Raw genomic sequence first — 57,671 nt, forward strand, 5'->3', positions numbered from 1 at the left:
GGGGCGAACAACAGGACACTTCAGGTAAAGGAACTTTTAAAGAATCATGGCGCCTGCAATGGAACCCAAACTTATCTATCGACATTATTGAAAAAGGCAACTGGGGTAATACCGTTGCCGAAGCCGCTGAAAAGTTTGTAATTAAAAAAGCCAATGAGGCCACTTCGTTAAGTACAGTAAGCGCCTTGCTTTCACATACCATTCCGGCCGAGCTGCACCGCGCTGTAGAAGAATGTATCAATTGCATCAATAATCTGGCAGCCGCCAGCGGCGATGTAATACAATTAATGGAAGTGGTGCCCGGCCTGGTACAGGTAAGCCGTTATGGCAGCGTGCGCAAAACCGATGCCGACCTGGTGCTGGGTATTGTAAACAGCATGATCACTCGCATTTGTGTGAGTTTGCCTGCAGCCTGCACCCTGGTAGATGAAGAAGCCGCACAACAACTGCTCGACCTGTTTTTTAAATTAACCGATGCGGTGAATGTGTTACAACAGCCTGATATCACCGGCCAGTGGCAACAAACATTACAAACCATTGCCACTACCAGCAATACATCTCCTTTCATTGCGGGTTATGCTACACGATTACTGGCCGATTATAAACTACTGGAAGGAGATGAACTCATCAAAGCATTTCACTATGCCATGTCAACCGCTACCCAGCCCGATAAAGCTGCAGCCTGGCTCGAAGGTTTTTTAAAAGGAAGCGGCACCATTTTGTTAATCGACCACGATTTGTGGAACCTCGTTAACAACTGGGTGGGCGCACTGGATGAAGAAATATTTACACGACTGCTGCCTTTGTTGCGCCGTACGTTTTCGAATTTTTCGGGGCCCGAACGAAGAAAGCTCGGCGAAAAAGTAAAAGCCGGCAGCAGCGGCACTGCTGTATTGCCAAAGATTGAAACCGGTTTGGATGTCGAAAGAGCGCAACAGGGCATTCCGGTTATTATGCAATTGCTGGGTTTACCTGTAAAATAAACACACAATGAACAACGAACAACATATTCGTAAATGGCGATTGATACTCGGTGGCGATCAAAACGACGGTACCGGTATATCGCTGAGCGAACGGGATATTCAAATAGATAAAACACTCGAAGCCCTGTACGACAGCAAACGACAGGGAGGACTGGGTGCATCTTCGCCTAATGTTGCCCGCTGGCTGGGCGACATCCGTACGTTTTTTCCTTCGAGCATCGTTCAGGTAATGCAGCAGGATGCGCTGAAGCGGTTGAACCTGACACAAATGTTGTTTGAAAAAGAAATGCTCGAGAATGTGGAGCCCGATGTACACCTCGTAGCCACCTTAATGACATTAAGCAAGGTAATTCCCGATAAAACCAAAGACACCGCGCGCATGGTGGTGCGAAAGGTAGTTGATGAATTATTGCGAAAGCTATCGCAGCCAACGCAACAGGCCATTGTGGGCAGCTTAAACCGCAGTGTGCGTAACCGCCGGCCACGCCATAATGAAATCAACTGGCATGCTACCATTCTTAAAAATCTGAAACATTATCAGCCTGAGTATAAAACAGTGATCCCCGAAACACGCATCGGATACGGACGCAAAAGAAATGCGTTAAAAGATGTGGTACTCTGTATCGACCAAAGCGGTTCGATGGGCGCTTCGGTTGTGTATTCAGGTATTTTCGGATCGGTAATGGCTTCTATTCCTGCCATCAAAACTAAAATGGTGGTGTTCGATACCGCCGTGGCCGATTTAACCGAAGAACTGACCGACCCGGTTGAATTGTTGTTTGGCGTTCAGTTAGGCGGCGGTACTGATATCAATGCGGCACTTACTTACTGCAAACAGATCATCACCAAACCCAACGACACCGTATTGGTGCTCATCACCGATTTATACGAAGGCGGCAATGAGGCCGAAATGCGCAAAAGAGCTGTTGAGCTGGTTTCCGCCGGCGTGCAGGTGGTGGTATTACTGGCGTTGAACGATGATGGCGCTCCCGGCTATGATCACCAGAATGCGCAATTTTTATCGAACCTTGGCATACCTGTTTTTGCCTGTTCGCCCGATAAGTTTCCCGACCTGATGGCCGCCGCCTTAAGCAAGCAGGATATAGGTCTGTGGGCAGCAAAAGAAGACCTGGTATTAAAAAAATAACAACCCTATGGCCTTTACGATTGAAGAATTACAACCCTCCTACGTCAGTGCTTGCAGGTGTACGTGCCATTAAATTGCTCAAAATCAGCGAAGCTGAATAAATTACTTCTCTATAGATTCACAAAATAACCCTTACAACCCAAAACCAAAAACCCAACCAATATGCCCTTTACGCCCGAGCAGTTAAGCCCGTATTATGAACGTTTGTCCAGGGTAGAGATACCGGCTGATTGTTACAATTTCTCTTATGAATACCTTACGGGAAAGATCAGCCAGTTACCAACGCTCACTGATAAGTTTGACAACCGTTGGTTTCACCTGCTGCATGAATTATTGCTAACGCCAGACATTACTACTGAAAATGAAACGTTGCTTTTTTCTTTATTTACAAGCCCATCCATTTTAAGATACGTTAAAATAGAGCTGGCCCATAGATTTTTAGCCCCGTTAAGAGAAGATGACAATCAGGATGTTTTTGATAAAATTTTAAACAGATATCATAAACTTGAGTGGAAAGATGATAAGTTGACTTTCTTTTTTATTTCTTCTTTGGTACATTTTAAAGACCATGAAATTCTTAATGGCAACACACCGGTGTTAAACTTTATACACGACCGGTTATCGCGAATGCCTGAATCGGCACTAAATGAAGAAATGGGTAGTGATTCCTTCAGAGATTTCAACAGAAACCTGTTTGTTTTTTTATTTCGCAGCCGCAGGGAAAAGATAAAAGAGTATATTCATAAGCATTTGAAAAATAGTGGTGATCACTACCATACCCGAACAATGGCATGTGCTTTGAAATATGACTTCGAAGCGTATGGCCCTTTTTATAAAAACATCATCGACAACCTGTCTTCGTCAACCAAAATTTATTATCTGTATCTCATTTATAATGACTATAATCCTGAAAAGAATATAAAGGAATTGGTTGCCAATTCAGAAGCTTATTTCCAATACTTTTTAAATAACCTCAAAAATTATTATGAATCTGATTTTTCATCGGACTATTATAAGAGAACAGATGAAAAGTATTTATCGATGCCCCAATATGCCTGGGCTTTGTATTTTATACTAAAAGAAAATGAAGCAAGGGGCATCGAATTGCTTGAACAGCTTTTGGCTGCACAATTTGTTTTGAAAAAACCAGTACTGCAAATGCTCAACTCCGTTTTAGGCAATTCCTGTATTCCTTATTTGCTCAAAGCTGTTTTTCAAAAAGATGAAAAATACCATGAAGAAAAACGGCAGGAGTATATATTTAATGAATTAAAAAATTATAATGGCCAGTTTGACATAAACGTTCTGTGGCAGTTCGAAAAATACCAGTCAAAACATGCCGAAAACCTGGCCATACAATTTTTGATAGAAAATGATGGCAGCCTAACGGAAAAAGCTATTGCAGCCATTGAAGATACAAACAAAGATATCCGCCTGATGGCTGCCCGCATTTTATTAACCCTTGGCTCACCCGAAGCCATGAACACACTTAAAAAAGCACTTGATACCGAAACCGACGACGAAACAAGGGATTTAATATGGCAAACCTGTGGCCGTGAAATTTCAACACATATTACCGAAGAAGCCATCACCGAAATGGTGGAAAACGCCAAAACGCGTGGCAAATTAAAACGGCCCCTGTTTCCCTGGCTGAATGAAGAAACATTGCCCGGTTTATATCTTTTATCGGGCCGCCGGCTTACTAACGAAGAAACAAGACTGATCCTGTATCGCATGTCGCGGGTTAAAGGTATGCGTACCGATGCAGAAATTAAACCGGTATTGCAACTGATCGACAGGGAAAAATCGGCCGACTTTGCAAAAGCTGTTTATAAAGCATTTGAAGAAAAAGAGTTCGACGCAAAATATAAATTCCTGCTGTTACTGGCTGCCCTGTTTGGCAACGATGATATAGTGAATAAGTTTTGTACCGCCATTAACAAATGGATCGATGGCGGAAGAAAAGCCATGAGCGAATACGGCATCGAAGCCCTTGCTTTACAGGGAAGCAACAAGGCATTACGATGGATTGAATGGTTCTCGCGCAAATACCGCAACAAAAAACCCTATGTAAGCGAAACCGCTTTAACAGCGCTTACTGCCGCCGCCGAAGAGCTGGAAATATCTATTCACGAATTAGGCGACAGAATAGTTCCTGATTTTGGATTTGAAGGGCTTTTTAAACATTTTACCATAAACGGCGATGAATACCGTGCATTTGTTGACAGCAATTTTAAACTGGCTTTCTTTAACGAAGACAATAAAAAACTAAAATCGTTACCCGCAGCAGCCGGTAATGAATTAAAGGAAGAATTTAAAGGTATTGCCAAAGAAGTACGCGATGTGGTGAAAGCGCAATCTTCGCGGCTTGAGCATTACCTGGTGGTGCAGCGCAAATGGAGCTATGCCGAATGGCAACAGTTCTTTTTGAACAATCCCATCATGTTTATTTACGCCACCAAATTATTATGGGGTATATACGATGAAAAGCAGCAGCTCATCAGTTCTTTTCTTTGCCAGGAAGATACCACGCTGATTGATAAAGAGGGTAATGAGGTAGATGCTCCCGAAACCCAAACAATAGGCATTGTACATCCAATTTCGTTTTCACCGGAGGAATTGCAGGCATGGAAAAAACAATTCTTTGAACTATCTATTGAGCCTGTTTTTCCGCAGCTCGAAAGACCGGTGTACCTGTTGCCCGAAGAAGATAAGGACAAAAGGATCATACAGGATTTTGTGAACGTGCCTACCGATTCAGGTTCGATAAAAAATACATTTGATAAATATGGCTGGAGAAAAGGCGATACCGGCGATGGAGGCTATATTTATACTTTTCACTATACCGACTACGCAAGCCACATTGAAGCTGTATTGCAGGTAGATGGAGTAGCGGTGTTTGGATTTACTGATGACGCAAAGCTGGGAAAATTATATTTTGTTGATACTTCTAAAAATAAGGCCAACTGGTTCGATAATCCGTCAAACGATAAAGATGAAAGGCTTATTCCTGCGGGTGATTTATCGTCGGTGTTTTACTCAGAAGTTGTAGCCGCCATAAAAGCTATTAAAATAAGAAATTAAGAATGAGAAATGTTAAATGAAAAAGTAAACCCCCGAAGCAGTTTTCTTACTTTTTCATTTAACATTTTTAATTTTTCATTCTTCATATCACGCCTTCACCCCAATCAAAAACATGGTGGTAACAGGGTAATCTATCGGAACCAACGCTCCACTCTCAAGCGTAAATAATTCTGCCTTACCCTTCCAGCGATTGTTTACGATCCAATCATTAGTAAATGCTTTTGATGAAGGATGAATGGTAAAACCGGCTTCGCGTAAATGATCTTTCCATTCATTAAAATCCCAGAAACAAAAAGTTTCATGCATTTCGCTTTGCCAGTTATCGGTATAATCTTTCCGGCTCAGATATTCCATGGCATCCTGTAAAGAAATAACAATGTATTTTTTATTGCTGATAGTTGTAATGGAATGGTTCAATACATAGCCTTCTTTATGCCTGAAGTCACGGGCAAACCGAAGAAAGCGGGTGTAGGTTGATAAACTGCTGAGGTATTGCGCGAGTTCGTTTTTGTCGTTAAATTCTTTATAGGGATCGTCGTTACTGCCGTCGGTGTCGTTCAGCCACAAATAAATAGTTTGCTCTTTGTTGTCGGGGCCAACCACATCACGGTTGATCCATATACCACCCGGCGCCAGTTCTTCGTAGCGGTTGCGAATGAATGCCAGCAGGTCTTTCCGGCTGCCGTACGATTCAATTTCATGGGTAAGTGAAGAAGTATGGATGGTATTCATCGAATTGGGATCGAATACCAGGCCGGTCACCGCATTTTTTTGAGAGAAGAACACAAAGGGATTTACAAACTCACCGTTCTCTTTCCGCTGCTGGCATACCACATATAAATAGCGCGATACTTCAATGCCATAAAAATCCGACTCGCGTAAACGTTCATCTTTACAGGCCAGTTTTATCCACGACCCTACCGCACAACCGATATCGCCTATACGTCCGGGTTGAATAAAATGGGCCGTATCGTGGTATTTCATTTCGGCTATATCATCCATTTGCCGTACATATACATTATAATCGCGTGTTTCGGTTAAATCGCCGTCGCTGCTGATCATGGCATCCCTGAACAGCATTTGCACTTTTTCGCCCCGCTTGTATTTCGCCCATACGTTATAGGCGCTGGCATGCATATGCTGTTTCACAAATGGGTCTGTTTGCCAGTCGGCGCATCGTGCAATGTGCTCCACTACGTCCCAGGGCATGGGCGTATGATATTGCCAGGTAGTAATATCTTTTAGTTCGGCCGGCAGAATAGTAAAACCAGGCTCACGATACATATTCAATACCGGTGTTGAGCAAATAACAATGGTGTTTTGAGGCGTACAATGAAACAGCCCCTCGCTGTCGTGCTGAATGCGTTTGAGTGTATACTGCGCAAAATTAGACACCTGGCCTACGTCGTCAATCCCATACATGTAAGTGGGTATTTTGAGCTCATTGCCAAAAGCTTCAATGCTGATGGCACGCAGATAAAATGGTAAGGGATTGCGGCGGGTATTGGAATGGTTGGCCGAGGTAACGGCAAAAATCACCGCTTCAATTTTTTCATTGATGCCAACAGGGTTGCCAAATACATCAGGCTCATTTTGCAGCGTATTTTGTATAAGGCGTTGTAAGTACTGAAACTGAAATTGGGTCAGTAACTGGTGGCGTCCGGGAATCAACAGGTACATGAAACATATTTGCCGCTAAAGATAAGGTTTGACATTGATTGATGCATATGTTTTATATTGCATCTTAATGTCGGTATCAGGTTCAGAAATAAAAGTGGCTGTTGACGCTATTGTGTTTGGATATTCCAAAAACGAAGGCGTATCGGTATTGCTTATACAACGCAAATACCCTCCCTTTAAAAACGCCTGGGCAATACCCGGCGGATTTGTGTTGCCCGATGAATCGCTCGAAGATGCGGTGCGCCGGGAACTGCGTGAAGAAACGGGCATAGAGGTGAATTACCTGGAACAATTATACACTTTTGGCGATCCCGATCGCGATCCCCGCAAGCGGGTAATTTCAGTGTCGTATTTTGCGCTGGTTAAATCGGCGCAATTTCAGCAGTTGAAAGCCAGTACCGATGCCGAAAATGCGCAATGGTTCAATATCAAAGCACTTCCACCGTTAGCATTCGATCATAAAAAAATATTACATGTAGCCATTGAACGGGTCAGGGCAAAGATCCGTTATCAACCCATTGGCTTTGAACTGCTCGATCGTAAATTTCCGTTTGCCGACCTCGAAAAATTGTACATCACTCTACTCGACCGCGAAATAGACCGCCGTAACTTCTACAAAAAAGTGATGGCCCTGGGCATACTCGATGAAACCGATGAATATGCGAAAAGCGAAGGCAAAGGCCGCCCCTCCAAATTGTTTCAGTTCAATAAAAAGCGTTACCAGGAGCTGGTAAAAGAGGGAATCAATTTTGAGATTTAAAGACTTTAATTATTAAAATCGGTGATTTGATCGTTTAAATGGAGTGATTTAATTCTTTAAATCGGCCTGAAGAAGAACTTTGCTATCATTTAATTCTTCAAATCGATGATTTAAACCTTCAAATGAGCGATTTAATTCTTCAAATCGGTGATTTGATCCTTTAATTAAGCGATTCAATGTTCAAATCGGTGATTTAATGCTTTAATTGACCGATTTAATTCTTCAAATCGATGATTTGATCCTTTAATTAAGCGATTCAATGTTCAAATCGGTGATTTAATCCTTTAATTGANAATTCAATCCTTTAATTAAGCGATTCAATGTTCAAATCGGTGATTTAATCCTTTAATTGGGCGATTCAATTCTTCAAATCGGTAATTTAATCCTTCAATTGAGCGATTTAATTCTTCAAATTGACCGGAAGAAAAATTTTGGCAAGATCTAATTATTAAAATTGGTTATTTGATCGTTTAAATGAGCGGACACAGGACTCTGTTAGAGCCCGGCCGGAATTCCGGAGCGGCAATTATGCAAATAACTGGTATGCAACATTCCTTGTTTTGACCTCTCAGGTCTTGCATTCTTATTTTGCGTGTTTTTTACGCAAAATTTGGATATTTCAAAAACCGTGATTAAATTTGCGTATAATTAACGCAAAATGAAAACAACAGGTGTCATAATCGCCAGGTTCCAAACTCCTTACCTTCATGAAGGCCACAAATATTTATTGAATGAAATTAGGGCTAAGCACAATAAAGTAATTGTAGTACTGGGCGTTTCGCCCGTAAAAGGCAGCCGCCGCAATCCGTTTGATTTTTATACCAGAGAAAAATTACTCAAACAATATGCGCCTGAACTGATCGTGTTGCCATTGAGCGACCACCCATCTGATGAAGCATGGAGCAAACAACTCGATGCCTTGTTACAAAACACTTTTCCGCAGGAGTCATTTATATTATATGGCAGCCGCGACTGTTTTATCCCCTACTACAGTGGACATTTACAGGTTGTTGCCTTACCCGAGCTGGGTGAGCATTCTGCTACGGTTATTCGAAATGAAAACAGCGATAAAGTACTTGATACAACCGATTTCAGAATGGGTATCAATTATGCCTATCAAAATACATATGCCAAAGTATATCCCACGGTTGATATTGCCGTATTAAAATATAACGACACGCAGGTGTTGCTTGGCAAAAAACCAAATGCTCCCCAGTGGCGTTTTCCCGGTGGTTTTGCCGACCCCACCGACGAAACATACGAAGCAGCAGCACGACGCGAATTGCAGGAAGAGTGTGGCGATTTGGAAATAAATAGTATGCAATATATCGGGTCGGCCAAAATAGATGACTGGCGTTATCGTTCTGAGGAAGATAAAATAATGACCCTGTTATTTAAAACGCAATGGGTTTTTGGTAATGCGAAGGCAAACGACGATTTGAAAGAACTGGCCTGGTTTCAGGTAAAAGAACTAACAACTATGATGCGAAACGGAACCATTGCCAAAGAGCACCACGTACTGGTGAATCTTTTACTGAAAAATTTAAATGGATAAGAACAAACAGCACCTTATAACAACCCTTAATTAACACAAGCAAACTTTTTTTTATGAAAACGCAGGAAAACATAGTATTACTCGCCGACGCCTATAAATACTCTCACCATAAATTATACTATCCCGGTACTACAAAAATTTACTCTTACCTCGAAAGCCGGGGTGGCCAATTTTCTGAAACTGTATTCTTTGGCTTGCAGTATTTTTTAAAATATTATCTCGAGGGCAAAGTGATCACCAAAGAAAAGATCGATGCAGCAGATGATTTTTTAAAACAGGTGTTCGGTCGTAACGATGTATTTGATCGCAGTAAGTTCGATTATATTCTTGAAAAACACAATGGCCGTTTACCCGTTCGTATAAAAGCAGTTCCCGAAGGAACGGCAGTACCGGTGAACAATGTGCTGATGACGATCGAAAATACCGATCCCGAATGTTTCTGGCTCAGTAACTTTTTAGAAACGCTGTTGATGCAGGTGTGGTATCCCAATACTGTTGCCACCCTGTCGCGCGAAGTTAGAAAAATAGTTGAGGAATATTTTGAAGAAACAGCATCAGAAGCATCGAAACCAGCCATTGATTTTGTACTGAATGATTTTGGATTTCGTGGTGTAAGCTCTGTAGAAAGCGCCGGCCTGGGTGGAGCCGCTCACCTGCTCAGTTTCATGGGTAGCGATACCATCATGGGTAGCGTGCTGGCTCAGCGCTATTATAATGCGCAAAAAGTATACGGCGTATCAGTCCCCGCTACCGAACACTCGGTTTGTACGTTGTTGGGTGAAGAAGGTGAGCTGGAAGTATTCAAACATATATTAAAAACCTTCCCTACCGGTATTGTGGCCTGTGTATCTGATTCATTCGACATATTCAGAGCCTGCAGCGAATACTGGGGCACCGAATTAAAAGACCTCGTATTAAATCGTGATGGCGTACTGGTTATTCGTCCTGATAGCGGCGACCCGGTATTTACTCTGCTGAAGGTGTTTGATATACTGTTGAACAAATTCGGTTATACCATCAATGAAAAAGGGTATAAAGTATTACCGACACAGGTAAGGGTATTGCAGGGAGATGGCATTAATGTGCAAACAATACGATTGATCTATGGCGCTCTGAAAATAAATGGCATCAGCGCCGAAAACCTGGTGTTGGGTATGGGTGGCGCTCTGCTACAAAAGGTTGACAGAGATACTCAAAAGTTTGCCTTTAAATGTTCATATGCCGAAGTGAATGGGAAAGGGGTAGATGTACAAAAACATCCAGTTGAAGTAGACAACCATGGCAAACTGGTGCAATCATTTAAAACCTCAAAAGCCGGGCAGTTGAAATTAATTCGCACCGAAAATGGGTACCAGACAGTAAGAAAAGAAACCCATCCCGAATACGACGACCAGCTTGTAACAGTTTTTGAAAATGGAGCATTGATAAATGAAACAAGTTTTGAAGAAGTAAGGGAGAGGGCAACGGTAAATAAAGAAGTAGAAATAGTTTAAAAAACAAAATTTATGCGCAAAAATTTCAAATCAATAGCTGAAGATACACTGAAGCTGATTGAACAGGGATTCTATTATAATTCAAAAAATGAAAAAGTAGAAATAGCTGATTCAATACAGTATTCAGTTAACAACACAAACCTGTATACACCTGAGCAGCTTGATTCGCTGCTGTCAACTACTGTAATTGCAGGCACTGAAAAAACAACATTTGAAGTAACCAATGAAACTACGCTGGATGCAGCCCGCCGGCTGGCAATCGAAGGTGAGAAAGACATACTATGCCTGAATTTTGCTTCGGCAAAAAATCCCGGTGGCGGTTTCTTAGGTGGTGCAGTTGCACAGGAAGAATGCATAGCAAGGGCATCGGGCTTGTATCTCTGTTTGCTCAAAGCGCCTGAATATTACAACTATCACAGAGAACAGCAAAACTTTTTGTATTCCGATCACATGATATGGTCGCCGCGTGTTCCAGTATTTAAAAATGAAAACGGAAACCTTACAGATGAAGTATTGTGTGTATCGGTGGCAACATCACCGGCAGTGAATGCAGGTGAATTGCAAAAGAGAAACGCAGCCAATAGCAGCGAGGTAGAAGCAGTAATGCGAGCGCGTATTGAAAAATTACTGGCACTATGCGTTGCCCAAAATCACCCTACACTGATACTGGGGGCCTGGGGTTGCGGAGTTTTCAGAAACGATCCCAACATGATTGCCGGACTGTTTCATGAAGCGCTCACCGGAAAGTTTGCCGGCTGTTTTAAGCGAATTGCTTTCGCTGTGAAAACCAATAATGAAAGCATGATTGAATCGTTCAGGAATAGATTTTGATATGAAACCAAACATTATTCACGCAGCCTTATTCGGAGTAGCAGTTGGTGATGCATTGGGAGTGCCAGTTGAATTTAAAAGCCGCAATGAAATGAAGCAGCAACCGGTGCAGGATTATGAAGGGTACAAGCAGCACAACCAGCCACCCGGCACTTTTTCCGACGACAGCTCGCTTACCTTTTGTATTGCCGAATCATTATGCAATGGTTATGATCTGAACGATATAGCCCAGCGTTTTGTAAAATGGTTTTATGAAGGGTATTGGACACCAGGAGGCATTGTATTTGGCGTTGGCAAATCGACCGAAGATTCAATAGGTCGATTAAAAAACGGAACCCCTCCTGCCCTTTCGGGTAATTACAGCGAAACCTGCAATGGCAACGGGTCGCTGATGCGCACAATCCCGTTACTTTTTTATATCAGGAATTTTGATATTGAAAAAAGATATGAAATAACTAAAGAGGTGTCGTGCATCACGCACGGATATATCCGGCCGGTTATTGCCTGTTTCTATTATCTTGAATTTGCACTGGAGTTATTAAATGGCAGCGGCAAAAAATCTGCCTATAACAGAACAGCCAGAAATGTATGGAATTTTTTGAACGCCAATAACATCGCAAAACACGAAATGGATTTGCTGGCGCCACTGCTGTTGAGCGATATATCAAAGCAACCCGAAGACGCCATTTGCTCACTACATTACGTGGCCGACACGCTTAAAGCATCGATGTGGTGTTTTATGAATACAGATAATTATAAAGATGCTGTATTAAAAGCAGTAAACCTGGGACACGATACCGATACCACAGCAGCTGTAACCGGCGGACTGGCAGGATTGTATTATGGTTTTGAATCTATACCCGAAAAATGGGTCAATGAAATCAGAAGAAGCGACGATATAAATGATCTGTGCAACCGGTTATCAAAGGCAATGGGATTGTAAATAAATTCCTCAACACATCACACGTCAATAACAGGCAATGCTGTTAAATTAAGCTTTTAAATTTCCTGCAAAGACTTCCTTCAGCTTCGTTCAGGCTTTCAATGAAGCCGGACTAATAGTCGTGAGCATAATCGAATCGAGTCCTGAGCGGAGTCGAAGGATACCTCCTTTTTATGAAAAAAATAATGCATCACCATGAACCCGCTGATCAGTAAAATCAATAAGGCCAATAAAATTGAAGATGTATTGAACGTAGTCAATTTTAAAACCGAATTCAATAATATAATAAAACGAATTCATCCCGACACCTGTACCGACGCCGGTGCATCGGCAGCCACTACAAAAATGAATGGCTGGAAGAATGAGTTCGAAAACGGAAAACTGTTTGAAGATGACCTGGGCCCTTTCAGGACCAATGGATATTGGGCAGACTTTAAATCTTCTGTACCAAATCTTAAAGCATCTGTAGACAACTATAGAAAGTTTCAGCAAATGAAATCCGACGCAGACGTACATTTTAAAAAATACCTGCCTAAAGATTGTTTGTTGTTGCCCGATGGCACCTACCGGTTCATTTTTGAAAAAAGAGCCATTCCATTATCAGGATTGCAGTTGCCACAGGAGCATGTAAACTGGGTATTAAACAGGATACTGGAATATTGCGCTTATTTGTCGCAGGTTGACTATGTTCATTGCGGATTAAATCCTGAATCCATTTTCATCATTCCTGAAAATCATGGAATACAGGTGGTTTCCTTTTATCATCTTACCCTGAAAAATGCAAGGGTACGCACGCTATCGGGCAGGTACAGCAACTGGTATCCGTTACAAACAATAAATACAAAAACAGCCACATCGATTGCCGACCTCGAATGTGCAAAACATATTGCCGCTTATTTGCTTGGCGAAAAATCGGGCAACGCGGTAAAATTCAGAAAAACGCACAATGCTGATTTCATCAATTTTTTATTGACCAGTCACGATAATGCATACGAGTGCTTAATGCAGTATAAAACTTTATTAAGAAAAAATTTTAAAACAAAATTTCATTCATCAACCTTTTAAAATTTAAATGTATGGGAAATTCAAGATGGTCGAACGACGCCTATAACAATTTAAAGGCCGGCTATTCATCAAAAACAAGGGCACAGGTATTTTCGAATACAAGTATCGACAGCGATATGTCGCCCTACGGTGTTCAGTTCCGCGAAAGCAGGGATTCCGACACACACCCCGAAAGCCTTGCCATTGGTGTTTTTTTAGATGTTACCGGAAGCATGGGATCAATTCCCGATATGTTGATCCGTCATAAATTAGGTCACCTGATGAACACGCTTATTTCGCACGGCGTGCCCGATGCGCATGTATTATTTGGCGGTATTGGTGATCAGTATACTGATCAAAGTCCGTTGCAAACCGGGCAATTTGAAGCCGGCACCGACGAGTTGAACAGGTGGCTCACTAAAATTTATCTGGAAGGTGGTGGCGGTGGTCAGAATAAAGAATCCTATTCGCTGGCCTGGTTGTTTGCATCCCGTCACACATCCATTGATTGTTTTGAAAAAAGAAATCAGAAGGGCTTTTTGTTCACCATTGGCGACGAAGGCGTACATGAACAACTCGATAAAGATTTTCTCACCGCTTTATTGGGTTATCAGTTCCACGAAGGCCTTTCAGCTGAACAGGTATTGGCCGAAGCGCAAAGAATGTATCATGTTTTCCATTTGCATGTTCGTGAAACCGTTACAGGACAAAGCCAGCCTATTATCAACGAATGGAAGCAATTATTACAGGAAAGAGTTATCATCGTTGAAGACTATAACAACATTGCCGAAATAATTGCTTCTACCGTTGCCGTGGTGATGGGGGCTGAATTAAAAAATGTTGTTGCCGGTTTCGACAAAGCCATCGCCAAACAGGTTACTAACGCATTGGTTAAAATAGGCAGCGATGTAGCCTCTAAAAAACAAGGTGGTATTATTTCTTTATAAAATCAACAATTATACATGAGCAAAACAAGCATCGTAACAGGGCTTTTCTTTGGCGATGAAGGCAAAGGAATAACAACGGCATTTCTTTCAGCTGAAAAAAGCCTGATTGTACGATTTTCAGGAGGGCACAATGCCGGGCACACCGTTGAAAACAACGGGTACCGGCATATATTCTCCAGTTTCAGCGCTGGTACATTACAGGGGGCACACACATACTGGAGCGAGTATTGTACCTTTTGCCCGAAATCTTTTTACAACGAGCGGCAGGCGTTAATACGAAATGGGTATCATCCGGTTCATTTTCTTCATCCGTTATCGATGGTAACAACGCCTTTTGATTATGAATACAATCAAAAAACCGAATCATCCAATAAACATGGCTCGGTGGGCGTTGGGTTTGGCGCTACAATAATGCGTAACACCCAAACCCCTTTTAAATTGTTCGCCATTGATTTGAAATACCGGCCGGCTCTTAAGCAAAAGCTGCAACAAATTGCCGCTTATTATAATGCCGCTGATGCCAGTGAAAAAATAGAAATGTTTTTATGGTATATTGATCACATAAACCTTTCGATAAATACATTGGCGGAAATTAAACATAACTATGAGCACATTATATTCGAAGGCGCCCAGGGCATTATGCTCGATATGGATTTTGGATTTTTCCCAAATGTTACCCGTAGCAATACCACATCAAAAAACGCGCTGGAGATCATTAAAAAAGAGCATTTGCCTTTGCCGGATATTTATTACGTGATGCGTTCGTATTTAACACGCCATGGCAATGGTTATATGCCAAACGAATCGAACAAATTAAGTTTCGAAGATAAAACCAACACAACCCATCAATACCAGGGAGCATTCAGGCAGGGATTCCATTCCTATGAATTATTACAACATGCATTTGGTATAGACTCGATTTATGCAGGCAATAACCCGCACAAAAAAAATCTGGTTATTACCTGTCTCGATCAAACCAACAATCTGATATTGATTGATAACAAACGCATCTCTTTATCAGAATTTTTGGAATTTCCATTGGGTATTTCTAATTTCTTTATTAATCGCTCACCCGAATCAAAAAGGGTGGAGCCTGTAAAACATGCACAAGCAGCATTATGAATTTTATTTATCTGATAACGGTGTTTGGCTTACCGATCATGTACCGGTTCAGTTCATACAGTTTAAACCTTTTTAAACCTGCGCTGTTACTATATGCATGTCGATACAATTAAGCATCCTTGATCAAACACCCATTCGCAAAGGAAGCAATGCATCGGAGGCTTTACAGGAATCAATTGAACTGGTTCGCTTTGCCGACGGGCTTGGTTATACACGCTACTGGCTGAGTGAACATCATAATACCATTACGCTGGCAGGCGCTGCGCCCGAAGTGCTGATAGCGCGCCTTGCCGCTGAAAGTAAACGCATTCGTCTTGGTTCGGGCGGCATTATGCTGCCCAATCACAGTGCTTTAAAAGTTGCTGAAAATTTCAGGTTGCTCGAAGCCTTGTATCCGCATCGCATCGATCTGGGCGTTGGCCGCGCACCAGGTGGCGACAGACTTACAGCCAAATTATTAAATCCCTCCAATACGTTCGATCCGCAGGAATATATTGAACAGATCAACGATCTGCAGGATTATTTAACAGATACACCCGGTTATAATAACGTACAGGGTAAAGTGCGCGCTATCCCGTCGATTGATACCGTTCCTGAATTATGGATGTTAACCAGCAGCGGCGAAAGCGCTTACCTTGCTGCTCACGCCGGCATGGCATTAAGCTATGCACAGTTCATAAATCCCGTTGGCGGACCTGAAGCGATTGCCACCTACAGGCAGCGATTCAAACCATCGAATCAATTGAAAACATCCAAAGCCAGCGTGGGCGTTTTTGCTTTTACTTCAGAAAGCGAACAAAAAGCCGCGCAGTTGCAGGCTGTTATGGATTACCGGATGCTGAGTTTTGAAAAAGGCCGGTTCGATGAAATACCCACCTATGAAGTAGCAAAACAATATAAATACACCGAAAACGAATGGCAACGGGTGCTGTTTAACCGGCAACGCACCATTATAGGAACGCCCGATGTGGTAAAAGAAAAACTGATTGCCATGGCAACCAGCTTCGATGTAAACGAAATCATCATTTCAACTTTTGCCGAAACGAAACAGGACCGTTTTCACAGCTATGAGTTATTATCAGAATTATTTGAATTAACGCCCATAGTTTAGCGCTGATGCGCTCCTTTATTTTTTAGCAGCATCTATCACCAGACCCTGTTGCGGCACCCATTTGTCGTACTCCATATACTGCGCAATACGTTTGGCAGCTTCAATACCCCTTATTTTTTCAACCAGGTGTAATGCGCCATCGATACCGGCCGAAATACCTGCTGTTGTGATCACTTTTCCATTGTCTACAAAACGTACATCCGACAAAACCTTTGCATTGGGCACTGCCTTTTTAAGGCCTTCTATACTTTCGTGAAATGTGGTAACAGTGAGGTTATTTAAAATATCTGCCTTACCCAAAATAAACGCGCCTGTGCAAACCGAAAAATAATACGAAATATTGGTTTGCGCTTTTATCCATTCAATTACTTTCGGGTCATTGGCAGCGTTACCCGCATTACCGCCAAAAAAAGCAAGTATATCTGCTGCAGGAGCATCGTTGATCGTGTAATCGGGAATAACTTTCAATATGCCCTGTGAAACAATGGGTTCTTTGGTGCGCGACACTGTAAATACATCAAACTGAGCATAGGCAAATACTTCCATAGGGCCGGCAAAATCAAGCACCTCAACACCATTCTGCAAATAAAAAGCAACCTTATATCTTTTGGCGTTCATGGATTTTTGATGCTCCTCAGGTGTTTGCTGTACCAGCGTCATGCCGCAATGCGGACATTTACCAGGTGTCGTAAAAGTAAGGCTGTCGCAACTGCCGTTACAGGGCGCACAATAATAAGCTGTTTGTGCAAATAATGAGTTACTCATGGCTATCTGTATTATGCAGAAAAACAAAACAAAAAACTGTTTCATAAGCGGGTGTTTCTTCTGCATAAAGGTATAACTGCTCCGAAAGGTAAATAAGGACAATGAAGCGACAGATCGGGACAAAATTTACGGTAGAGGCATAGATGGTAAGGTATTCCTCGTTGCCTTTGTGCCTCGTTGCCTTAGTTTCTTTTAAGCAGTCTGCGCAACTGGTTGCTGCTTTTTAAACCACATACTTCGGCAACAGCCTGTATGGTATGGCCTTCGCCCATCATTTGCCGCGCCCGTTCAAGCCTCAGTTGATCAATATACTGGCCGATGGTTATGCCTGTTGTTTTTTTAAAAAGCCGGGTGAGGTTTCGGGCGCTCATGTGTACCTGTTCGGCCAGCGCTTCGATATTTATTTTCTTTTCAAGCGACTGGCCCAGTTTATCCTGAACGGTATGAATTCGGTTATTGATGTGATTGCGGTGTTGTAAAAAGGCAGTGAGCTGCGGATCAAATGCCGTACGACGCAAATACACCACTACTTCTATTGCAATTTGTGCTGCAAAATGCGCCCCGAACAATTGTTCAATCAAAAACAACGACAAATCGATACCAGCAGCCACACCGGCGCTGGTATACAGGTTACCGGCATGTACAAACAAGCGGTTCTGCTGAACCTTTGCCAAAGGATACCGGTTTGCAAAACGGTCAATATACTTCCAATGAGTAGTGCATTCTTTATCGTTCAGCAATCCTGCTTCGGCCAGTAAGTAAGCGCCCGTACAAATTGAGCATATGGTAACGTCTTTGTTGTATTGTTCCGTTAACCAGTTTTGAAAAGGTTTTGATGAGTGCAAAAAACTTTCATCAGATAACAGGTACGATTCAAGCCCCGGTATAAACACCAGGTCGCCCTTTTTTAAATTAAACGAATTGAAATCTTCAAGGTGTGAAAAATATAAACGGCTGCTGCTTTCGATGCTACTCTCACTGGCATGTATATTACTAAATAATAATTTAACGGGAGCGCCATAATCCAGCGCTTCATAAAATATTTGTATGGGCCCGCATATGTCGAGCACATGCACTTTGGGCGGAATGGCAAATACACATTGTACAACCGGCCGTGTAGTAAGTTGCATATTGATAAAGCTAAGTGCTATGAACAGAAAAAAAAAGAGTTTATATTTATTTCGTGTTGGCCTTTTTTCCTGAAGTATGTTACAATTTTGCAAACAATAATACCCAAACACAACTAAACCGGTAAGTGATGAACAATGCGGTATTTTTTGGGTTGTATCTGTGGGAACTTCGATCGGGCCTGAGTTGTATATCTCCGATGCGATCGGTTAAACAAAGTACCGCAATTACGAAAGGATATCATAAATTATAATATGAAAATTAAAGCAATTATAACAGGTGCTACCGGCATGGTAGGTGAAGGGGTTTTACATGAATGCCTGTTACATGCTGATGTTGAACAGGTGTTGGTTATTGCCAGAAGAAGCTGTGGCATTTCGCATCCTAAACTTAAGGAAATCATTCACACTGATTTTTACAACCTGTTGCCCATCAGGGAACAGCTGAAAGGATATAATGCCTGTTACTTTTGTTTAGGCGTATCGTCGGTTGGCATGAATGAAAAAGATTATCACCGGGTAACATATGATCTTACCATGCACATGGCTACCCTGCTTGCCGAACTCAACCCCGCCACGACCTTTTGTTATGTTTCCGGCGCCGGCACCGACAGTACCGAACACGGAAAAATGATGTGGGCGCGGGTAAAAGGTCAAACTGAAAATGATCTGCTGAAATTGCCTTTCAAACAGGCATACATGTTCAGACCGGGATTCATGAAACCTACAAAAGGCTTAAAAAATACACTCAAAGGATATAGAGTGCTTGGCTGGTTATACCCGGTATTCAAATCGTTGTTTCCAAATCGTGTTTGTACCCTGAAGGAAGTAGGGCAGGCTATGATCAATGCAACTATAAAGGGGTACGAAAAACCAATTATTGGGGTAAGTGATATTATAAAACTGGCAAATGCCGCATAATAGTACCGCTGCGAAACTTAGCGCACTTTGCGATCCCGCAGGTGCGGGACAAAGGAGGCGCTAAGAACGCAGGAATGACAGTTCTCTTTTAAACGACGTCAATTATCAGAGCAATTGGCGATTTAACATTAGCAGTTTGAAACGAAACATATAATTGCGCTATTGAACAATTAACAGCTTGCGACTGTACTTATTTCCTTTATTATATACATTCAGAAAATAAATGCCATTTGCCAATACCGGTAAATCGATCTGCATATTATTTCCAGTAGCAACCTTCGATACCGGAATTTTCAGTCCCATATTGTTCGTTATTTCAATGCGGGTTTCCTGCGATATAATATCAGCAAAAGCAATTTTTATGCTGCGCTGTGCAGGATTGGGACTTATTAAAATCCCATTGTTTTCAAGTGCATTCGATTTAATCGTATTGATCGATGAATAGGTAATGGCATTATCAACGGCTACCTGTTTTAAACGATAATAACACACAGGTTGCAATGGGTTAAGGTCCTGCACCATATACCGGTGCGAACTTGTTTGTCCGTTGCCAGCCCCTGCAACAGTTTTAATAGATTCCCAGGTTGTTCCGTTGCCCGATCTTTCTACTATGAATTTTTCATTATTCCCTTCCTGTTCGGCAACCCAGGAAATGGTTACCGAGCCGTTCTGTTCGGCCACTGTTTCGAAAGAGGTGAGCTGAACAGGCAATATCGAACACAATGCAGAACCTGCTGTTTCAGATGAAAGCGAATAAAAAGTTGAAGGGCTGTTTTGATTTCTGTAAGATGTGGTTACCCAGTTGGCGCTGCGAGCGGTATTCGATATTCTGAACTCATCAAAATTGCCATAAAACCCTTCGTCGGCTGTATACTGCGAGCGGCCAAAGTAATTTGAATTATCGGTACCCATATCGAGTGGGCGCAGGGTCATACCGGTATTGGTTTGATCAACTGCGCCATCATAATACAAAGTGCCGGTACTGGTGCCGTTGTTGATAGTAACCACAAAATAGTGCCAGGCGGCCGTACCGGTTATGCTGGTGGATGATATCTGTTGCTCAGATCCATTACCGTTAATGGTTATGGCAAAGCGTTTTATATAGGTAGGAGCGGTAGTACCAGTACCCGTCGAAGGCGTAAGAAACATATTGTAAGTGGTGTTTCGGCCAAAATCAAAAACGCGTTCCCAGTTGGTAGTGGTGGTTTCAAGGTAAACCCAACCTTCGAACGTAAAATTGGTAACAGTGCTGAATATGGGACTGGGTAATTGCAGGTACTTCAAACTGGCTGAATTAGAAGTAACAAAAGGGCTGTTGGCTAACCGGCGTCCTTCTCCTATTTTACTGCTGGCTAAATTAGCTGTTGAATTATCTGTAAGGTTACGGCTGTTTGAAGATGCATCGTTTACACTGCTGTTAAAATGGTATACACCCATATAATTTGCATCCCATACTGCGGTAGTAGAAGGGTTGGTTGATACCCCCGACTTTCCGTAGAACATATATAAAGTTGTATTGGCTGCACTGGATATCGAAGGCACTTTAACCCACGCCACGAATTGACCGGTAGTAGCATCATATTTTTCGATCTGGTGCGATAATATAGTGCTACAGTCGTTCAAAGTAAATATTATATCATAACCATTGGCATTCTGAACGTGTCCGCCATTGGCCGTTGATTTTAAATTATTGTCGGTGGTAATATTTACCAACACCGGAAAGTTTGTTTGTGTTCCGGCAACCTGCGATGCCTGAATGGTAATTGTTTTACCATACGTGTACCCGGATAACTGGGCACACAAATGTTTCGCAGGAAACATCATTGGTACGAGCAGGCAGAAGAATCCCTTCTTCAAAGCGCTACGTTTAACTTTGAGCTGTATCATTGGAGCCTTAACCGTTTTTCGTACTTCTACTAAGAACAAATGTGCATCGGGTACGAGAAGTACGGGGTACATTGCATAAAACCGATTGAATGGTGGAAAAATTGTATAAAAGAGAAAAAATATAAATGAAAACCATTATAAATTGATACACGTCAAGTCTTATATCAGGGTAGGTGCTTGCCCATAGGTCATTTCAGGCTTTCACTTATTCTACATTAAGCATATTCATTATCTATAGAAGACTAAAAAAGAAATGATAAGAATTAATGAAGTACATAATAGGGTGAAAAACAAATTATTATTGCAACTTCAATCCAACCGGCAGATGCCGGATGCGTTTTCCGCAAGCTTTGTATAGGGCATTTACGATGGCTGCAGCGGCCGGTCCCTGGGCTGCTTCACCGGCGCCCATGGCTTTTTCAGTGGGCCGGTTCAATACTTCCACCTCAACTTCAGGTATCTGGGTAAATCGTAATATGGGATAAGATACCCAGTCGCGACTCAGGATATGTTTTGAATCAAACCGCACCTGCTCCATTAGGGTCCAGCTGACAGATTGAATTAAGCCGCCCTCGGTTTGATTTTTTAGTCCGTCGGTATTTATTGTTTCACCCGCATCGATGGCAGCCCACATTTTTTGTACATGAACCGAGCCATCTTTAGGCTCAACATAAACTTTGGCAGCTGCAGCGCAATACGACGCGCTGTTCTTATAACGTGAGAAGGCTATGCCAATTCCTGTATGGGCAGCAACAGGTTCTGATTTTATAAGATCCTGTACTTTACGTATAACCGCTTTGGCGCGATCATCGTCAAGGTGCATCAGGCGAAAGGTAAACGGATCCTTGCCGGCTTTTTCGGCCAGCTCGTCCATAAATGATTCAATAGCGAATACATTGGCATATGCCCCCAGGCTGCGCAAGGCCGATACACGTAACGGACCTTTGAACCAATGGGCATTTATCTGCTGATTGGAAATTGTATAATACGGTTCGGAATTGCGCTGCGCCCCTCCCCAAATACCGCCATCACGGTTAATGAACGGGGTTGATAAATATTTTGCTGGCAACAGATTGGCAGCAATACCCATAGGCCTGGCCACATGTGTGTCGGACCAAAAATCATGTTGCCACCAGCTAATATTGCCTGAATCGGTTAAACCTGCCGACAGCTCCATCACCATGGCGCTGCCATAAGGTTCCCAGGCATGTTCATCATCGCGCGTCCACTGCAACCTGATGTGTTTGCCGGGATAAGCTATGGCCAGTAAGGCTGCATCGGCGGCTGCATCATCTGCCCCGTTGTGGCCGTAACAACCCGAACCGGGCACACCGGTTACCTGTATATTATCCGTTGAAAGATTTACCATTTTTGCCAGCGCCTCGCGCAAAGGATATACGCCCTGCGAATGCGACCATACATGCAACCGGCCGTTTTCATAAATAGCTACTCCACAGGAAGGTCCTATGGAAGCATGCATCACATACGGTTTGAAATAAGCGGCTTTGATGGTATTTCCGTCGCCGGTTGCAGGAATAGCGCCGGCTTCGAGTATACGTTCTGTTTTGGCAGGCAACGATTTAAAGTAAGCAGGTTTAGTGGCTTCAACCGGTAATGTTACACCGGCCGACCATTCGCAGTGCTGCCGCAACCACTGCTGTGCTTTTACAGCCTGGTATTCGTCCTGCGCTATAACTCCTAAAAAACTGCCGTTCACCACCACCTTTAAAACGCCGGGTATATTTTTTTTCAAACCCTTTTCATCTACACGCAACAATTTTGCTTCATACACCGGCGGACGCACCATGCAGGCATGCACCATACCCTCAAAACGCAAGTCCTGTATATAAACCGGCCGGGCTTTAACCATACGGCTGATCTCTTTGCGTGGAATAGCTTTACCAACAACCTTATAATCGCTTTTTGCTTTTAAAGCCACAGGCCCCTTTATTTCATCTGTTATTTGTTTACCATTCAGCACTTCGGCAAAGGGGATGGTTTTGTTGCCCGAAACCGTGCTGATTTTTCCGTTATTGATGGTTAGTTGTGAAACCGGAATTGCCAGCTGCTGTGCCGCCAGTTCCAATAATTTTTGCCGGCCTGCCGCCGCCGCATATCTAACGGCCATGGCGCTTTGTTCAATGGAACCGCTGCCAACGGTATATCCTTCGTCGGGTGTACGGCCGGTATCGGCCAATACTACTTCAACATGGTCTACATCAACATCCAGCTCTTCGGCGGCTACCTGTGCAATAGCTGTTTGAATACCCTGTCCCAATTCAATTTTGCCGGTAAATATCCGTATCTGCCCGTTGCCCAGTATTTCGAGCCAGGCATTTATTTTCGGATTTTCTTTAATACTCTGCGGCAGGTCCTGAATCAACGGAGAAGCATAGGTGAAATCAGCGCCTCTTAATGAAAACCCGATTGCGAGACAACCGGTATTTTTTATGAAATTTCTTCTGTTCATTGTTTGGTCGATGATTTATTCGTTTCTCGCAAAGGCGCCAAGGCGCAAATTGATCGCTCAGTATTCTAAAAGGCCTTCAAAAGCACATCATCAAAATATTTTAAGCAAGGTAAGTTCGCAAAGAGTCGCTTCGCGCCTTAGCGCCTTTGCGCGAAATATCCCACGCCTACCCATCAGCCGGCAATTGTCCCGAAGCTCGTTTAATGGCCCTTATGATGCGTGTGTGCGTTCCGCAGCGGCAAAGCGAGCGGTACAATCCTTCGCGAATAGCCTTATCATCGGGCCGGGAATTTTCGTTTAACAGGGCAACTGCCGATATTACCATACCGTTTAAGCAATACCCGCATTGGGCTGCCTGTTCCTGTACAAATGCTTCCTGTACAGGGTGCAGCGTATTTTCATCCTTTATCAGTCCTTCGAGCGTGATAATGATTTTATCTTTTGCAGCCGATACAGGTAGCATGCAGCTGGGCTCGGCTTTTCCGTTCAGCAATACCATGCAGGCGCCGCATTGCTGCAAGCCGCAGCCGTATTTGGGGCCATTCAGCTGCAGCTCATTTCTTAATACATATAATAACGGCGTTGCCGGGTCAACCTGAACGGAATGCGTTTTTCCGTTGACCTGCAATTGAATGGTGTCTGGCATAAAACGGTTTGTCGTAAAATGAACAGAAAAGTTACACAATAGCAGGAAGCAAATTATATACCCGGAGGGCTGCTTATTTTATCTCCATCGTATGTATCAGTCCATTTTCAATCGTATAAATATGCTGAACCGTTCCATCGACTAAAATTTTATCATCGAGGTCTTTTACAACCTGGTGTACGTTTACGCAAATGCGCCCGTCGTTCGTTTCATCAAACGAAACTGGTTCTACATGGGGATTAATGGCAGCCCACTGGCGTTGCCAGTAATCGCGCACTTCATCATAGCCATGCACATATCCACCTTCCCATCCGTTGGGCCAGCTTACATCGGTATGCATGAGGTTTAAAACAGCATCAATATCGCGGGCATTAAAAGCTGAATAAGCTTTTTGCAGCAGCTGCACAGCAGCTTCATAGGAAATACCTTTTGCCGGTTGTGTCATACATTTTCGCCCTTTTATTTAATAAAGGGCTGCATAAATTTACCAAAATAAATGGCATCGGGCATCATGACTGCATACCGGCTTCAGGTTCGGTTGCTTATAACCCACACCTAAAGCCGGAAATGCTGTATATGATTAAATGGTAAAGGTTTTTAACAGATACTTCCACAAAAGCTAAACGCAGAACGCAGAACGCTCAACGCTGAACGCTTAATGCAGAATGCCATACTCCATGTGTGATTTGTGCGTTTTGCGTTAAGCGTTTTGCCTGGTATTATCTATCTTTTTATCTTCCAGTAAGCCATTCGATTTAACCCACAGCGAAAGGGAAATAAGAGAGGTGAGTATAAGCAAACTCGACGTATTGTATTCGCCTTTCAGATACAGGGAAGCGCTAACAACGCAGGTTACAACAATGCAGGCCAGTTCTAATAGCAGGAATAAAGTTTTCATTTTGGTACGTTTAGGTTTATATGAATGAATGAAGGTTTCAGATCAGTACATGGGCTGATCACAGGCGATTGAATGCCGGTAATTCGGGAAAATTGGAAATGATTAAATGTGCGTAAGGAAATTGGAATTGAAACGGGCGGTTAAATGTGCGGGAGCAGTTGCGTTGTCAACGACTGTAAATTTGGTAAGCAAATTTTAATCATGCAAGCTTTTACAGGCTGTTTTTGACATATATTTTTTCGTAATAAAACACCTGCATGAATACCCGATAGTATTATGTTAGTAATCAATGCAAAACCTGCAGATCGAGGTATTCGGCCCATTGCAATGGTTCGGGCAACAGCCGGTTGCTGAATTCAAGATGAATGACCCTTCGTTTGTTGTTATTGGTGCTGCGGTTCGATGCATGAAGCAGCAGGGGCTGCATGATCATAATACCTCCGCTGTTTACTTTACAAACAACTTCCCTTTCCTGCTCCCAATCGATGGTTTCGGGCCGGTAAATACCTTTACGGTGCGACTGTGGAATTATTTTTAATGCCCCGTTGTTTTCATCAGTATCGTCGAGGTGTATCCGTATAGTGAAAATATTTTCAAGCAGCGTAACGGGCGGCTGAACTGCGTACTGATTATTTTTAATGGTCCACTGGCTGAACCCATCCGCTTCAGCTTTTGCTGCAACCGAAATAGTTAAATCCTGATGCCAGGCTACAAACCAGTTCGACTGTTCAGGTTTGTCGAAGTAAATGGCTTTTACCAGAAAATAGCCGGTTCCGAAGAGCTGGTCAATAATAGTGCGCAAAGAACTGTTAAACAACAGCCGGTTTATTGCCGGAACTTCTTTCACAAAACGTCTGATAGCAAACAGGTCGGCCGTTTTGCGAAAAGCAGGATTTCCGGTGGCATCGATACTGTTAATGACGTTAACTATTTCCGATACTTCAGCAGCCGTGAAAATATCGTTTATTATTGCATATCCTTCTTCGGAAAGCTGTTGTTTATGTTCAGATACGGTTATCATTTGCAATAAGTCTGAGTTTCATGTTCAGATAACATTGAGGCCCCCTTTGCCGTTTCACGTTTCCCGTTTGCCGCTACCTTACAACTCAACTATATTATAAATAGGAACCGGGGGATCGAATGATTGATCATCTTCGGGATGGTTGTAAATTTTTTGAACCACGTTCATGCCCTTTACCACTTTTCCGAAGGCGGCATAGCCTTGTTTATCGGGATTGTTTTCGCCACCGTAATCGAATCCCGGTTGATCGCCCAGGCAAATAAAAAACTCACTGGTGGCGGTACCGGGTGCCAGGCGGGCCAGCGATATAACGCCGTTCTTATGCAGTATATGGGTTTGCTGTGTGGTTTCGTGTGGTATGCCGGCAAGCGTATCATGCACGCGCGGATTCGATTTATACAGGCCTCCCTGTATCAGCTCGGCCTTCGGTGCGTTGGATGGCTGATTGTCGTCATTCAGCACCCGGTAAAACGAGCTGTTCTTATAATAGCCGGCTTTAACATAGGAAAGAAACGCTTTTACCGTTTTTGGCGCCTGATCGGGATATAATTCCACCTCTATATCGCCCAAACTGGTTTGTATTTCAATATGGGGGTTTTTATACTTCGGTGAACAGGCTATCAGCAGGGTTAGGGTAATGATAAAAATATAATTCTTCCGCATAGATTCCTTTAAAACGCAAATTAAATTGTTTTATGGTTTAATTGTTTGATGTTTTGTACCAGTTGTTAAAGAAATAAAAATACGCTGTTAACAGAGTCACAAATGACCCGTTTACGGTGAACCATGAATAAACCGGCCGGATATTAGATATTCTAATTAATGACCACACTTTATTCACTTTAAAAAACACCCGGTTATGAAACCAATTATACGCTTAACCTTTTTATTGATCGCCATCGCTTCTTTATCTGGTTGTTCAAAAGTTGTAATCGAACAACAAGCCTCTCTCGCCGGTTCATGGGTTCTTACCGATGCTGCACACAAAGATTCCTACGGATGGTACAGTGTTAAAACCGGCGTTGAAAACGGTGTATTCTATTTTTACAATAATGGCAGTGCCCGTTATGTTGAAAACGGCACTACCCTCAATGGTACCTGGTATGTTCAAACCATCACAGATGGCTATTATGACGAGTATGGTACTTATTATACCAATACACACCAATCATTATCGCTGCACCTGTCGAATTACTCCGGAGATGATACTATAGATATGTATTTTGATAACGTACGGTTGTATTCGAATTCGTTTGTAGCTACCAATTATACCAATGATTATATCGGTCGTTACCGGTTCACGAGGTATTAATTGAAATTAAACAGGGTTCACTCATCGAGCCATAAAAGGAAAGGTTATGTTAATGCGATCTGGAAATTTCCGGGTCGCATTTTTTATTTTATACTTCCACATCCGGCTGCAGGTGCAATACATGGTCTGTCCAGGCCCTGATTTGTTCACACAATTTAGCATCACCCGCAAGTGATAATCCGTAAGAAGGGATCATTTGCTGCAGCTTTGCCAGCCATTCGCCGCTTCGCATTTTTACAGGAAAACATTTTTGCAGCAGCTTTATCATAATCGACACAGCCGTAGATGCACCGGGCGACGCCCCCAATAGGGCCGCCAGTGATCCGTCTGCCGCACTTACCACTTCGGTACCAAATTCAAGAATACCACCTTCCTCTTCGTCTTTTTTTATTACCTGCACCCGCTGACCGGCAATTACCAGTTCCCATTCGCTCATTTTTGCAGTGGGCACAAATGACCGCAGGGCGGCTAACCGGTCTTCATCGCTCTGCCGCACCTGGCGTATAAGGTACCGGGTAAGTGGAATATTATGAATGCCGGCCGATAAAATGGGCAATATATTCGAAGGTCTTATCGACAGGAACAGATCGAATAAAGAACCTGACTTTAAGAATTTGGTCGAAAAGCCCGCAAACGGACCGAACAATAAAGATTTTTTTCCATTGATAATTCTTGTATCAAGATGCGGTACCGACATTGGCGGCGAACCAACTGAAGCTTTGCCGTACACTTTGGCGTTATGTTGCTCAATAACCTGCTGATTGTTGCATCGCAACCACTGGCCGCTTACCGGAAAACCGCCAAATGTTTTTCCTTCGGGTATACCCGATTTTAATAACAGGGGCAATGATCCGCCGCCGGCCCCGATAAAAACAAACTTTGTAGTGATCGTTCTCTTTTTATCGGTCGATCGGTCTTTTAAACCCAGTTGCCAGGTTCCATTTGATTGCTTGTTCAACCTTTGCACTTCATGGTTGAAATATATTTTTACACCGGCCATTTCTTTTAACCGGTTGAGCAAGCTATGCGTCAATGAACCAAAGTTTACATCAGTACCCCTGTTCATACGGGTAGCGGCTACCTTATCTGTTGCCTTCCGGCCCTGCATCATCAGTGGCACCCATTCAGTTAATAGCTGCGCATCTTCTGAATATTTCATGCCCTGAAAAAGCGGATACTGCTGCAGGGCATCATACCTTTTTCTTAAATAAGCAACATTCTTTTCGCCCCACACAAAGCTCATATGTGGAATGCGGCGAATAAACGCATCGGGATTACTGAGCACTTTTTCCTGTATCAGGTACGACCAGAACTGCCGCGATATCTCAAAAGATTCAGCCACCTTAACCGCTTTACCCGCATCAATCGATCCATCGGGCAACTGTGGTGTATAGTTCAATTCACAAAAAGCCGAATGACCCGTACCTGCATTATTCCAGGCATCGGAGCTTTCGGCAGCAGCTACATCAAGTCTTTCAAAAATGGTAATGGTTATATTGGGCTGCAACTGCTTTAACAGCATGCCCAATGTAGCGCTCATAATGCCGGCGCCAATCAGCACCACATCTTTTGCAGAAGGTTGAGTAGTTGTAGTCAAAATAAAAGTGCTTTACGAAATTCCTGAAATAACGGTGATTAAACAGCGGGTAATTTACATGGTTTTACTTAAAAAATCATTTACCGTTACCCACAGTTCTTTTACTTCTTTTTGAAAATATCCCATACGCTCGTGCAATTCACGGGCACGCTGTATGTTTATATGATCGCTTTGCTTTTCGAGCTGATCGGCCAGTGTAAACTCTTCTCTGGTGAAATCGTGTTGCAGCCGTTTCAGGTCGGTTCGTTTTAACAATAAGTGTTCGCGAAGACTGGCAATTTGTTCCCTGACGTTATCTGAAGTATACCGGGCGGTAATTTCGTGCAGGCGCTTTTCCAGAATATTTAATTCATCTTCATAAAAGCTCAGCTTTTTTAAGCCCTGCACATCTACATCATGAACAGCCTGCGCTTTGTGCATCCTATGTTGGTCAGCCATATTACGTATTTTTAAAATTATACACTGTTTGGCAAACGCATTCATTGTTAGGTAGATGTATTCCTTAGCTTTTATAGGGTACCGGCATCTGAGTTCTAAGTTCGGTGTTACCCGAACTAATTGATAACAATTAAAACACAGTTTGGTTTTAATGATGAGTTCTAAGAAACCAGAACTAAAAACTATTTGATGGCACAGGATTTTAATTTGTTTTTAAAGCAGGTCATATGGCAAACGATTCTAAAAAAATAAAGCCTGAGAGCAGGAATTCCGATAAAATCGAGGAAGCTCTTAACAACCAAACGGGCGCTGAAGCTGAGGCAAGCGGCGACCTGAAACGTGCTGCAGCCCTGTATGAACAAAATATAAAAAGAGGTATTGCTGACAGCTTCCCTTTTAATAGGCTACTGGTTATTTATCGAAAACAAAAGCGATATAAGGATGAATTGCGGGTTATAAACCGGGGCATTGAGGTGTTCACCGGTCAAATCGAAAAAAAGCAACAACAATTACTTGCACACAGCAAAAGCAAAAAGCAGTTACAACAGCTGAGTGCCGTTTTTGGAAAGAAAACCGGGCTCACCGGTAAAAAGGGAATTTCATATGTTCCCGAGCCTCTTAATTCATGGTTGAAAAGAAAGGAAGTGGTGCAAGGTAAACTGAAGAAAAAATAACAGAGGTCAGAAGTATGAAGTCAGAAGTACCTGCGGATTTAATCATTCCCGCCTCAGACTTCCGACTTCCGACTTCTGACTTCTGACTTCTGACTTCCGACTTCCGACATCAGACTTCCGACATCAGACTTCGGCACCTTACATGTTTGATACGCTTCCCGACAAGTCGGGACAGGCTCTTACAATATTTTTCCCGGTCGATACTCCTGCTCCCATTTATCCATCTGCTGCAATAACTGGTAGCACGAAACGATGTCCTGCGCAAAATATGTCTGCCTGTACGATAAGTCACCGCCTTTGCCCTGCGTCAGCAGCCAGGCGTTATTAACCAGTTGCTCCTGGTTGTACTGCTCATCGCCAAGACTTGCATAATATTTCATTTGTTGCTTCAGATCTTTTTTAACCGAATCGGTTACTTTCTTTGCCAGCGCATAATCGCCCGATGCATAACATGCCTGTAAAAATTGTATAGAATAAATATTATGGATATTGCCCCGGTTACTCGTCATGCCATAGGGCATATTCGATTCGCTCACCTGATTATCGAAACGCTGTAAAACCCTGCGGGCTTCTTCTTTTTTACCGGCCTGTGCCAGACTTAAAGCTACCTGCGCATGGTTCAGCTTAATGAAATTCATGAGGAGCCGGTTCTCTTCATCAAAATAAACACCCTTTTTGTTTGCATTGCCGTAACCAAATTTTTGCATGATGTTTTTGTAGGCCACTTCATTGTCGACACCACTTGTGTTGGTGTTTTCAACCGGTACCAGGTGATAGCACATCCCTTCGAGCCGCGTATATTTTTCCAAACCCAGTTCGCGTAAAGAATTGGTACTGGTAAAACATATAGGCCGCTTCCATTGGTTGCCGGCAATAACGGCCAGTACCGCCAGATCATTTTTGAACAGATAATTTTTGTTGATATCAAGATGCAAAGCATCCACCATCTTTTCTCCGGGGTGCACGGTGCCATTGGCAGTAACAGCTTTAACATCTACCGGCACACTGAATTTTTGTACAGGAAACAGATGATAGGTGTCTCCATCTTCAGTTACGTTGGTAAAACGTGCATCATCGCTGCCAACTACATTCTTTAAAATATCATGCAGGTCGTAATATTTATTGGCATCATATCCGGGTAGCTTTGAATAATAAACCACGTTAAGTCTTTCACCGGCTACCTGTTCGGGCGTAAACACCACATTAAACGGATCGCTTTTGTTCACTTTATAACGCAGCTGATCAATATACCAATCGCTGCCGATTAAGTTGACTACAACAACCCGCACATCTTTACGAATACCTTCCACCTCCTGTGCATACCAAAGCGGATAACTGTCGTTGTCGCCGGTAGTAAATAAAATAGCATTGGGCGGACAGCTTTCGAGATAATTTTTTGCCAAATCAAGCGCCAACGTTTTCTGACTGCGGTCGTGATCATCCCATTCCTGCTGCGCCATCAAAACAGGCACAGCCAGTAAACAAATACTGATTGCCATACCGGCGGCAACAGGCGATTTCACTGCTTTTTCGAGCATTTGTTTTACCCAAAGCACGCCCAGTCCTATCCAAATGGCAAACGCATAAAACGAACCAACAAACGCATAGTCGCGCTCACGCGGCTGATAACCTGCCTGATTCAGAAAAAGAACAACCGCCAAACCGGTAAAGAAGAACAACAATCCGTTTACCGCAAAATCTTTCCGGTTGCGTTTAAACTGAAATAGCATGCCGGCCAGACCTAATAACAGCGGCAGCATATATAAGCGGTTATACGATTTGTTGCTGACGCGGGTAGTGTCGGGCAGTTTTTGCTGATTGCCGTACATGGCATTATCAATAAATGAAATACCGCTGATGAAATTACTGTCGCGCGGATTACCGAGGCCCTGCAGATCGTTTTGTTTGCCGGCAAAGTTCCACATAAAGTAACGCATGTACATCCAGCCGGCCTGGTACTTCACAAAGTACTTTACGTTATCGGCCATAGTGGGCGTTTCATCCTGCTCAAGCCCTGCGAATTGCCGGTAACAATCTACAGCCTGGAACCGGTCGTTATCAGACTCCCACATGCGGGGAAACAGGTGCGACGATGGCGTGTTGCCCCAATCCTGTTTGTATTTTATTCCTGTTATTTCGTATTTGTTTTTTCCTTTTACATATTCATCGCCGTTTTTTACATAGGGAGCGCGGTCGGTAAAATCAGGACCATACATAATAGGCCAGTCGCCATATTTTTCACGGCTTAAATAACCTTCGAGATTCACAGGATTATCAACATTGTACATATCAACACCGGGATCGGCATTGGACCGGATCATGGTAGTAAGATAGGTTGAATAACCCAGCAACATAAAGGCAGCACTCCATAAGCCCAGCTTCACGTAATATAATTTTCTTTTGGCTGCCTGCCGTATGCCCCATGTTATGCCGGCAGCTATTAACAAAAAGAAAAAAGCGAAGCCCACATAAAACGGAGCGCCCAGCTGGTTTACAAAATAAATATCGAACAGGCCGGCTCCCTTAATGGTGTATTGAATAATAAATTTCTGAACAAAACCGGTAATGGCGCAACCGATCAAAAACGCAATAATGGTATTCCGTTTGGTTACTTTATACCGTTTAAAGTAATACACCATAATAATGGCGGGAATGGTAAGCAGGTTTAAGAGGTGAACACCAATGGAAAGGCCCATCATGTAAAAGATAAAGATCATCCATTTGTCGGCCCCGGGTTTATTAGCCTGTTGCTCCCATTTTAAAATTGCCCAAAACACCAATGCAGTAAAAAAAGATGATAAGGCATACACTTCGCCTTCCACTGCACTGAACCAGAATGAATCTGAAAAAGTATAGGCCAGTGCGCCTACTGCACCGGCGCCGATTATCGTAAATACCAACTGGTTACTGAGCGGTTCTTCATTATTTTGAACCAGTTTGCGGGCAAAATGGGTAATTGTCCAGAATAAAAACAATATCGTAAGGCCGCTTACTATAGCGCTCATGCTGTTTACGGCACGGGCGGCTGTATGCGGATCATCACCAAAAAGAATAATGAAAAAACGCGCAATCAAAATAAACAAGGGTGCGCCGGGCGGATGCGGAATGCCCATGGTGTAGGCAGAGGAAATAAATTCACCACAATCCCAAAGGCTCGCTGTAGGTTCCATGGTGAGCAGGTATACCGTGCAGGCTATTAAACAAACTATCCAGCCTGCAATGGTATTTACTTTGTTGAAGTTCATTTGCAAGGTTTTAAAGTTGAGCATATAATAAAAAGCTACATAATCATATACAGCTATGCCTTCCGCCTGTGATAAGCGGTTTATACTTTAAATCCCTACGCTGGTTTTGTTAGATCGTTTTAAACTTTGGAAAAGCCAATACTTCTAAAGGTTAAACGAGTCTTAAAATTCGACTATATTTTGCAGGAAACACTTTTAAAAGCCTGGCAGAAATCTTATAAAAACGTTAATAATCGAAATAGATCATGTGTTGTTGGTTGAATCATTGCACCTGCTGCCGGTTTACCAGGCAGCAGGCAGTGGCCGTTCGCGGTTTGCAGTTTAAACCTGTAAACAAATCAACTTGTAAACTTATCAACTTACACCTTAACAAATGATGGCATAAATTTTTCAGCAACCAGTAAATACATTGTACCAACATGAAACCTGCATTACGTTTTTCGATGGTGATTGCTGTGCTGTTAGCATCCGGTATGCTTACCGGTGCACAGGCCCAGAAATTATTCTTTGTGTTTGCACACGGAGTATATGCAAGCCCGGTTCAAAGCGATTTTAAAAACAATTATTCATATGGTCTTGGCGCCGAAGGCGGTGTAGGACTGGGAACAGGCAAAACTTTTTTTACCGGTACTGTTGGATATACTTTTTTCAATGCGAGGCCCGAAGCAACCGGTAACCTCACCTATGTGCCTATGAAATTAGGCGTACGTCATTATTTTTTACCCGGTAATTTATTGTTTATAAATGCCGATGCAGGTGTTGCCAATATAAAAGTAAAAGGCGGCAGTGCTTACTCACGCCTTACAGGCGATGTGGGCGCAGGCGCCAAATTAGGTCCTTTTGATGTAGGCGTTGCCTACGCCGGATTTACCGGCGACGATCATGCGTCGTGGTTAGAGTTTAAAGTGGGGTGGAAGTTTGGGCTTTGAAGCCAGTCAGAAAGACCGGAAGTCCGAAAGAAGCACTCTAAATTTAGAATCTTCTTTCGAACATTTCTGACCTTCCGACTTTAAAAGGCACGGCTTTTTTCTTTCGGACTTTCGAACTTTCCGACTTCCGGACTTACTTACAAACACCCCTTTATCTCCTCAATCGTATCAATAAATCTCTTTTCCTTCTGAATATTCTTTTGCCAGGCCAGATCGCGTTCCATTAAATCGATTTCTTTTTTGATGGTGGCGCCGGCTTTGCCTTCTTCGTTACCTAAAATAAATACGGTATCAGAAATAGCAACGCTTGTTACGATATCGTGCGATACAATGATGAGCGTTTTTAATTCATCCGACAGCGATACCTGCAACAACAACTCCACTGCTTTGTCGAGCATACAGACGTCGAGCCCACTGAAGGGTTCATCGAGTAAAATAAAATCCGATCCTTTCAGCAACTGCTGCATAATGCTCACACGCTGGCGCTGACCGCCCGACAACTGCTGCGGGTACAAACTCAAATGACCGGTGAGGCTAAACTGTTCGGCATATTGGTCAATAGCCTGCTTTTCCTGACCTGCCAATGATTTATTCTTTCGTGCAGCCAGCAGCAATGACTGATACACGGTTCGCCATTCGAATAAATAATAGTTTTGAAATATCACACCCATATCGCCGGCCTCTACAGGCTTGTTGTTATGAATAGTAACCTGGCCCGATGTTGGCTTTTGCAGGCCCGACAAAATTTTAAACAACTGCGTTTTGCCAATACCGCTTCGGCCGATGAGTGTAACCACCTGTCCCTGGCTAAAACCGGGACGGATAATATTCCTGATACAAAAATTGATATCACGAAGAATGGGCCTGTCGTACGAAAGTTGTACGTCCTTCACCTGTAATATAACTTCTGCTTTGGTATGATTTGTCATGATGCCTGTGCTGTTTTTAATTTACTATAAGGAAATAACCAATGCCGTAATGCACCAAGTAAATAGTCGAAGCATAACCCGATTACAAATATCACCAGCTGCAATGCCAGTACATTGGTCAAATCGTTGTATTTATTGTATTTGATAAGCAGGGTACCAATACCGCCTTCGCTCATGCTCAACCCTTCGACCATAGTGATCATCAGCCACGATATAGCAAAGTTCTGACGCAGTATCTCAAACACATGGTCGGCCTTGCCGATGACAATCACTTCGTACAGCGTTTGCCAGTTGTTATACCCTAATGTTTTGCATAAATCATATTCCTGCGGATTGATGCTTACAATTACCGACAAAAACGAGGTTACAAAAAAGGGCACAATGCCAAATACCAGCAACGATAACTTTAACTGGCTTCCGTCTTTGGTAAGCAGCGTGAAAATAAATATCAAACCTGTTAAAGTAAGATACCGGCATTTTACAAGGAACAGAGCCAGACTTTTAAAAAACGGTATTACCGATAAATAAGCAAACACCAGGGTTATCAAAATAGAAAACACCATGGCCTTTAAAGTTAGCAGCAGACTTACCAGCACATTATCGAGCAGCAGTTTGGTGCCAAGCAAATGCACAAATGCCTCAGCTACCTTACCGGGTTTGGGAATGAGGCCCTGCGACAACGTTTGCCACAACAGTAATGTAACCACCGCCTGTATGGCAACCATTATCAAAAATGTTTGCCGGTTGATGCGGGCAAACGGCTGAATAATTTTTTTCATAAATTTTCTTTTAGTTGGTGGGGCAGTATGCGATCGTTGCCAAAGGCAACAGAATAAGGCTTCGATGCTTCAAGCCTCGAAGAGCTTTAGTTTCTTTAGTTGGTTTGTAGCCGTGCCACGGTTTGGAACCAAGGCACGGCATTTAACCTTTTAAAAAGGCCGGCAACTTCAATTACTCTCCGTTGCCAGCCTTTGTTGATTGGGATAAGGGCCAGGTTTATAGGTTAACAAGGGCCGTACTTACTACTTACGACTTATTACTTAATACTTGCTACTCACCCAACACAATTTCAACACGGCGGTTTTTGCTTCTGCCGGTTTCGGTGCTGTTATCGGCGATGGGTTTTTCAGAACCAAAGCCTTTGGCTTCGATCTGATTTTGTTTCAATCCTTTTTTGAGCAGGTAAGCACGTACTGCTTCGGCCCTGTGCTGCGACAGCGGAATGTTTATTTCGTCGCTGCCCTGGTTATCGGTGTGTCCGTACACGCCTAATTTTAAACCTTCAGCCACCACGGCCGATTCAAAAATTTCGTCAAGCGTTTTATAAGAAGAAGGTTTGATATTGGCAGAGCCGGTTTCAAACTGAATCTGGTACGACTTCGACGAAACGGCCGATGTAATCTGCTCGGCATATTTTGTTTCAATGGCCTTACCCTGTAACAATTCGGGGTGATTCGAAATCACACTGAACAAAAATGATTTGTCAACCGCTTTTTCGTAAGGCATAAAGGCAGGCATAATGGCCGGATACATTTTCACCATCAGGTTACCAAAGGTGTTGTACACTGCTTTATAACGGTCTACCTTATCCTCTCCCAGTCCATAGGTATTGGCCATATCGCTCAGGTTAAATACGGCCGAACCACCTAAGTTCACCTTCAAACCCTGAATATCTTTTTCTTCAACACCATTATAATACTTCAGCCAGTAGGCGGCATTTTGTTCCTGGTATACTTTAGTGCTTACATCAGCAGCAAATTCTTTTGCTTCGGTAAACGAGCGTACCTGGTCGCCGGCCTGTGCCAGGGCAATGATCATGCTTTCGATATCGGTTCTGTGATCATAAGCCCATTTTTTAATGGCAATGGTTTGGTTACTCATTTGCGATGCATATTGCCTTGTGTTGGCGATGGTTACCAGACCACCTTTTTTGGTAGCCACGTTCACGTCGCCGGGCGTCCATGTGGCAACTGCATCTACACCAACGGTTGTATCGGTGCCGGTTGTTTTACCGTTTTTGATCAGCTTCCTTTTTTCGGTATAACCGCTGATGTATTTATTAGGTGCATCAAGGAAGTCGTTGGCGGCAATTAAGTTAATCGCATTGCCATCGTAAGTTGTTTCATCGGGGTTTACTTTAAGACCGTTGTCGCCGGCCCATTTCAACAATATATTTACGTCGCCATCGCGCAATACACCGGCCACGCATTTACCAATTGCATTATGCGGGTCCTGCTTCCACGATAATGGTCCCATGATCTGGTCTTCACCATATGATTTACCGTGGGTAACCGGTATAATAATGGGCTGGTATTCGGGGCCCAAAGGTTCAAGCTCTTTGGCGAGCGAGGTCATAAAGGCCGGCATACCGTCGCCCATAAAAGTGATCAGCACACCGGGCGCATTGGGATTGGTTTTATAATCGTTCGCAAATTTTACCAGGTCGGCCATTTGTTTGTTACAGTCGTCCTGACGAACATAGTTAACGTCGAGGTGCGCTTTATCGAACAACGAGCCTTTGGTAGTTCGTACGCCACCGTTAGCATACATGCCACTGAACTGCGCGTTCCAGGCCATACGTTCCCAGGTAATTTGGGTACCGCCATTTACAGCCTGTTCGTCGCCGGGCACAGGCAGTTTAACTGCATTGCCCTGTAACGATGCTTCGGGCGCATCGGGTAACGATACTTTACCTACTTCAATGGAGCCACTTACTTCTTTCGGACGGTTCTGATACCATCTCACGGCTAAAATACCTACAGCTACTACTGTAGTAATGATCAATACTTTTCCGGCGGGTTTTAGTTTGAATGCCATAGTTGTATATTTTTTATAGTTGTTAATGTTTTTTCTGCCTGTTGATTTTCATCAGGCAGTAGGCAATGGGCAGTTTGGAAGCCAATTGCTCACTGTTTATTTTTTGCTTTTTGAAATTTGTTTTGGTTTTTAAAGAACATGGATTGGGCCTTCGGCTGCATCGCTCCGGTTGCACACCGCTTGCGACGCTCCGTTCAGCAAAATCAAGTCTATTGATCTATTGGAAATCCTATTCTATTCGATATCTGACTTCCGACTTCAGACTTCTGACTTCGGGTTTTAGACTTCGGGCTTTAATCAAGCAAGCCTCTGTAACGATCAGGAGTAGAAATCCCTTTCAGCTTTCCGCTATCCTGGTTTTTATCCAGCGCGTTCTGCGTATAATTAAAATCATTGCTCATATTAAACTGATTGATCAGTTCAATGGCCTGAGCCGATTTGGCTTTATCTTCCAGCACTTTATCATCCATAAAGCGCGAGGTTACATCGATGGCCGATTTAATGTGACCGATCTTTTCACCAATTTGTACTTTCAGTATGGCCAGCGCTTTTTCGGCATCCTGGTTCAGTTCGTCGTCGCCCTTGAACGCTTTCATGGCGCTGGTTACGGCACTCAAACCGGTGGTCACCGAGTAGTACAGGTCTTTCTTTGCTTCCAGATCAAGCTTTGCATCTTCGAGCATGATGCCGCTTTCTTCATAAGCTGCATCGGTAAACTTTATCAGCTTGTTAAGGTCGCCCACTATAGGCGTAACATTATCGATGTATTCGCGACAGCGCAATACATTGTTTGCATACAGATCAATCTGCCGGTTGTTGTTGCTGCCCTGTTCGGTTTGCAGAATTTTTACTTTCTGTATATTCAGCTGCAGCTCTTTTTCTTTATCGGTCAGCTTATCTACCAGTTCGCTTTGCTTACCTTTTAATTTGGCTGCCTGCTGATACAAGGTATTTCTGTCTTTATAACCTTGCTCAATTTTGGCCTGCAGTATATTGAACGGGTTCAGTTCAATGGCAATGCCAATGGTATAATTGGCTATAAATTCAGAGAAGTATTTTAAGGCCCTCCAGAATTTTTTATTGGTAACGATCATCAGCATAAAGCCAAGGATCACGCCGCCAATTACAAGGTTTATCAGGTTCCAGGTTACAGTTATGAGCCAGGGTAACACATAGGTTACAAAACCATAAGCCAGTCCGGCAAATAATGATATGCCTATAATTGCTGTGGCTAAGTTCTTTGGCTCAGAGAACCAGCCGGGCGTTTTTGATTTTTGAATCGGATTTATCATTGTTATATATTTTAAAAATTGGTTTTGGTTATTTGGTTCCTGTTATTTGATCCTTTCTATTGTATATATCTTTTTATTTTTTCAATATCAAAGGCAATGCGGCTTTTAAATGCTTCGCTTTCGTATTTATAGCCACCGGTACTGGCTTCAATTTTCTCTTCATTCTCCTTTATTTCGCTCTGCAGCGTAATCAGTTCGTTTTGCAGGTTGCTTATTTCCTGCGTTAACTGCTGAATACGATTTTCCTTTTCTTCCATCGTTCGCTTTTTCTCGTGCACTTTTTCCTTCAGCGCGGTATCTACCGAACTAAGAAAGTTCGCCGCATCAGTTTCGAGCAACTGCAGGTACTGGGCAGCGGTTGATAGCAGTTTTTGTTTATCAAGCCCCTGCACACTTAAGCCGGCAAACGCGGTAGTGTACCGAACCTGTTCATCAGGCACCGCTTTCATTACATCAATCATTTTACTGAACTCGTAATAATCAGGTCCCGGAATGTTCGCCTCGCTGAACAGCTTATCGAAATAGGCTGCAAACTTGCTGTTGCCTGCCGGTGTATAATTGTTAACAGGTGTATAACTGTTAACCGTAGCCGGTGATGACGGCATCATAATCTGATCTGTTTGCTTCGGCACCTTCCCGGCTACAGAACCCGGCTTTTCGCTAACCGTTTTTTTATCATCGGTTACGTCAACGAAAGCCGACAAAATTTTTTTTCCTAAGTTGGCCATAGTTGTTTTTTTAAGTGTTAGGCCTCCCCCTTACCCCCTCCGGTGGAGGGGGAAACAATGGAGGCAAAATATTGCTCAATTACAATGATCAATGAAATAAAAGGTCAGGTACGTTCGCGCACAGAACGGCCACCCACAACAGTTTGCACTGTTATGCCATTTGCTTTTGCTGCCTTATTATATTGCTGAATAAATCAGAAGGGCAGAGTGTCAGTAAGCACACGGGTACCGGTCATAGGAGGATTGAAATGCTCCGGCATCGTCTGCGGCAAACCTTGCACCACCGCTGAAGCTTTAGGCAACACGCGGTTTTCGGGCGAAGGCTGCCTTGATTCTATAGCTGCGCGTATAACTGACCGTTGTTGTTCATCTTGCATTGAGTTGTACATCATCTGTCGTAACGTGGCCAAAATTATTACAGCTATCAGGGGGCCAATCCAAATTTTTAATTTCATCGTATGTTGGTTAAAGGCATGGGAAATGCAGGTCACAGCAAATACCTGCGCTTGTGACTGAGTACATTGCACCCAGTTGAGTTGTTACGTGAGATTTAAAAATTTGAAACTGCCGGTGGTTTTACTCTTTGACGGAAACGGGCAAGTAAGAATTCTAAGAAGTGATTCATTTTAGTTGGAGAATTATCTCCTGTTTGTTTGATATAACAAAGATATACTGGTGTTAACATTTCCTTTAGAAAATCAGGTCTGAACGGTATTTTTCATTTCACAACCGGTAAAGTATGTATGATGGGTGGTAAAATAGGAGGCTAAGTGTAAAAATAGCCGGTTGAACGGTTGTTAGTATTTTGGTAAGTGGGTAATTATCAAATAGCTATGATTTCAGCATTTTTACATACACCGCATTCGTCCAGCCAAAACCATCCTGGTTGGGATATTTGCCGCCTCCTGCTTTCACATCAACATCCATCACATTGTACTTCTCCATCATTTTACCGGTTTCGTGGTATACCTTTTCACAGGTTTTCAGCCAGCGGTCTTTTACTTTAACAGCCAGTTCGGTAAAACCATATTGCTGCAATCCTTTATAAGCAAGCCAATGCAAAGGCGCCCAGCCATTGGGCGCATCCCATTGCTGACCGGTGCGTACTAACGTTGTTATAAAACCGCCTTCGCATAAAAATTTCTCTTCCAGCACTGTTGCTATTTGCTTCGCCTGTTCGGGAGAGGCTACTTTAAAAAACAAAGGGTATAAGGCAGCCAGACTATATTTACCGGTTTGCTGTTGTTGCACGTGATGGTAATCGAAGTAAAATCCCTTTTGCGCAAGCGCGGAATCATTCCAGCAATATTTTTGTATGGCTTCAAATCGCTTATGAATAGCCGCCTGCATGATCGTTGCTTTTTCAGCATCGTGCTGCATATTATATATTTTCAACAGGGTTTCTTCGAGGTGCAGCAACAGGCAGTTGAGATCAACCGGAATAATATCAGTGGTTTCAACAGTTTCCATTTGCGTTCCGTCGCGAAACCACCGGCTCGAAAAATCCCAGCCCGATTCGCACGCTGCCCTCAAATGCCGGTGCACTTCGTTCTGCGGCCGGCCCGAGCGGTTAGCCAGTTTTGTTTCTTCATAATAAGCTTCGGGGCGTACGGTGTTCTTATCGTCCCAGTAACGATTCATCACGTAATCACCGGGCAGCAATACCACACGCCGGTAAACCGGTTGCGATGCATTGAGCGCCGTGGCTCCATCCATCCAGAATGCATATTCTGTTTCAAGAGCAGGCAAATAGTGCAGTAATATTTCCTCTCCTTTTTCTTCGGCCAGCAATTCAGTCATCAATGAAAAGAAGGGCGGTTGCGAGCGCGACAAAAAATAGGTTCTGCTACCATTGGGAATATGCCCGATGGTGGTGGCGAGCCAGGCAAAATTGTCGGCCATGCTTTGAACAAGATCAACATGGCCCGATGCCTGCAAACCCAGCATGGTAAAATAACTGTCCCAGTAAAAAATTTCCCTGAAGCGACCACCGGGAACAATGTAGGGATACGGTAATGAAATCAGCGTTCCGGTATTGCTTTGCACAACCGGTGTTCGTTTTAATGCCGTCCACAGATCTTCTATATGTTGCAACAGCGACTTATTGGCCGACAAATAACCGGCAGGCAATTCGGGTGGCAATATAAAATGCGTATTGATAAACAGGTTTAAATCGAAACCCGGCTGCGTGCGCAGTTTTTCATATTCAGCTACAATGGTTGCAGCATCTGTACGGGGTGTACAGTCCACAAAATATTTTGAATCAGGAAATATTTTTCGGGTTTGAACTTCTTCGAGTAAACCGTTTAAACTTTCAACATAAAAAAAATTACCGGCCGCCATGGTCAATAACAAATTGATTTCTACGATGGTAAATACAATTTGCAAGCCAGCACTTTTCGCTTTGCAAGCCAGCACTTTTAGCTGCAATCCGGGACTTCGACTACGCTCAGTCCCAACGGCTCATGTCCTTCGACTACGCTCAGGACTTCCATTTAAATTAAAGAATAACCGCAGCAACACCCGGCACGCATCCTTCGGGTTTGCTCAGGATAAAACGGCACCGGCCATTGCTGCGGCGTTTTTATGATGCGAATTACTTGCTTTGTAACAGGGTCAACAGTTTTCTGTCGAGCTGATTGCCATACCAGTTTTCGTATTGCACATCGGCGCGGTTTGAGTTCAGAATACCAAAGTCGCCATTGAACTCCCACAACGAAAAGCCGATACCGTTTGTACTGAGTATATCCAGCACATCGCCAAACCAGGCCAGGAACACCTCATGGGGCGTCATTTTCCAGCAGCCGCATTCACCGCAATGAACACCAACGCCCTGCCTTGCCAGATCGATCCATGGCTTGTAATATTCTTCGAGCAGGGTACGGCTGAAATATTGTCCGCCTACAGTACCCGGCCACAATGGTGTTGGCTGGTAAGCAGGGTCGGGATAAACCCACGGCGCTTTATAGTGTGAAATTTCAAATGGTGTATATCCACGGCAGCTTTGTGCAATCTTCAAATCGGCCAGTTCAGGAACAGCAGTGGCTCCGCCATTGTTGCCATCGGCAATAATAATATAAGCGGCATTTTCTTTACGAATAACATCTCTGGCAGCCTGCGCAATGGTGCGATACGTAGTTCCCGGAACAGCGCTGGTTGGAGAAGATGGGTCATTTACATTCGCTCTGAAGCAGGGTTCATTCAGCAGATCGAAACTGATTTTGCTTGTAGAAACGTTTTTAAACCGTTTTGCCCAAAAACTCCAGTGATAGTAAAACGCATCCTGGGCGGCTTTATCTGTCCACAAATTAAATGGCTCGTTATAACCTGTGCTTACACAGTAACCGGGAGCGCGGTGCAAATTCAAACTTACATGCAGGTTGTATTTTTGTGCGAGGTAAATGGTTCGTTCTATTTTGTTCACGCCGGCTTCATTGATGCTGTATACATTATCTACCGTAATGTTTTTCTCGTACTGAGGAATATTGATGTAGGTTGGATACGCTACCGGAATGCGAACAAAGTCAAAGCCCCAATCGGCCATCCACTTGAAGTATTCTTCAGGGGTAGGACCCTGCCAATACCACGGATCGGGTTGAAAAAATTCGTTCAGGTTGAAACCTTTCCATTTGGGAAGCTTGCCGAGGTTTTTAATAGTGTTTGCGGCGGCTACGGTACTTGTGGTGGCATCCGTTACATCTAAACCGGGTAGAACTTTATTGCATCCTACCATTGCGCCGGCTGCAGCCAAACCTACATTGCGCAGGAATGACCGGCGATTCAGGCCTTTACTCATTTTCATCTCTCCAAGGTGTTTTTAATAGGTTTTGAGAAAAATTTTACGCTACTTGAGAAAAACTTCTACACTGCATGAAGCGTTCCAAATACGCCAAACTAACGTTAATAACCAATTAAAAATATCACCGTTGCCAACAAGTCAGAAGTATAACTGCAACAAACACACTATTTTTTTCCTGCAATGAAAAATTGCAGGTAACACTCACGGTACCCCTGATTATAAATAAAAAAACCACCCGAAGGTGGTTTTCTCTTTTGCTTGTAACCTTAGAGAATGATAACCTTGTATGTTGAAAGCTTTTTATTATTTTTTCTAAAAAATGTTAGAAAATAAACGCCGGGTGTCATTGAGACAGTCCGCATAAGGTATTCCGTTTGTCCGTATCGGGTAATATGCACGGCTTTTTCGGTAAACATTTGGCCGGCCAAATTTCTCAATTCTATTTTGTAAGAGTTATCACTTACATCATAAAACTGTATACGAATCTGGTTAGTGACCAAACTGGGCGCTACCACTATTTTCGACATCAGTTTTTCGGTCACTGAAAACGTAAGCACGTTTGAATAAATGTAGGAGCCGCTTTTATCAACCATTTTCAACCGGTAATAATTGATGCCGGCCGCTGCCTGTTTATCTGACCAGGTGTAATCGGGATGATTGTCGCCCTCCCACGGAAATACAATGGCAATCGTTTCAAAATGTACCCCGTCGCGGCTTTTTTCAACTTCGTAATGGTTCAGATCACTTTCGGTGCCTGTTTTCCAAACCAGGTCAATGTCTTTATTTATTTCCTGTCCTTTAAATTCCATCAGCCCCGAAAATGGCTGATTAACCTGGGCTGAAACGGGATGAATAGCTAATGCAAACAGAAAAATGCACAACTTGAGGGATTTCATGGTAGTGTTTAGGTTTAGGTAAAACAGGCGCTACAATGCAGCCAATACGTGAGCATGGATGCAATTGTTTGTTATGGTTTACATCAGTTTATTGGTAAATACAGGTCTGGAATCGGCAAAAAATTGAATTTAGCACGGGGTGGGATTTTGACGAATATTGGTTTGATATCCGGATTCGTAATACATATGTAAAGTTATAAGGAGTGTCGATGTTCTTTTACCCTTATTCATCCAAAGAATACCCGAAAAAGGTCAGGATACACTTACTTGTTAAGGTTATGAACACCTACGCTGCTTTAATTGACATTTATCAAATCAATAAACAACTTGTTTCAGCAATAAGAGGAATTGCTTATCATTAATGAATGTTTCTGCTCAAATAGGCAAATACAAAAGATATTCAGGATTCATCCCCCTGATACAGGTGTTGTTATAGTAATAAGGCCGTGCAGAGCATTTTATGTAGTGTAAACCTTATTCCGTTAATCAATAAACTTCAGAAATATGAAAAACTACTCAATACCATTAACAAAAATCGATAACGAAGAAGACTTTAGGCATCTTGCCATACAAACCGGAGCCCAAACCGAAGATGGGAACAGCACCATACAGTTTGCCGGTGAAATGGGTCGCGGGCAAATTAAAAAATGGCACCTCGATGCCGGATTGTATATGCGTGTATGGGATATGGTTTTATTAAAACCCATTGAGCTGGTTAAAGAAGCCATGCCGATGTTTGTTGCCAATAACGGCTTTAGTCTTATTTGCATTCTTACTCCTGAATCGGTTGACTATAAAAATATTAACCAGCATCAGCAATTCAACAAGGTGCGTGAAAGAAGTTATGCGCTGGTGCCCGATTCAATCAACGCTTCGCTGCAGTTAAGTGCGCAGATACCTGTACAGATCATCGACTTTAGCATATCATCTTACTGGCTGAAACAACAGCCGGGTTATGAAACCGTTTGTCAGTATTTTAATGAGGATTTGACCGAGTTGCCGGTGCTTATTGAACCGTGTTCGGGAAAGAACAGCCAGGCGGCGGTAAAACTATTCAACTGTATTGCCGAAAAAGGCAACGACATTTCCGACATGCTGCTGTTGTCGGTTTCCCTGATAAAAAACTTTCTGACCAGTGTGTCGCACCACGAAACCGATAAAACGTCGTGCTACATCGATCTGTATTACGATAAGGTAAAAGCCGCCGAATCAATTTTATTATCGCACCTGCAAACAACACTTCCCCGGGTTGGCTCTATTGCCCAGCAGGTTACACTCAGCGAATCGACGCTGAAACGCTATTTTAAATTAATATATGGCCGAAGCATTTACGAGTATTATCTGAACAGGAAAATGGAAATGGCCCGTACCCTGTTGCTGCAAAAACCGCTTACGGTAAATGAAACGGCAGAAATAATGGGGTATGAAAAGGTGAGCAATTTCATCGACATTTTTAAAAAGCATCATGGATATTCGCCGGGAAGCATGAAGAAGAAGCAGTTTGAACTAAAGGCATAAGGAAAAGGCACAAGACAAAAGTTACAGGGTGCAAGATGAAGGAAACAAGCTACAAGGCTCAGAACCGCAAACTACAAACCACAAACTACAAACAATAAACGGCTGTTCCCTAAGTCGGCGTTCAATAATAAAACCCTGTAAAGCTGTTTTGCTTTCAGGGTTTTTTATGCGGCGGTAGAAACAACAATATATTCTTTACTGAGTGCAGCGAAGATTTAATCTCACATTAAAAGCCCAGGCGCGGGGCCGGCTGAAATATATAAGGCTCTGCCCTTGTATGCACATCGAACAACCAGTCGTATATCCGGTCAATGATCCCTTTCAGATTATTTTTATACGTAAATTGCTCATGGTATTCATAATATTGAGCGCTTCCTATTTTTACTTTTATCAAAACCAGTTCTTTAAATGCCATTCGCTTCACTTCGTCGCTCATGTCTATCAAACCGTTCAGATCTTCCGGATCATTTATAATAAAAGCCTGCCCGGTTATTTGCAGGTAATAGTCTTTCCCTTTGCGATAAAACTGCATGTGCACCGGAAACTCTTTATCAAATTCCTGCAAATGCTGCTCGGGTCGGTTGGCAAAAAACCAGATGTTTGCCAATTCGTCTACTTTCAGGATCGTAACAATAGTGGTAGGGAACTTTAAAACACCGCAACTCAAATTATAAAACAACGCACTACCAATTCCCTGAATCTTATTCTGTAAAAAGGCTATGCAATTCGCGGGTTTCATATATGTAAGTTTTGGAAGTTAAAGTTCAAAAGAAATACCACTACCGAATGGGCATTCGCGGGATCGTTGCTACAGTTTGCCGTAGAAGTTTTTCTACACTTGCCTGAAATCCCTTTTATCAATCGTGGCATTGCTTTTTTATAAATGCTGTCGATCCGGTTTTTATAATAACTAAACAACGCATTACGATGGAAAGATCACCGAGGTCCAGGAAAACTACCGGGACAAGCAAAAGCACCACTAAAAGTCACAAAGCGGGTATGAGCGGAAAGAGCAGCAAGCCACTATTGGAAAAATACTTTTTAGAAGAGTTAAAGGATATTTATTGGGCTGAGAAACATCTTACCAAAGCCCTGCCCAAAATGCAAAAAGCAGCCACCTCTGACGAACTGGCCAATGCGTTTGCCGATCATCTGTCGGTTACCGAAGATCAGGTTGGCCGGCTCGAAGACGTGTTTGAAATGCTGGGCGAAACGCCAAGAGCAAAAAAATGCGAAGCGATGGAAGGTTTGGTTAACGAAGCACAATCTATTATCGAAGATACCGAAGATGGTTCTGCCACCCGTGATGTAGCGCTGATTATGGCCGCTCAAAAAGTTGAACACTATGAAATAGCAACGTATGGCGGACTGGCCCAACTGGCAAAAACATTAGGACGTGAAGATGTTTCCAATCTGTTGAGCCAAACGTTGCGGGAAGAAAAAGAAACGGATGAATTGTTAACCAGTATTGCAGAAAACAATTCAAATATCACAGCAAGTGAAGAGGGACATGAAGGCGAACAGGATCAGAACGAAGAAGATGATTAAACAAACCATTTAAACAAGATCAATCAGCATATAAAATATACTGGAATAACTTTTTAGTTCTGGTTATAGATTTAGGGGTTTTTTAAGGTCTACTGGTGTCGGGCCATTCCTGGCCTGACTTTTTTTTATTGCTTTTTCACAGCCCATCCCTTATTTGGTAAGCTTAACGTGCACGCTTCTTTGTGAGCCGCGTAAGCTATTTTGTTTTCTATACTCTCACTGCCAACAAAACACTAAAGTATGCAAGACCGAGCACAAGCAATAAAAAACAAGCGCAGGCTTTCTATGCTGTTTCAAAAAATGGCGAATAAAACAACCAAAGCCACAGGGTCGCCAATAGCTTTTATAACAGCCTTAACAGTAATTATTATCTGGGGAATAACAGGACCGATATTTAAGTTTTCAGATACCTGGCAACTGGTAATTAATACAGGCACCACCATCATTACTTTTTTAATGGTATTCATTATTCAGCATTCGCAAAACAAAGACACTACTGCCATACAGCTGAAATTAAACGAACTGATTGCCAGTAATGAAAAGGCCAGTAACCAGCTGATAGATATCGAAGAACTTTCGGAAGAAGACCTGAAAAAGATCAAAAGGTTTTATATACGGCTGGCCGATCTGGCCGAAAAGGAAATCGATGTAAACACCACTCATTCGTTGAGTGAAGCTGAAAATATTCATAAAATGAAAAAAGACCGCATCAGGGGGTAATGTCGTATGCAGGTAGCTAAACTATCGCATAGAGAATTTTTGAAAATATACCGCGATTACGCAAAGGCAGCCACGGTGGCGGATCTGGTATATGTGAACGACAGCGGGCCCGGCATTTTGCGCTATAAAAAAGGCCGCGGTTATATGTATGTGTACCAGGGTAAGCCCCTACGTACAAAGTCAGCAATAAAAAGGATACGCAGCCTGGCCATACCGCCCTCCTGGTCTTCCGTATGGATATGCCCTTTGCCAAATGGACATATACAGGCAACCGGGCTGGATATGCGTAAACGCAAACAGTACCGATATCATCCCTTATGGACAGTTTTACGCAATGAAACAAAATTTCACCGGTTGTATGAATTTGGCAAAGCGCTTCCGTCACTGCGCGCGCGGCTCGAGAACGACCTGGCCCAAAAAGAACTTTCGGCTACCAAAGTAATAGCCACCATTATTGGTTTAATGGAACGTACGTATATACGCATCGGGAACGAAGGCTATGAAAAACAAAACGGGTCGCACGGACTTACCACGTTAAAAGATAAACACGTTGCCATCAGCGGCGATAAGATCCGTTTTTCTTTTAAAGGCAAAAAGGGCATCACCCATAATATAACCCTTAAAAACAAACGGTTTGCCCGCATTGTGAAAAACTGCCGCGAAATTCCGGGGAAAGAATTATTTCAATACTACGATGACGAGGGTAATGCACACACCGTTGATTCGGGTATGATCAATAATTATATAAAAGAAACAACAGGTACCGATTTTACTTCAAAAGATTTCAGAACCTGGGCCGGATCGCTTAACCTGCTGCGTTCGTTGCGCTCCATAGGCGAAGCAGTTACGGTATCTGAAAACAAAAAAAACCTGGTGTCGGCATTAGACGAAGTAAGCCTAAAGCTTGGGAATACCCGAACGGTATGTAAAAAATATTATGTACACCCGGGATTGATTGAATTATATGAGCAAAATAACCTGAATAAATATCTAAGTAACCTGGATAATCTGGAAGAACCCGATGATCGTACCGGATTAACCAGCGAAGAGCAGATTTTAATGAAAATTCTACAGTCATTCCACAAAACCAGCAATCAAAACGGAACAAATTGAGTGTTTTTTTCTACACATCCAATTTACTCCCGTTTAAAATTTTAGGCATAGTTTTTATAAAATATATATACGAAACCGGTAATAAAGGGAAGAAAGTGTACGAGAGACAAGCCGGTTTTTTAAAATTAACATTAGTACCTAATTATAAACTTACGCTACAAATCAGGCCTTAACCAAGGACTCCCGATGTTTCTACATCGGGTTTTTTATTTTAACTAAGATCGGAAGGCGGAATGAAATAAAGCCTGCGGTCTTACTTCGCCGGGCTCCGTTATCGTATGCAGCCAGGCGTTGGCCCAGGGTGTAGCAGGCGCCTCTGAAAAGAAAGAAAGTTGGAAGAAGGTTTACAGCGTGAGTAAACGTTCTTCCAACTTTTTGCCTGGTGCTTCTTCTAATCAGCCAAAATTCCAACAAACCGGGATTACCACGCTTAATCAATATTTACTGAATACGCGGGCGTGTTGCAATTTCCTGGTACTTCTTAATCGGTACTTACTTAAACGTGTACTGCCTGAAACAAAACATAATTCCATCTTAACCGGAATTGTTTTTTTCCGACTTTCCGACTTTCGGACTTTCGGTCTTGCAGACTTTCGGACTTTACTACCGGCTTGCGGTTTTACGTGTTGCCCTTTTACGCGTTGTTCTTTTCGAAGCTGTTTTTTTAGCCCCGCTTCTTTTTGAAGCCGTTTTTTTAGCGCTCTTCTTTGGGGGCGCAGGAACCTTTGCCCCTTTTTCACGCGCTTCTGATAATCCTATTGCAATTGCCTGTTTACGGCTGGTAACTTTTTTACCACTTCTGCCACTTCGCAACGTACCTTTCTTTTTACGCCGCATGGCACTTTCCACTGTTTTCTGTGATTTCTTCGAATATCTGGCCATGATGATTAATTTTTATTTTCATTACTGGCGCAAAATACCATGCCAGTTAAACTTTTATTCATATCCATACTGTTTACAGTATTCTCTGTTAAGTTATAAGTTTGATGGCTGGCAGTTAACAGTACAACACTCAACTTTCTATTGATAAAAACAATGTCGGTGAACAAAATCACAGCTGTAATAAATATATATTGCGCTGCATGCATCCCTCTGCAATAAAACGGGAAACATAAAAAATTCTAATTGCACATTGTGCTCATTTGAAAGGTCAACTGTAGAACCGCTTCCACACTAAAAATCAGGTGCCTCCTATAAATCGCTGTAATACAACGGAGGAACAATTTTTTAATTAGTTTATATACGCGCTTACTTATTACGATGCATCGCTTTCGCAGGTAAATGGGGACTGCAACGCATTGATATAGCGCTTACAGTTTACCGTTTTACCTGATTATTTCTAATTCAAAAATCTAATGATATGGCACAAAATGAAAATGTTATTGAAGTATTGAACGATCTTATAAGAATTAATAACGATCGTACTGCAGGGTATACAAGAGCATCCGAAGATTCAAAAATTGTTGATGTTGATCTGCGCGCCATATTTAACCGCATGGCCGAAGAAAGCCGTCAATATGCTACCGAATTAACCGCCGAAGTGGCCAGGTTAGGTGGCGAACCGGCAACAGGCACTACAGCTGCCGGTAAAATTTACCGGGCATGGATGAACATAAAAGACATGTTTACCGGAAAAGACCGTCATGCATTACTGGCTTCGTGCGAATATGGCGAAGACGCTGCACAACGTGCCTATGAAGATGCACTGGCATCTGATTCGTACTTACCAACTGAAATAAGACAGTTGATAGCCAGTCAGAAAGCATCCCTGAAAACCTCGCATGATATGGTTAAAAAGTACCGTGACCTTCATGAAGTAGTGAAATAACCGCGTATCAATGAAACACACGCTATATATAGTATTTGTTGGGTTGCTGGCAGGAAGTAATGCATGCATTACTTCCTGTGGCAGCAACAATGAAAACCAAAAACCTATAGCCACAGAAAGTAAAAATGTAGCCGAAGAAAACAACGACGATAAGTTTATTTCAAATGACGCTCAAAAGAATGCACAGCTGGTAGTAAACCTGGCAGTGTTGGGCTATTCGGAAATTGAAATGGCCAAAGTGGCCAAACAAAAATCCGGGAATAAAACTATTAAAAACTTAGCCGCTTCGCTGCAGGCAGATCATATGTTGCTGATGAAACAATTAAAACAAATTTCGGCTAACCGCAATATCAGCACGCCCGATTCGGCAACGGCAACGGATAAACATCAGGCTATGGAACTGGCCAATGGTAAGCCCGGCGCCTTTGATAAAAAATGGTGTACCGAAATGCTGAACAAACACGAAGCAATGATCGCCGCTATGGAAGACGGCGCTACCACGGCCACCGACCCGGGCCTGCGAGCCTGGATCAATGATGCCTTACCAAAGATCAGGGTGCATCGCGATAAGCTGATGCAATTAAAATATACTTTAAGATAGTGGCTTTAGTACTGTAGAGCAGAAACACAGGCCGGTAAGCAATTACTGGCCTGTTTGTTTATTAACCGTGTTGCCTCAGGCCGCCTTTTATCTAATTCAGTTTTTATTCTATCTGGCACCGGTTTTTCCGCGGAAGCTTACTGTTGAGAGTACCCCACCATCTTTCATATATATTTTATTTTTCATGCAAATGGGGAAAATTATACACTATCTGATGAAAAAGGCCGTAAAAAACAGTGGCAAAAATTTTTTATTAAAGAAATATTTAAAAAAGGGCTATGAAAACAGATTATAACAGGTCTACCCCATACATAAGGAGCATGGTTTCGTGTTTGAGCAAGGTGGTAGACGATGGCTACAAGGAAGATTTTAAGGCTACACGCGAAGGACTTGAATCATCAACAACCCGCAAATTATATGTTCCCGCTGAAGTAAGAGTGATTACCTCTTTCAGGTTCGAAGGTTTTTCTGATCCCGACGACAGTGCGGTTTTATATGTAATTGAAACAAACGATGGGGTGAAAGGCACGTTAATAGATGGTTGTGGACGACTGGCAGATCCGTTGGTATATAAATTCATTCTCGATGTAGAATCGAATGATGAAAAGCAGGTGGTCAACTAAACGCTTCCGGTTAAATTTAATATCACTTTAAATCCCGCGCTACATAAGGCGGGATTTTTTTTATGCCCTCACACCACACCCCTTTCCTTCAGGAGAGGGGCCGGGGTTATGCAAAAAGGCTACAGAATATGCTTCTGTAGCCCCGGTTTTGATTGAAACTTACTATATGAAGGAAAAACTATGTACTACGCATTAAGCCAAGGATCAAAGAAATAACTGCCAATACAATCAAAACATGTATCAAACCACCTGCACTATAAACAAAGAAACCCAGTAACCAGCCAATTACTAAAATCACCGCTATCAGATAAAGTATACTTCTCATAGTCCACAATTTTAAGGTTTCATAATATGCTTATACAATAAAAATATACTGCCAGGTGGTTCCTGGTAAGTAGTCAACAGGATTGATTTACTACGTTCGGCTTTTTGTAGAATTAATTGCTCACTAAACCTTACTTTCAGGTGCTATATCATTATTTTTATAGGGGAACATTGTTTTTGCTTATATGGTATGGTTATGATCATATTCAGAATAATGGCAAACACCTGGAAAATCTTTAAGCAATCAGTAAATGAGTTTTTAAACGACAATTGCATAAAACTCAGTGCTTCCCTTTCGTATTACACCATCTTTGCCTTAGGGCCCACCCTGATCATCATAATTTCTTTTGCAGGAATTTTTCTGGGTCGCGAAGCAGTGGAAGGTAAATTATACAACCAGATAAAAGCATTGATCGGCAGCGCGGCGGCGCTGCAAATACAAAACATTATTGCCAATAGTCAGCACAACCAGCAAACTATAATTGCTGCCATTATTGGCGTTGCATTAATGATCCTGGGCGCCACCGGTGTATTTACCGAAATTCAGGGATCTATCAATTACATATGGTCAATACGCGCCAAGCCCAAAAAGGGATGGTTGAAATTTATCACCAACAGGCTTATATCTTTTTCGCTGGTAATAAGCTGTGGTTTTATTTTACTGGTGTCATTAATTATTAACGCCCTGCTTGAATTGATGAGCGAACGGTTACAGATATATTTTAAAAGCGTTACCCTCATAACCTTTTATATTTTAAACATAGTGATCATGTTTGCCGTTATTACCTGTTTGTTTGCCATTATATTTAAAGTGCTGCCCGATGCCATTATAAAATGGAAAGATGCAATGATAGGCGCCGCATTCACTGCCCTGTTATTTATGGGCGGAAAATTTTTGATCAGTTTATACATCGGCAAATCGAATGTAGGATTAGCCTACGGAGCCGCCGGTTCAATTATAGTAATATTAGTATGGGTGTATTATTCTTCCCTGATCCTGTATTTCGGGGCCGAGTTTACTAAAATATATGCTATTCAGCATGGCCATGGTATAAAGACGATAGAAACCGCTGTATTTATCGTGAAGCACGAAGCAAAAGAAGTAGGAGAATCGCACATTAGTTAAGAGTTATCTTTTTCTTAAGCGATTTGCCTGTAGACAATTTTCCACATCGCTTTACATTCTTCCTAACCATTATCAATCAGCTTTATTTCATATTCATATGGCATAGGTATTTTAGTTTGTACATACGAAATATTGCTTTATGGCTTTACCGGGTTGCTGGTATTCGACCGGTAAAAACAAACAGCAATTCAGTACGCTAAAGCCAAATATGTGAAGAAAGCCGGTAAAATAACACTGAAGATACTGTTGTGGTTTTTTGTAGGTCTGTTACTGATAGCAGTACTTGTACAAACGCCACCGGTACAAAATTTAGCCCGCAAAAAAGTGCAGGCATGGCTGCAGCATAAACTGGGCACCCGCTTCGAAATTGGCCGTTTGCGCATTGGTTTTCCCACCTCGGTTGTACTCGACAATGTATATGTTGAAGATAAAACCAAAGACACGCTGTTGTATGGCGGCCGCATCAAGGCCAGTATCAATATGTTTAAACTGTTGCACAACGAAGTGCAGATAGGCGACCTGCGATTGCAGGGCATGACTGCCAAAATAAAGCGACAGTTGCCCGACACGGTGTTTAATTTTCAGTTTATTATAGATGCATTTGTAACCGAAAATACAAAGCCCGCCAACCCTGCCGATACTGCAGCCCTTAAAATGGGGCTCGATAACCTGTATCTCGACGATATCCGTTTTTTATATAAGGATACTATTTCGGGCAACGACTGGGCCATTCAGCTGCATCACTTCGACAGCCACATTACCCGGTTCGATCCGCAGAAACAGGTATTTGACATTCCTTCTGTTACGCTCGATGGGTTAACTGCCAGATTATATCAGTACAAACCTTTGATAACGGCCTCGGATATTGTAGTGAATGATACTGCCGTAGCACCGATGCCAACCATGATGCTGAAAAATATTCATCTTAAAAATATCGATGTCGATTACCGCAACAGTGTATCGGCTTTATTTACACAGGCAAAACTGGCCAGTCTTGATACACGCATTAACACCACCGACCTGAACCAAAGACGTATTGTGATTGATAACATTCGCCTCATTGGGGTCAGCACCAATGTACAAATGGGTAAAACAGCCCCCAAACAACTGATAGCCGAAAAAGCAAAAACCGAAGCAAAAGAAGTGGCCGCTCAAAGCTGGTATGTGCTTGTTAAAGATGTGAACGTGCAAAAAACATTTGTACAATTTGATGATCAGAATAAACCACGTCAACCGAAGGTGCTCGACTACGGCCATCTGAAAGCTGATAACATTACGTTTGCTGCACAGGATATTTTAATGGATGAAGACACCATTGCAGCCCGGGTGCAACAGGCTGCCTTCAAAGAGCAAAGTGGGTTTACCCTGCAACAGTTAAAAGGTAAGTTTTTATATACCGGTAAAATGGCCCATGCCGATGAATTGCTGGTTCAAACACCGGGCACACGCATCAAACATACCATACACCTCGATTACCCTTCGATCGAAAGCATTCAGAAAAATATAAGCGCACTGCAGGTAAAGGCGAAATTGCCGGATTGTTATATTGCCAACCGCGACATTTTATATTTTGTTCCCGATCTGAAACAACAGCCCGCCTTCAGCAATGCCGCCACCGTTTTTACAATCAATGCCGATGTATCGGGCCGTGTTGATAATCTTACAGCACGGGTATTACAGGTTTCAGGATGGAACAATACAAAAATCGATATGACAGGCACCATTGCAGGGCTTCCATCAATGGATAAATTATATGGCGATGTACACATCAATGAAATCAAAACAACTAAAAAAGATGCAGAGCAGTTTTTGCCGGCTGATATTCGCTCGCAGGTGAATATTCCCGAAACGATGAAGCTGTCGGGAACAGCCCGCGGTAATGGCCGCAACCTGCAAACCAATGTTACGGTACAAAGTTCCTCGGGCAATGTGGTGTTGAACGGCACTATGGCCAATTACCAGGATGTAAAAGCAGCCGCCTATAATATGCAGGTGCAGGCCCAACAGGTACAGGCCGGCGCTATTTTAAAAAATCCCAATCTCGAAACAGTGTCAGCCACGGTGCATGTTCAGGGTAAAGGATTAACACAGCAAACGGCCGATGCTACCGTAAAAGGCACCGTTCAGTCGGTGGTATTTCAAAAATATAATTATCAGAATATAGAGCTCGACGGCACCATGAAAAACCAGCAGGCCGATGCGCAGGTAAGCATTGCCGATCCCAACATTCGAATGGGCGGCAGCATCTCGGTAAACCTGGCCATAAAAGATCCGGCTGTAAAAGCCGACATAATGGTAGACAGCATCAAAACAAAGCCACTGCATTTAACAACTCAGGAAGTTATATACCGCGGTAAAATAACAGCCGACCTGCCGAATGTAAATCCCGATAGCCTGCGGGGCAAAGTAAATATTGTTCATTCATTACTGGTAACCGATAAAGACCGTCTGCAATTAGATACGGTTCAGGTGCTTGCCGAACATGCAGTCGACAGCAGCCGCATTACCGTCACCAGCGATGTGGCCAGGGCGCGGCTGGCCGGGAAATACAAGCTTACCGAAATCGCCGATGTGCTGATGCAGGTGGTACAACCCTACTTTACCGTAATGCCTTCGAAACAAACCAACAAAACAGCGCCCTATAATTTCAGGATCGCCTTATTTGTTACCGACAACCCGGCGTTAAAAGTTGCCTTTCCCACCCTGCAGCGGTTTCAGTCGCTGCGTTTTATTGCCCGCTTTTCGAGCGACAGCGGCTGGCAGGCCAATGCCACCATGCCGGTGCTGGTCACCGACGCTATTGCCATTGACAATATGCAGTTCGAAGCCAACGTTCGCGACAGCGCATTAAGAGCCATCGCTACCATACAACAGGTAAAATTGGGCAGCAATACCGTACATAATTTATCGCTCAATGCCAGTGCCGCGCATGATAAAATAGATTTCAGAACACGATTCCACGACAGGCTTGGGAAATTACAATACGCCATATCCGCCTTGTTGCAGCAGCCACAATATGGCACATACGATATTAGCCTGAAGCCCGATAGTTTAATACTGAATTATGAACAATGGAGCGTAGCGACCGATAATGCCATTCATTTAACCAGCAACGATCTGCGCATCAACAATTTTATGTTGAACCGTAATTTTCAGCAGTTCAGTTTAAAAAGCAGAGG

50 protein-coding genes (2 of these 50 running past the window's edge) are annotated in these 57,671 nt (G+C 42.9%); 25 read left to right on the forward strand and 25 right to left on the reverse strand.

Annotation, left to right across the window (positions count from 1 at the left end):
• The 3 genes from AC59IL_RS28490 to AC59IL_RS28500 form a co-directional block, all read left to right on the forward strand.
• On the forward strand, positions 1 to 983 hold the 3' portion of the coding sequence (locus tag AC59IL_RS28490) for a DUF5682 family protein (protein WP_496555630.1). Its footprint begins 1,315 nt before the window's first position; only the last 983 of its 2,298 coding nucleotides appear in the window; the start codon falls outside the window, past its left edge; it ends in the stop codon at positions 981 to 983.
• 7 nt (positions 984 to 990) lie between these two features.
• Positions 991 to 2,130 (forward strand): VWA domain-containing protein, encoded by a 1,140-nt coding sequence (locus AC59IL_RS28495; protein ID WP_496555631.1) that lies wholly within the window; start codon positions 991 to 993, stop codon positions 2,128 to 2,130.
• A 162-nt stretch (positions 2,131 to 2,292) separates the two neighbouring features.
• Complete coding sequence (locus AC59IL_RS28500) at positions 2,293 to 5,214, forward strand: DUF4132 domain-containing protein (RefSeq protein WP_496555632.1); 2,922 nt, start codon at positions 2,293 to 2,295, stop codon at positions 5,212 to 5,214.
• Positions 5,215 to 5,301: 87 nt separating this feature from the next.
• On the opposite strand, the gene AC59IL_RS28505 is transcribed toward AC59IL_RS28500, so the two are convergent.
• Entirely contained in the window at positions 5,302 to 6,894 is a 1,593-nt protein-coding gene (locus AC59IL_RS28505; RefSeq protein WP_496555633.1) for a transferase, read from the reverse strand.
• 67 nt (positions 6,895 to 6,961) lie between these two features.
• Here AC59IL_RS28505 and AC59IL_RS28510 point away from each other — a divergent pair, with 67 nt between their 5' ends.
• The 9 genes from AC59IL_RS28510 to AC59IL_RS28550 all read left to right on the forward strand — a co-directional run bounded on the left by AC59IL_RS28510 (position 6,962) and on the right by AC59IL_RS28550 (position 16,700).
• A complete protein-coding gene (locus AC59IL_RS28510; protein ID WP_496555634.1) occupies positions 6,962 to 7,654 on the forward strand; it encodes an NUDIX hydrolase in 693 nt (230 codons plus the stop codon).
• Positions 7,655 to 8,312: 658 nt separating this feature from the next.
• A complete protein-coding gene (locus AC59IL_RS28515; RefSeq protein ID WP_496555635.1) occupies positions 8,313 to 9,209 on the forward strand; it encodes an NUDIX domain-containing protein in 897 nt (298 codons plus the stop codon).
• Between the two features lie 53 nt (positions 9,210 to 9,262).
• Positions 9,263 to 10,702: a nicotinate phosphoribosyltransferase gene (locus AC59IL_RS28520; protein WP_496555636.1), complete on the forward strand. Its 1,440-nt coding sequence runs from the start codon at positions 9,263 to 9,265 to the stop codon at positions 10,700 to 10,702.
• 12 nt (positions 10,703 to 10,714) lie between these two features.
• Entirely contained in the window at positions 10,715 to 11,533 is an 819-nt protein-coding gene (locus AC59IL_RS28525; RefSeq protein ID WP_496555637.1) for a TIGR02452 family protein, read from the forward strand.
• Between the two features lies 1 nt (position 11,534).
• Positions 11,535 to 12,476 (forward strand): ADP-ribosylglycohydrolase family protein, encoded by a 942-nt coding sequence (locus tag AC59IL_RS28530; RefSeq protein ID WP_496555638.1) that lies wholly within the window; start codon positions 11,535 to 11,537, stop codon positions 12,474 to 12,476.
• A 195-nt stretch (positions 12,477 to 12,671) separates the two neighbouring features.
• Entirely contained in the window at positions 12,672 to 13,541 is an 870-nt protein-coding gene (locus AC59IL_RS28535) for a hypothetical protein (protein ID WP_496555639.1), read from the forward strand.
• Positions 13,542 to 13,552: 11 nt separating this feature from the next.
• Positions 13,553 to 14,467, forward strand: a complete 915-nt coding sequence (locus AC59IL_RS28540; protein ID WP_496555640.1) for a hypothetical protein — start codon at positions 13,553 to 13,555, stop codon at positions 14,465 to 14,467.
• A 15-nt stretch (positions 14,468 to 14,482) separates the two neighbouring features.
• Complete coding sequence (locus AC59IL_RS28545) at positions 14,483 to 15,589, forward strand: adenylosuccinate synthetase (protein WP_496555641.1); 1,107 nt, start codon at positions 14,483 to 14,485, stop codon at positions 15,587 to 15,589.
• Between the two features lie 97 nt (positions 15,590 to 15,686).
• Positions 15,687 to 16,700, forward strand: coding sequence for an LLM class flavin-dependent oxidoreductase (locus tag AC59IL_RS28550; RefSeq protein WP_496555642.1), 1,014 nt, complete (start codon positions 15,687 to 15,689; stop codon positions 16,698 to 16,700).
• Positions 16,701 to 16,715: 15 nt separating this feature from the next.
• Here the strand turns inward: AC59IL_RS28550 and AC59IL_RS28555 are convergent, their stop codons facing one another.
• Together AC59IL_RS28555 and AC59IL_RS28560 are read right to left on the reverse strand one after the other, a co-directional pair.
• The gene (locus AC59IL_RS28555; RefSeq protein WP_496555643.1) at positions 16,716 to 17,510 is read right to left on the reverse strand and encodes a DJ-1/PfpI family protein; all 795 of its coding nucleotides are present in this window, start codon (positions 17,508 to 17,510) and stop codon (positions 16,716 to 16,718) included.
• A 137-nt stretch (positions 17,511 to 17,647) separates the two neighbouring features.
• Entirely contained in the window at positions 17,648 to 18,595 is a 948-nt protein-coding gene (locus tag AC59IL_RS28560; RefSeq protein WP_496555644.1) for a GlxA family transcriptional regulator, read from the reverse strand.
• Positions 18,596 to 18,847: 252 nt separating this feature from the next.
• On the opposite strand from AC59IL_RS28560, the gene AC59IL_RS28565 reads away from it, so the two are divergent.
• Positions 18,848 to 19,513, forward strand: coding sequence for an NAD-dependent epimerase/dehydratase family protein (locus tag AC59IL_RS28565; RefSeq protein ID WP_496555645.1), 666 nt, complete (start codon positions 18,848 to 18,850; stop codon positions 19,511 to 19,513).
• 159 nt (positions 19,514 to 19,672) lie between these two features.
• Here the strand turns inward: AC59IL_RS28565 and AC59IL_RS28570 are convergent, their stop codons facing one another.
• From AC59IL_RS28570 to AC59IL_RS28600, 7 genes are all read right to left on the reverse strand, one after another.
• The gene (locus tag AC59IL_RS28570) at positions 19,673 to 21,400 is read right to left on the reverse strand and encodes a DUF2341 domain-containing protein (protein WP_496555646.1); all 1,728 of its coding nucleotides are present in this window, start codon (positions 21,398 to 21,400) and stop codon (positions 19,673 to 19,675) included.
• Positions 21,401 to 21,698: 298 nt separating this feature from the next.
• On the reverse strand, positions 21,699 to 23,870 hold the full coding sequence (locus AC59IL_RS28575) for a xanthine dehydrogenase family protein molybdopterin-binding subunit (protein WP_496555647.1): 2,172 nt from the start codon (positions 23,868 to 23,870) through the stop codon (positions 21,699 to 21,701).
• A 166-nt stretch (positions 23,871 to 24,036) separates the two neighbouring features.
• Entirely contained in the window at positions 24,037 to 24,516 is a 480-nt protein-coding gene (locus AC59IL_RS28580) for a (2Fe-2S)-binding protein (protein ID WP_496555648.1), read from the reverse strand.
• Between the two features lie 73 nt (positions 24,517 to 24,589).
• A complete protein-coding gene (locus tag AC59IL_RS28585) occupies positions 24,590 to 24,961 on the reverse strand; it encodes a nuclear transport factor 2 family protein (RefSeq protein WP_496555649.1) in 372 nt (123 codons plus the stop codon).
• Between the two features lie 255 nt (positions 24,962 to 25,216).
• Positions 25,217 to 25,414 (reverse strand): hypothetical protein, encoded by a 198-nt coding sequence (locus AC59IL_RS28590; protein WP_496555650.1) that lies wholly within the window; start codon positions 25,412 to 25,414, stop codon positions 25,217 to 25,219.
• A 286-nt stretch (positions 25,415 to 25,700) separates the two neighbouring features.
• Entirely contained in the window at positions 25,701 to 26,435 is a 735-nt protein-coding gene (locus tag AC59IL_RS28595) for a phytanoyl-CoA dioxygenase family protein (RefSeq protein ID WP_496555651.1), read from the reverse strand.
• Between the two features lie 78 nt (positions 26,436 to 26,513).
• Positions 26,514 to 27,098, reverse strand: a complete 585-nt coding sequence (locus tag AC59IL_RS28600; RefSeq protein WP_496555652.1) for a peptidylprolyl isomerase — start codon at positions 27,096 to 27,098, stop codon at positions 26,514 to 26,516.
• A 196-nt stretch (positions 27,099 to 27,294) separates the two neighbouring features.
• On the opposite strand from AC59IL_RS28600, the gene AC59IL_RS28605 reads away from it, so the two are divergent.
• Positions 27,295 to 27,747: a hypothetical protein gene (locus tag AC59IL_RS28605; RefSeq protein WP_496555653.1), complete on the forward strand. Its 453-nt coding sequence runs from the start codon at positions 27,295 to 27,297 to the stop codon at positions 27,745 to 27,747.
• A gap of 88 nt (positions 27,748 to 27,835) precedes the next feature.
• On the opposite strand, the gene AC59IL_RS28610 is transcribed toward AC59IL_RS28605, so the two are convergent.
• The gene (locus AC59IL_RS28610) at positions 27,836 to 29,344 is read right to left on the reverse strand and encodes a malate:quinone oxidoreductase (protein WP_496555654.1); all 1,509 of its coding nucleotides are present in this window, start codon (positions 29,342 to 29,344) and stop codon (positions 27,836 to 27,838) included.
• 54 nt (positions 29,345 to 29,398) lie between these two features.
• Positions 29,399 to 29,782 carry a hypothetical protein gene (locus AC59IL_RS28615; protein ID WP_496555655.1) on the reverse strand — a complete coding sequence of 128 codons (384 nt, stop codon included), beginning with the start codon at positions 29,780 to 29,782 and terminating at the stop codon, positions 29,399 to 29,401.
• Positions 29,783 to 30,009: 227 nt separating this feature from the next.
• On the opposite strand from AC59IL_RS28615, the gene AC59IL_RS28620 reads away from it, so the two are divergent.
• Positions 30,010 to 30,456, forward strand: coding sequence for a hypothetical protein (locus AC59IL_RS28620; RefSeq protein ID WP_496555656.1), 447 nt, complete (start codon positions 30,010 to 30,012; stop codon positions 30,454 to 30,456).
• A gap of 179 nt (positions 30,457 to 30,635) precedes the next feature.
• Here the strand turns inward: AC59IL_RS28620 and AC59IL_RS28625 are convergent, their stop codons facing one another.
• Complete coding sequence (locus AC59IL_RS28625; RefSeq protein WP_496555657.1) at positions 30,636 to 33,701, reverse strand: glycosyltransferase family 117 protein; 3,066 nt, start codon at positions 33,699 to 33,701, stop codon at positions 30,636 to 30,638.
• 419 nt (positions 33,702 to 34,120) lie between these two features.
• On the opposite strand from AC59IL_RS28625, the gene AC59IL_RS28630 reads away from it, so the two are divergent.
• Positions 34,121 to 34,630, forward strand: coding sequence for a hypothetical protein (locus tag AC59IL_RS28630; protein WP_496555658.1), 510 nt, complete (start codon positions 34,121 to 34,123; stop codon positions 34,628 to 34,630).
• A gap of 137 nt (positions 34,631 to 34,767) precedes the next feature.
• Here AC59IL_RS28630 and AC59IL_RS28635 read toward each other — a convergent pair whose 3' ends face one another.
• The 9 genes from AC59IL_RS28635 to AC59IL_RS28675 form a co-directional block, all read right to left on the reverse strand.
• Positions 34,768 to 35,559, reverse strand: a complete 792-nt coding sequence (locus AC59IL_RS28635; protein WP_496555659.1) for an ATP-binding cassette domain-containing protein — start codon at positions 35,557 to 35,559, stop codon at positions 34,768 to 34,770.
• Positions 35,556 to 36,338 carry an ABC transporter permease gene (locus tag AC59IL_RS28640; protein ID WP_496555660.1) on the reverse strand — a complete coding sequence of 261 codons (783 nt, stop codon included), beginning with the start codon at positions 36,336 to 36,338 and terminating at the stop codon, positions 35,556 to 35,558. Before AC59IL_RS28640 ends, AC59IL_RS28635 begins: the two co-directional genes overlap by 4 nt.
• A 271-nt stretch (positions 36,339 to 36,609) precedes the next feature.
• Positions 36,610 to 38,376: an OmpA family protein gene (locus AC59IL_RS28645; protein ID WP_496555661.1), complete on the reverse strand. Its 1,767-nt coding sequence runs from the start codon at positions 38,374 to 38,376 to the stop codon at positions 36,610 to 36,612.
• Positions 38,377 to 38,669: 293 nt separating this feature from the next.
• Positions 38,670 to 39,668, reverse strand: a complete 999-nt coding sequence (locus tag AC59IL_RS28650; RefSeq protein WP_496555662.1) for a hypothetical protein — start codon at positions 39,666 to 39,668, stop codon at positions 38,670 to 38,672.
• Positions 39,669 to 39,724: 56 nt separating this feature from the next.
• Positions 39,725 to 40,396 carry a hypothetical protein gene (locus AC59IL_RS28655; RefSeq protein WP_496555663.1) on the reverse strand — a complete coding sequence of 224 codons (672 nt, stop codon included), beginning with the start codon at positions 40,394 to 40,396 and terminating at the stop codon, positions 39,725 to 39,727.
• A gap of 194 nt (positions 40,397 to 40,590) precedes the next feature.
• Positions 40,591 to 40,851 (reverse strand): hypothetical protein, encoded by a 261-nt coding sequence (locus AC59IL_RS28660; RefSeq protein ID WP_496555664.1) that lies wholly within the window; start codon positions 40,849 to 40,851, stop codon positions 40,591 to 40,593.
• 376 nt (positions 40,852 to 41,227) lie between these two features.
• The gene (gene treF / locus AC59IL_RS28665; RefSeq protein ID WP_496555665.1) at positions 41,228 to 42,784 is read right to left on the reverse strand and encodes an alpha,alpha-trehalase TreF; all 1,557 of its coding nucleotides are present in this window, start codon (positions 42,782 to 42,784) and stop codon (positions 41,228 to 41,230) included.
• A 208-nt stretch (positions 42,785 to 42,992) separates the two neighbouring features.
• On the reverse strand, positions 42,993 to 44,198 hold the full coding sequence (locus AC59IL_RS28670) for a glycoside hydrolase family 5 protein (protein ID WP_496555666.1): 1,206 nt from the start codon (positions 44,196 to 44,198) through the stop codon (positions 42,993 to 42,995).
• A 263-nt stretch (positions 44,199 to 44,461) separates the two neighbouring features.
• The gene (locus tag AC59IL_RS28675; RefSeq protein WP_496555667.1) at positions 44,462 to 45,091 is read right to left on the reverse strand and encodes a T9SS type A sorting domain-containing protein; all 630 of its coding nucleotides are present in this window, start codon (positions 45,089 to 45,091) and stop codon (positions 44,462 to 44,464) included.
• A gap of 504 nt (positions 45,092 to 45,595) precedes the next feature.
• On the opposite strand from AC59IL_RS28675, the gene AC59IL_RS28680 reads away from it, so the two are divergent.
• Positions 45,596 to 46,609, forward strand: a complete 1,014-nt coding sequence (locus AC59IL_RS28680) for a helix-turn-helix transcriptional regulator (protein ID WP_496555668.1) — start codon at positions 45,596 to 45,598, stop codon at positions 46,607 to 46,609.
• Positions 46,610 to 46,835: 226 nt separating this feature from the next.
• Here the strand turns inward: AC59IL_RS28680 and AC59IL_RS28685 are convergent, their stop codons facing one another.
• Positions 46,836 to 47,348 (reverse strand): pyridoxamine 5'-phosphate oxidase family protein, encoded by a 513-nt coding sequence (locus tag AC59IL_RS28685; RefSeq protein ID WP_496555669.1) that lies wholly within the window; start codon positions 47,346 to 47,348, stop codon positions 46,836 to 46,838.
• Between the two features lie 260 nt (positions 47,349 to 47,608).
• Here AC59IL_RS28685 and AC59IL_RS28690 point away from each other — a divergent pair, with 260 nt between their 5' ends.
• From AC59IL_RS28690 to AC59IL_RS28700, 3 genes are all read left to right on the forward strand, one after another.
• The gene (locus tag AC59IL_RS28690; RefSeq protein ID WP_496555670.1) at positions 47,609 to 48,157 is read left to right on the forward strand and encodes a YciE/YciF ferroxidase family protein; all 549 of its coding nucleotides are present in this window, start codon (positions 47,609 to 47,611) and stop codon (positions 48,155 to 48,157) included.
• Positions 48,158 to 48,442: 285 nt separating this feature from the next.
• Positions 48,443 to 48,877: a low affinity iron permease family protein gene (locus tag AC59IL_RS28695; protein ID WP_496555671.1), complete on the forward strand. Its 435-nt coding sequence runs from the start codon at positions 48,443 to 48,445 to the stop codon at positions 48,875 to 48,877.
• 6 nt (positions 48,878 to 48,883) lie between these two features.
• A complete protein-coding gene (locus AC59IL_RS28700) occupies positions 48,884 to 49,990 on the forward strand; it encodes a DNA topoisomerase IB (RefSeq protein WP_496555672.1) in 1,107 nt (368 codons plus the stop codon).
• Between the two features lie 603 nt (positions 49,991 to 50,593).
• Here the strand turns inward: AC59IL_RS28700 and AC59IL_RS28705 are convergent.
• Positions 50,594 to 50,872, reverse strand: a complete 279-nt coding sequence (locus AC59IL_RS28705; protein ID WP_496555673.1) for a DUF6496 domain-containing protein — start codon at positions 50,870 to 50,872, stop codon at positions 50,594 to 50,596.
• 478 nt (positions 50,873 to 51,350) lie between these two features.
• Here AC59IL_RS28705 and AC59IL_RS28710 point away from each other — a divergent pair, with 478 nt between their 5' ends.
• From AC59IL_RS28710 to AC59IL_RS28720, 3 genes are all read left to right on the forward strand, one after another.
• A complete protein-coding gene (locus AC59IL_RS28710; protein WP_496555674.1) occupies positions 51,351 to 51,818 on the forward strand; it encodes a ferritin-like domain-containing protein in 468 nt (155 codons plus the stop codon).
• A 10-nt stretch (positions 51,819 to 51,828) separates the two neighbouring features.
• On the forward strand, positions 51,829 to 52,419 hold the full coding sequence (locus AC59IL_RS28715; RefSeq protein ID WP_496555675.1) for a DUF4142 domain-containing protein: 591 nt from the start codon (positions 51,829 to 51,831) through the stop codon (positions 52,417 to 52,419).
• A 278-nt stretch (positions 52,420 to 52,697) separates the two neighbouring features.
• Positions 52,698 to 53,042, forward strand: a complete 345-nt coding sequence (locus AC59IL_RS28720; RefSeq protein ID WP_496555676.1) for a hypothetical protein — start codon at positions 52,698 to 52,700, stop codon at positions 53,040 to 53,042.
• A 178-nt stretch (positions 53,043 to 53,220) separates the two neighbouring features.
• Here the strand turns inward: AC59IL_RS28720 and AC59IL_RS28725 are convergent, their stop codons facing one another.
• Positions 53,221 to 53,367 (reverse strand): lmo0937 family membrane protein, encoded by a 147-nt coding sequence (locus AC59IL_RS28725; RefSeq protein ID WP_205511687.1) that lies wholly within the window; start codon positions 53,365 to 53,367, stop codon positions 53,221 to 53,223.
• A gap of 195 nt (positions 53,368 to 53,562) precedes the next feature.
• Here AC59IL_RS28725 and AC59IL_RS28730 point away from each other — a divergent pair, with 195 nt between their 5' ends.
• Together AC59IL_RS28730 and AC59IL_RS28735 are read left to right on the forward strand one after the other, a co-directional pair.
• Positions 53,563 to 54,492, forward strand: coding sequence for a YihY/virulence factor BrkB family protein (locus AC59IL_RS28730; protein WP_496555677.1), 930 nt, complete (start codon positions 53,563 to 53,565; stop codon positions 54,490 to 54,492).
• 210 nt (positions 54,493 to 54,702) lie between these two features.
• Positions 54,703 to 57,671 carry the 5' portion of a translocation/assembly module TamB domain-containing protein gene (locus AC59IL_RS28735; protein ID WP_496555678.1) on the forward strand. It continues 2,140 nt past the right edge of the window, so the window shows 2,969 of its 5,109 coding nt (coding positions 1-2,969); it begins with the start codon at positions 54,703 to 54,705; the stop codon falls past the right edge of the window.

The sequence above is a fragment of the Niastella sp. sgz303648 genome, assembly GCF_059587045.1.

Bases quoted from the DNA above. Each gene is read 5' to 3' on its own strand.
- AC59IL_RS28600 (WP_496555652.1), bottom strand. From the start codon at position 27,098: ATGCGGAAGAATTATATTTTTATCATTACCCTAACCCTGCTGATAGCC.
- AC59IL_RS28510 (WP_496555634.1), top strand. From the start codon at position 6,962: ATGTCGGTATCAGGTTCAGAAATAAAAGTGGCTGTTGACGCTATTGTG.
- AC59IL_RS28500 (WP_496555632.1), top strand. From the start codon at position 2,293: ATGCCCTTTACGCCCGAGCAGTTAAGCCCGTATTATGAACGTTTGTCC.
- AC59IL_RS28695 (WP_496555671.1), top strand. From the start codon at position 48,443: ATGCTGTTTCAAAAAATGGCGAATAAAACAACCAAAGCCACAGGGTCG.
- AC59IL_RS28535 (WP_496555639.1), top strand. From the start codon at position 12,672: ATGAACCCGCTGATCAGTAAAATCAATAAGGCCAATAAAATTGAAGAT.
- AC59IL_RS28620 (WP_496555656.1), top strand. From the start codon at position 30,010: ATGGCAAACGATTCTAAAAAAATAAAGCCTGAGAGCAGGAATTCCGAT.
- AC59IL_RS28715 (WP_496555675.1), top strand. From the start codon at position 51,829: ATGAAACACACGCTATATATAGTATTTGTTGGGTTGCTGGCAGGAAGT.
- AC59IL_RS28505 (WP_496555633.1), bottom strand. From the start codon at position 6,894: ATGTACCTGTTGATTCCCGGACGCCACCAGTTACTGACCCAATTTCAG.
- AC59IL_RS28595 (WP_496555651.1), bottom strand. From the start codon at position 26,435: ATGATAACCGTATCTGAACATAAACAACAGCTTTCCGAAGAAGGATAT.
- AC59IL_RS28670 (WP_496555666.1), bottom strand. From the start codon at position 44,198: ATGAAAATGAGTAAAGGCCTGAATCGCCGGTCATTCCTGCGCAATGTA.
- AC59IL_RS28605 (WP_496555653.1), top strand. From the start codon at position 27,295: ATGAAACCAATTATACGCTTAACCTTTTTATTGATCGCCATCGCTTCT.
- AC59IL_RS28705 (WP_496555673.1), bottom strand. From the start codon at position 50,872: ATGGCCAGATATTCGAAGAAATCACAGAAAACAGTGGAAAGTGCCATG.
- AC59IL_RS28650 (WP_496555662.1), bottom strand. From the start codon at position 39,668: ATGATAAATCCGATTCAAAAATCAAAAACGCCCGGCTGGTTCTCTGAG.
- AC59IL_RS28685 (WP_496555669.1), bottom strand. From the start codon at position 47,348: ATGAAACCCGCGAATTGCATAGCCTTTTTACAGAATAAGATTCAGGGA.
- AC59IL_RS28570 (WP_496555646.1), bottom strand. From the start codon at position 21,400: ATGATACAGCTCAAAGTTAAACGTAGCGCTTTGAAGAAGGGATTCTTC.
- AC59IL_RS28560 (WP_496555644.1), bottom strand. From the start codon at position 18,595: ATGCAACTTACTACACGGCCGGTTGTACAATGTGTATTTGCCATTCCG.
- AC59IL_RS28640 (WP_496555660.1), bottom strand. From the start codon at position 36,338: ATGAAAAAAATTATTCAGCCGTTTGCCCGCATCAACCGGCAAACATTT.
- AC59IL_RS28495 (WP_496555631.1), top strand. From the start codon at position 991: ATGAACAACGAACAACATATTCGTAAATGGCGATTGATACTCGGTGGC.
- AC59IL_RS28575 (WP_496555647.1), bottom strand. From the start codon at position 23,870: ATGAACAGAAGAAATTTCATAAAAAATACCGGTTGTCTCGCAATCGGG.
- AC59IL_RS28540 (WP_496555640.1), top strand. From the start codon at position 13,553: ATGGGAAATTCAAGATGGTCGAACGACGCCTATAACAATTTAAAGGCC.
- AC59IL_RS28580 (WP_496555648.1), bottom strand. From the start codon at position 24,516: ATGCCAGACACCATTCAATTGCAGGTCAACGGAAAAACGCATTCCGTT.
- AC59IL_RS28550 (WP_496555642.1), top strand. From the start codon at position 15,687: ATGTCGATACAATTAAGCATCCTTGATCAAACACCCATTCGCAAAGGA.
- AC59IL_RS28725 (WP_205511687.1), bottom strand. From the start codon at position 53,367: ATGAGAAGTATACTTTATCTGATAGCGGTGATTTTAGTAATTGGCTGG.
- AC59IL_RS28585 (WP_496555649.1), bottom strand. From the start codon at position 24,961: ATGACACAACCGGCAAAAGGTATTTCCTATGAAGCTGCTGTGCAGCTG.
- AC59IL_RS28520 (WP_496555636.1), top strand. From the start codon at position 9,263: ATGAAAACGCAGGAAAACATAGTATTACTCGCCGACGCCTATAAATAC.
- AC59IL_RS28625 (WP_496555657.1), bottom strand. From the start codon at position 33,701: ATGAACTTCAACAAAGTAAATACCATTGCAGGCTGGATAGTTTGTTTA.
- AC59IL_RS28565 (WP_496555645.1), top strand. From the start codon at position 18,848: ATGAAAATTAAAGCAATTATAACAGGTGCTACCGGCATGGTAGGTGAA.
- AC59IL_RS28710 (WP_496555674.1), top strand. From the start codon at position 51,351: ATGGCACAAAATGAAAATGTTATTGAAGTATTGAACGATCTTATAAGA.
- AC59IL_RS28515 (WP_496555635.1), top strand. From the start codon at position 8,313: ATGAAAACAACAGGTGTCATAATCGCCAGGTTCCAAACTCCTTACCTT.
- AC59IL_RS28530 (WP_496555638.1), top strand. From the start codon at position 11,535: ATGAAACCAAACATTATTCACGCAGCCTTATTCGGAGTAGCAGTTGGT.
- AC59IL_RS28730 (WP_496555677.1), top strand. From the start codon at position 53,563: ATGATCATATTCAGAATAATGGCAAACACCTGGAAAATCTTTAAGCAA.
- AC59IL_RS28615 (WP_496555655.1), bottom strand. From the start codon at position 29,782: ATGGCTGACCAACATAGGATGCACAAAGCGCAGGCTGTTCATGATGTA.
- AC59IL_RS28545 (WP_496555641.1), top strand. From the start codon at position 14,483: ATGAGCAAAACAAGCATCGTAACAGGGCTTTTCTTTGGCGATGAAGGC.
- AC59IL_RS28655 (WP_496555663.1), bottom strand. From the start codon at position 40,396: ATGGCCAACTTAGGAAAAAAAATTTTGTCGGCTTTCGTTGACGTAACC.
- AC59IL_RS28525 (WP_496555637.1), top strand. From the start codon at position 10,715: ATGCGCAAAAATTTCAAATCAATAGCTGAAGATACACTGAAGCTGATT.
- AC59IL_RS28690 (WP_496555670.1), top strand. From the start codon at position 47,609: ATGAGCGGAAAGAGCAGCAAGCCACTATTGGAAAAATACTTTTTAGAA.
- AC59IL_RS28590 (WP_496555650.1), bottom strand. From the start codon at position 25,414: ATGAAAACTTTATTCCTGCTATTAGAACTGGCCTGCATTGTTGTAACC.
- AC59IL_RS28700 (WP_496555672.1), top strand. From the start codon at position 48,884: ATGCAGGTAGCTAAACTATCGCATAGAGAATTTTTGAAAATATACCGC.
- AC59IL_RS28630 (WP_496555658.1), top strand. From the start codon at position 34,121: ATGAAACCTGCATTACGTTTTTCGATGGTGATTGCTGTGCTGTTAGCA.
- AC59IL_RS28555 (WP_496555643.1), bottom strand. From the start codon at position 17,510: ATGAAACAGTTTTTTGTTTTGTTTTTCTGCATAATACAGATAGCCATG.
- AC59IL_RS28680 (WP_496555668.1), top strand. From the start codon at position 45,596: ATGAAAAACTACTCAATACCATTAACAAAAATCGATAACGAAGAAGAC.
- AC59IL_RS28635 (WP_496555659.1), bottom strand. From the start codon at position 35,559: ATGACAAATCATACCAAAGCAGAAGTTATATTACAGGTGAAGGACGTA.
- AC59IL_RS28660 (WP_496555664.1), bottom strand. From the start codon at position 40,851: ATGAAATTAAAAATTTGGATTGGCCCCCTGATAGCTGTAATAATTTTG.
- AC59IL_RS28675 (WP_496555667.1), bottom strand. From the start codon at position 45,091: ATGAAATCCCTCAAGTTGTGCATTTTTCTGTTTGCATTAGCTATTCAT.
- AC59IL_RS28645 (WP_496555661.1), bottom strand. From the start codon at position 38,376: ATGGCATTCAAACTAAAACCCGCCGGAAAAGTATTGATCATTACTACA.
- AC59IL_RS28720 (WP_496555676.1), top strand. From the start codon at position 52,698: ATGAAAACAGATTATAACAGGTCTACCCCATACATAAGGAGCATGGTT.